The sequence below is a fragment of the Lentibacillus saliphilus genome (assembly GCF_019093865.1).
Classification (GTDB): Bacteria; Bacillota; Bacilli; order Bacillales; family Amphibacillaceae; genus Lentibacillus_B; species Lentibacillus_B saliphilus.
The window spans coordinates 576,714-634,384 of sequence record NZ_JABJXD010000001.1 but is presented as its reverse complement, the minus strand read 5'-3'; the positions used below and the strand labels follow the sequence as shown (position 1 = coordinate 634,384).

61 protein-coding genes and 1 pseudogene (2 of these 62 cut by a window edge) are annotated in these 57,671 nt (G+C 40.5%); 43 read left to right on the top strand and 19 right to left on the bottom strand.

Annotation, left to right across the window (positions count from 1 at the left end; genetic code table 11):
• From hemY to HPC67_RS03255, 3 genes are all read left to right on the top strand, one after another.
• Positions 1 to 379 carry the 3' end of a protoporphyrinogen oxidase gene (hemY, locus tag HPC67_RS03265; protein ID WP_217585993.1) on the top strand. The gene continues 1,025 nt to the left of window position 1, outside the view, so 379 of the gene's 1,404 nt are visible here — the last part of the coding sequence; the start codon falls outside the window, past its left edge; its stop codon occupies positions 377 to 379.
• Between the two features lie 660 nt (positions 380 to 1,039).
• Complete coding sequence (locus tag HPC67_RS03260) at positions 1,040 to 3,280, top strand: putative bifunctional diguanylate cyclase/phosphodiesterase (RefSeq protein ID WP_217585992.1); 2,241 nt, start codon at positions 1,040 to 1,042, stop codon at positions 3,278 to 3,280.
• A 146-nt stretch (positions 3,281 to 3,426) separates the two neighbouring features.
• A complete protein-coding gene (locus HPC67_RS03255) occupies positions 3,427 to 3,774 on the top strand; it encodes a hypothetical protein (protein ID WP_217585991.1) in 348 nt (115 codons plus the stop codon).
• A 68-nt stretch (positions 3,775 to 3,842) separates the two neighbouring features.
• Here HPC67_RS03255 and pepF read toward each other — a convergent pair whose 3' ends face one another.
• Complete coding sequence (gene pepF, locus HPC67_RS03250; protein WP_217585990.1) at positions 3,843 to 5,636, bottom strand: oligoendopeptidase F; 1,794 nt, start codon at positions 5,634 to 5,636, stop codon at positions 3,843 to 3,845.
• Between the two features lie 304 nt (positions 5,637 to 5,940).
• Positions 5,941 to 6,069 carry a protein YhfH gene (yhfH, locus tag HPC67_RS03245; protein ID WP_217585989.1) on the bottom strand — a complete coding sequence of 43 codons (129 nt, stop codon included), beginning with the start codon at positions 6,067 to 6,069 and terminating at the stop codon, positions 5,941 to 5,943.
• A gap of 102 nt (positions 6,070 to 6,171) precedes the next feature.
• Between yhfH and HPC67_RS03240 the strand changes: the two genes are divergently transcribed.
• The 4 genes from HPC67_RS03240 to HPC67_RS03225 all read left to right on the top strand — a co-directional run bounded on the left by HPC67_RS03240 (position 6,172) and on the right by HPC67_RS03225 (position 9,069).
• Positions 6,172 to 6,903, top strand: coding sequence for an MBL fold metallo-hydrolase (locus tag HPC67_RS03240; RefSeq protein ID WP_217585988.1), 732 nt, complete (start codon positions 6,172 to 6,174; stop codon positions 6,901 to 6,903).
• Positions 6,904 to 7,008: 105 nt separating this feature from the next.
• Positions 7,009 to 7,629, top strand: coding sequence for a hypothetical protein (locus HPC67_RS03235; RefSeq protein WP_217585987.1), 621 nt, complete (start codon positions 7,009 to 7,011; stop codon positions 7,627 to 7,629).
• A 260-nt stretch (positions 7,630 to 7,889) separates the two neighbouring features.
• Positions 7,890 to 8,162 (top strand): hypothetical protein, encoded by a 273-nt coding sequence (locus tag HPC67_RS03230; RefSeq protein ID WP_217585986.1) that lies wholly within the window; start codon positions 7,890 to 7,892, stop codon positions 8,160 to 8,162.
• A gap of 88 nt (positions 8,163 to 8,250) precedes the next feature.
• Positions 8,251 to 9,069 carry a toll/interleukin-1 receptor domain-containing protein gene (locus HPC67_RS03225; protein WP_217585985.1) on the top strand — a complete coding sequence of 273 codons (819 nt, stop codon included), beginning with the start codon at positions 8,251 to 8,253 and terminating at the stop codon, positions 9,067 to 9,069.
• Between the two features lie 572 nt (positions 9,070 to 9,641).
• On the opposite strand, the gene HPC67_RS03220 is transcribed toward HPC67_RS03225, so the two are convergent.
• The 6 genes from HPC67_RS03220 to HPC67_RS03195 all read right to left on the bottom strand — a co-directional run bounded on the left by HPC67_RS03220 (position 9,642) and on the right by HPC67_RS03195 (position 16,372).
• Positions 9,642 to 11,519, bottom strand: a complete 1,878-nt coding sequence (locus tag HPC67_RS03220) for a hypothetical protein (RefSeq protein ID WP_217585984.1) — start codon at positions 11,517 to 11,519, stop codon at positions 9,642 to 9,644.
• Positions 11,509 to 11,850, bottom strand: coding sequence for a hypothetical protein (locus HPC67_RS03215; RefSeq protein WP_217585983.1), 342 nt, complete (start codon positions 11,848 to 11,850; stop codon positions 11,509 to 11,511). The genes HPC67_RS03220 and HPC67_RS03215 overlap by 11 nt, the downstream gene beginning before the upstream one ends.
• Positions 11,847 to 12,359, bottom strand: coding sequence for a hypothetical protein (locus tag HPC67_RS03210; protein ID WP_217585982.1), 513 nt, complete (start codon positions 12,357 to 12,359; stop codon positions 11,847 to 11,849). Before HPC67_RS03210 ends, HPC67_RS03215 begins: the two co-directional genes overlap by 4 nt.
• Positions 12,349 to 12,516, bottom strand: coding sequence for a hypothetical protein (locus tag HPC67_RS03205; RefSeq protein WP_217585981.1), 168 nt, complete (start codon positions 12,514 to 12,516; stop codon positions 12,349 to 12,351). Before HPC67_RS03205 ends, HPC67_RS03210 begins: the two co-directional genes overlap by 11 nt.
• 439 nt (positions 12,517 to 12,955) lie before the next feature.
• Entirely contained in the window at positions 12,956 to 15,493 is a 2,538-nt protein-coding gene (locus tag HPC67_RS03200; protein WP_217585980.1) for an ABC transporter permease, read from the bottom strand.
• Positions 15,494 to 16,372 carry an ABC transporter ATP-binding protein gene (locus tag HPC67_RS03195; protein ID WP_217585979.1) on the bottom strand — a complete coding sequence of 293 codons (879 nt, stop codon included), beginning with the start codon at positions 16,370 to 16,372 and terminating at the stop codon, positions 15,494 to 15,496.
• A 288-nt stretch (positions 16,373 to 16,660) separates the two neighbouring features.
• On the opposite strand from HPC67_RS03195, the gene HPC67_RS03190 reads away from it, so the two are divergent.
• From HPC67_RS03190 to HPC67_RS03150, 10 genes are all read left to right on the top strand, one after another.
• Entirely contained in the window at positions 16,661 to 17,200 is a 540-nt protein-coding gene (locus HPC67_RS03190; RefSeq protein WP_217585978.1) for a hypothetical protein, read from the top strand.
• A gap of 162 nt (positions 17,201 to 17,362) precedes the next feature.
• A complete protein-coding gene (locus HPC67_RS03185; RefSeq protein ID WP_217585977.1) occupies positions 17,363 to 17,653 on the top strand; it encodes a DUF4190 domain-containing protein in 291 nt (96 codons plus the stop codon).
• Positions 17,654 to 17,803: 150 nt separating this feature from the next.
• On the top strand, positions 17,804 to 18,070 hold the full coding sequence (locus HPC67_RS03180) for a hypothetical protein (RefSeq protein ID WP_217585976.1): 267 nt from the start codon (positions 17,804 to 17,806) through the stop codon (positions 18,068 to 18,070).
• Positions 18,071 to 18,565: 495 nt separating this feature from the next.
• Positions 18,566 to 18,856, top strand: coding sequence for a DUF4190 domain-containing protein (locus tag HPC67_RS03175; RefSeq protein WP_217585975.1), 291 nt, complete (start codon positions 18,566 to 18,568; stop codon positions 18,854 to 18,856).
• A 91-nt stretch (positions 18,857 to 18,947) separates the two neighbouring features.
• Positions 18,948 to 19,289, top strand: coding sequence for a group-specific protein (locus HPC67_RS03170; protein WP_246569596.1), 342 nt, complete (start codon positions 18,948 to 18,950; stop codon positions 19,287 to 19,289).
• Positions 19,290 to 19,392: 103 nt separating this feature from the next.
• Positions 19,393 to 20,319 carry an NADP-dependent oxidoreductase gene (locus HPC67_RS03165; RefSeq protein WP_217585974.1) on the top strand — a complete coding sequence of 309 codons (927 nt, stop codon included), beginning with the start codon at positions 19,393 to 19,395 and terminating at the stop codon, positions 20,317 to 20,319.
• Between the two features lie 170 nt (positions 20,320 to 20,489).
• On the top strand, positions 20,490 to 20,618 hold the full coding sequence (locus tag HPC67_RS15840; protein ID WP_281417490.1) for an RAxF-45 family protein: 129 nt from the start codon (positions 20,490 to 20,492) through the stop codon (positions 20,616 to 20,618).
• 206 nt (positions 20,619 to 20,824) lie between these two features.
• The gene (gene abc-f / locus HPC67_RS03160; protein WP_217585973.1) at positions 20,825 to 22,705 is read left to right on the top strand and encodes a ribosomal protection-like ABC-F family protein; all 1,881 of its coding nucleotides are present in this window, start codon (positions 20,825 to 20,827) and stop codon (positions 22,703 to 22,705) included.
• Between the two features lie 176 nt (positions 22,706 to 22,881).
• Positions 22,882 to 23,877: a lipoate--protein ligase gene (gene lplA, locus HPC67_RS03155; RefSeq protein ID WP_217585972.1), complete on the top strand. Its 996-nt coding sequence runs from the start codon at positions 22,882 to 22,884 to the stop codon at positions 23,875 to 23,877.
• A 465-nt stretch (positions 23,878 to 24,342) separates the two neighbouring features.
• On the top strand, positions 24,343 to 24,573 hold the full coding sequence (locus HPC67_RS03150) for a hypothetical protein (RefSeq protein WP_217585971.1): 231 nt from the start codon (positions 24,343 to 24,345) through the stop codon (positions 24,571 to 24,573).
• 50 nt (positions 24,574 to 24,623) lie between these two features.
• Here the strand turns inward: HPC67_RS03150 and HPC67_RS03145 are convergent.
• A pseudogene (locus HPC67_RS03145) lies at positions 24,624 to 24,905 on the bottom strand (protein rep); the annotation flags it as partial.
• An 80-nt stretch (positions 24,906 to 24,985) separates the two neighbouring features.
• Between HPC67_RS03145 and HPC67_RS03140 the strand changes: the two are divergent.
• The 4 genes from HPC67_RS03140 to HPC67_RS03125 all read left to right on the top strand — a co-directional run bounded on the left by HPC67_RS03140 (position 24,986) and on the right by HPC67_RS03125 (position 27,575).
• On the top strand, positions 24,986 to 25,828 hold the full coding sequence (locus tag HPC67_RS03140; RefSeq protein WP_217585970.1) for a hypothetical protein: 843 nt from the start codon (positions 24,986 to 24,988) through the stop codon (positions 25,826 to 25,828).
• Positions 25,829 to 25,946: 118 nt separating this feature from the next.
• Positions 25,947 to 26,618, top strand: coding sequence for an NAD(P)H-dependent oxidoreductase (locus HPC67_RS03135; RefSeq protein ID WP_217585969.1), 672 nt, complete (start codon positions 25,947 to 25,949; stop codon positions 26,616 to 26,618).
• An 88-nt stretch (positions 26,619 to 26,706) separates the two neighbouring features.
• Positions 26,707 to 26,856: a hypothetical protein gene (locus tag HPC67_RS03130; RefSeq protein ID WP_217585968.1), complete on the top strand. Its 150-nt coding sequence runs from the start codon at positions 26,707 to 26,709 to the stop codon at positions 26,854 to 26,856.
• Between the two features lie 197 nt (positions 26,857 to 27,053).
• On the top strand, positions 27,054 to 27,575 hold the full coding sequence (locus HPC67_RS03125; protein ID WP_217585967.1) for a competence protein ComK: 522 nt from the start codon (positions 27,054 to 27,056) through the stop codon (positions 27,573 to 27,575).
• Here HPC67_RS03125 and HPC67_RS03120 read toward each other — a convergent pair.
• Positions 27,523 to 27,912, bottom strand: coding sequence for a YhjD family protein (locus tag HPC67_RS03120; RefSeq protein WP_217585966.1), 390 nt, complete (start codon positions 27,910 to 27,912; stop codon positions 27,523 to 27,525). The genes HPC67_RS03125 and HPC67_RS03120 overlap by 53 nt on opposite strands.
• A 227-nt stretch (positions 27,913 to 28,139) precedes the next feature.
• Here HPC67_RS03120 and HPC67_RS03115 point away from each other — a divergent pair, with 227 nt between their 5' ends.
• From HPC67_RS03115 to HPC67_RS03095, 5 genes are all read left to right on the top strand, one after another.
• The gene (locus tag HPC67_RS03115; protein WP_217585965.1) at positions 28,140 to 28,790 is read left to right on the top strand and encodes a TVP38/TMEM64 family protein; all 651 of its coding nucleotides are present in this window, start codon (positions 28,140 to 28,142) and stop codon (positions 28,788 to 28,790) included.
• Between the two features lie 320 nt (positions 28,791 to 29,110).
• A complete protein-coding gene (addB, locus tag HPC67_RS03110; RefSeq protein ID WP_217585964.1) occupies positions 29,111 to 32,620 on the top strand; it encodes a helicase-exonuclease AddAB subunit AddB in 3,510 nt (1,169 codons plus the stop codon).
• Positions 32,614 to 36,351, top strand: coding sequence for a helicase-exonuclease AddAB subunit AddA (addA, locus tag HPC67_RS03105; RefSeq protein WP_217585963.1), 3,738 nt, complete (start codon positions 32,614 to 32,616; stop codon positions 36,349 to 36,351). The genes addB and addA overlap by 7 nt, the downstream gene beginning before the upstream one ends.
• Before the next feature lie 80 nt (positions 36,352 to 36,431).
• On the top strand, positions 36,432 to 37,640 hold the full coding sequence (locus tag HPC67_RS03100; protein WP_217585962.1) for a DUF2157 domain-containing protein: 1,209 nt from the start codon (positions 36,432 to 36,434) through the stop codon (positions 37,638 to 37,640).
• A complete protein-coding gene (locus tag HPC67_RS03095; RefSeq protein ID WP_217585961.1) occupies positions 37,640 to 38,146 on the top strand; it encodes a GDYXXLXY domain-containing protein in 507 nt (168 codons plus the stop codon). The genes HPC67_RS03100 and HPC67_RS03095 overlap by 1 nt, the downstream gene beginning before the upstream one ends.
• Positions 38,147 to 38,215: 69 nt before the next feature.
• Here HPC67_RS03095 and HPC67_RS03090 read toward each other — a convergent pair whose 3' ends face one another.
• Positions 38,216 to 39,406, bottom strand: coding sequence for an ornithine--oxo-acid transaminase (locus tag HPC67_RS03090; protein WP_217585960.1), 1,191 nt, complete (start codon positions 39,404 to 39,406; stop codon positions 38,216 to 38,218).
• Between the two features lie 175 nt (positions 39,407 to 39,581).
• On the opposite strand from HPC67_RS03090, the gene HPC67_RS03085 reads away from it, so the two are divergent.
• On the top strand, positions 39,582 to 39,941 hold the full coding sequence (locus tag HPC67_RS03085; RefSeq protein ID WP_217585959.1) for a YisL family protein: 360 nt from the start codon (positions 39,582 to 39,584) through the stop codon (positions 39,939 to 39,941).
• Between the two features lie 80 nt (positions 39,942 to 40,021).
• The gene (locus HPC67_RS03080; RefSeq protein ID WP_217585958.1) at positions 40,022 to 41,497 is read left to right on the top strand and encodes an alpha-amylase family glycosyl hydrolase; all 1,476 of its coding nucleotides are present in this window, start codon (positions 40,022 to 40,024) and stop codon (positions 41,495 to 41,497) included.
• Between the two features lie 206 nt (positions 41,498 to 41,703).
• Here HPC67_RS03080 and HPC67_RS03075 read toward each other — a convergent pair whose 3' ends face one another.
• Together HPC67_RS03075 and HPC67_RS03070 are read right to left on the bottom strand one after the other, a co-directional pair.
• Positions 41,704 to 42,558, bottom strand: coding sequence for an SDR family oxidoreductase (locus tag HPC67_RS03075; RefSeq protein WP_217585957.1), 855 nt, complete (start codon positions 42,556 to 42,558; stop codon positions 41,704 to 41,706).
• Between the two features lie 196 nt (positions 42,559 to 42,754).
• Complete coding sequence (locus tag HPC67_RS03070) at positions 42,755 to 43,618, bottom strand: DegV family protein (RefSeq protein ID WP_217585956.1); 864 nt, start codon at positions 43,616 to 43,618, stop codon at positions 42,755 to 42,757.
• A gap of 162 nt (positions 43,619 to 43,780) precedes the next feature.
• Here HPC67_RS03070 and HPC67_RS03065 point away from each other — a divergent pair, with 162 nt between their 5' ends.
• Positions 43,781 to 44,626, top strand: coding sequence for a YitT family protein (locus HPC67_RS03065; protein WP_217585955.1), 846 nt, complete (start codon positions 43,781 to 43,783; stop codon positions 44,624 to 44,626).
• A gap of 34 nt (positions 44,627 to 44,660) precedes the next feature.
• Complete coding sequence (locus HPC67_RS03060; protein ID WP_217585954.1) at positions 44,661 to 45,113, top strand: hypothetical protein; 453 nt, start codon at positions 44,661 to 44,663, stop codon at positions 45,111 to 45,113.
• A gap of 451 nt (positions 45,114 to 45,564) precedes the next feature.
• Here HPC67_RS03060 and HPC67_RS03055 read toward each other — a convergent pair whose 3' ends face one another.
• The 4 genes from HPC67_RS03055 to HPC67_RS03040 form a co-directional block, all read right to left on the bottom strand.
• Complete coding sequence (locus tag HPC67_RS03055) at positions 45,565 to 45,828, bottom strand: NifU N-terminal domain-containing protein (RefSeq protein WP_217585953.1); 264 nt, start codon at positions 45,826 to 45,828, stop codon at positions 45,565 to 45,567.
• A 244-nt stretch (positions 45,829 to 46,072) separates the two neighbouring features.
• Positions 46,073 to 46,267, bottom strand: coding sequence for a DUF3813 family protein (locus tag HPC67_RS03050; RefSeq protein ID WP_217585952.1), 195 nt, complete (start codon positions 46,265 to 46,267; stop codon positions 46,073 to 46,075).
• Positions 46,268 to 46,417: a hypothetical protein gene (locus HPC67_RS03045; protein ID WP_217585951.1), complete on the bottom strand. Its 150-nt coding sequence runs from the start codon at positions 46,415 to 46,417 to the stop codon at positions 46,268 to 46,270.
• Between the two features lie 151 nt (positions 46,418 to 46,568).
• The gene (locus HPC67_RS03040; RefSeq protein ID WP_217585950.1) at positions 46,569 to 47,408 is read right to left on the bottom strand and encodes a Cof-type HAD-IIB family hydrolase; all 840 of its coding nucleotides are present in this window, start codon (positions 47,406 to 47,408) and stop codon (positions 46,569 to 46,571) included.
• A gap of 137 nt (positions 47,409 to 47,545) precedes the next feature.
• On the opposite strand from HPC67_RS03040, the gene HPC67_RS03035 reads away from it, so the two are divergent.
• From HPC67_RS03035 to moaD, 5 genes are all read left to right on the top strand, one after another.
• The gene (locus HPC67_RS03035) at positions 47,546 to 48,340 is read left to right on the top strand and encodes an alpha/beta fold hydrolase (protein ID WP_217585949.1); all 795 of its coding nucleotides are present in this window, start codon (positions 47,546 to 47,548) and stop codon (positions 48,338 to 48,340) included.
• A gap of 146 nt (positions 48,341 to 48,486) precedes the next feature.
• On the top strand, positions 48,487 to 48,798 hold the full coding sequence (locus HPC67_RS03030; RefSeq protein ID WP_217585948.1) for a metal-sulfur cluster assembly factor: 312 nt from the start codon (positions 48,487 to 48,489) through the stop codon (positions 48,796 to 48,798).
• Positions 48,799 to 48,872: 74 nt separating this feature from the next.
• The gene (mobB, locus tag HPC67_RS03025) at positions 48,873 to 49,409 is read left to right on the top strand and encodes a molybdopterin-guanine dinucleotide biosynthesis protein B (RefSeq protein ID WP_217585947.1); all 537 of its coding nucleotides are present in this window, start codon (positions 48,873 to 48,875) and stop codon (positions 49,407 to 49,409) included.
• A gap of 8 nt (positions 49,410 to 49,417) precedes the next feature.
• Positions 49,418 to 49,891, top strand: a complete 474-nt coding sequence (locus tag HPC67_RS03020) for a molybdenum cofactor biosynthesis protein MoaE (RefSeq protein WP_217585946.1) — start codon at positions 49,418 to 49,420, stop codon at positions 49,889 to 49,891.
• Positions 49,884 to 50,117, top strand: coding sequence for a molybdopterin converting factor subunit 1 (moaD, locus tag HPC67_RS03015; protein WP_217585945.1), 234 nt, complete (start codon positions 49,884 to 49,886; stop codon positions 50,115 to 50,117). Before HPC67_RS03020 ends, moaD begins: the two co-directional genes overlap by 8 nt.
• Before the next feature lie 297 nt (positions 50,118 to 50,414).
• Here the strand turns inward: moaD and HPC67_RS03010 are convergent, their stop codons facing one another.
• Positions 50,415 to 51,230, bottom strand: a complete 816-nt coding sequence (locus HPC67_RS03010) for an undecaprenyl-diphosphate phosphatase (protein ID WP_217585944.1) — start codon at positions 51,228 to 51,230, stop codon at positions 50,415 to 50,417.
• A gap of 82 nt (positions 51,231 to 51,312) precedes the next feature.
• Here HPC67_RS03010 and HPC67_RS03005 point away from each other — a divergent pair, with 82 nt between their 5' ends.
• Entirely contained in the window at positions 51,313 to 51,672 is a 360-nt protein-coding gene (locus tag HPC67_RS03005) for a hypothetical protein (protein WP_217585943.1), read from the top strand.
• A 99-nt stretch (positions 51,673 to 51,771) separates the two neighbouring features.
• On the opposite strand, the gene HPC67_RS03000 is transcribed toward HPC67_RS03005, so the two are convergent.
• Positions 51,772 to 51,951 carry a DUF2929 family protein gene (locus HPC67_RS03000; protein ID WP_217585942.1) on the bottom strand — a complete coding sequence of 60 codons (180 nt, stop codon included), beginning with the start codon at positions 51,949 to 51,951 and terminating at the stop codon, positions 51,772 to 51,774.
• A gap of 188 nt (positions 51,952 to 52,139) precedes the next feature.
• Between HPC67_RS03000 and HPC67_RS02995 the strand changes: the two genes are divergently transcribed.
• The 7 genes from HPC67_RS02995 to liaF all read left to right on the top strand — a co-directional run.
• Positions 52,140 to 52,745 carry a hypothetical protein gene (locus HPC67_RS02995; RefSeq protein ID WP_217585941.1) on the top strand — a complete coding sequence of 202 codons (606 nt, stop codon included), beginning with the start codon at positions 52,140 to 52,142 and terminating at the stop codon, positions 52,743 to 52,745.
• A 22-nt stretch (positions 52,746 to 52,767) separates the two neighbouring features.
• Positions 52,768 to 53,733, top strand: coding sequence for a BMP family ABC transporter substrate-binding protein (locus HPC67_RS02990; protein WP_217585940.1), 966 nt, complete (start codon positions 52,768 to 52,770; stop codon positions 53,731 to 53,733).
• A 160-nt stretch (positions 53,734 to 53,893) separates the two neighbouring features.
• Entirely contained in the window at positions 53,894 to 54,832 is a 939-nt protein-coding gene (locus tag HPC67_RS02985) for a beta-ketoacyl-ACP synthase III (RefSeq protein ID WP_217585939.1), read from the top strand.
• Between the two features lie 24 nt (positions 54,833 to 54,856).
• The gene (gene fabF, locus HPC67_RS02980) at positions 54,857 to 56,095 is read left to right on the top strand and encodes a beta-ketoacyl-ACP synthase II (RefSeq protein ID WP_217585938.1); all 1,239 of its coding nucleotides are present in this window, start codon (positions 54,857 to 54,859) and stop codon (positions 56,093 to 56,095) included.
• Between the two features lie 239 nt (positions 56,096 to 56,334).
• The gene (locus HPC67_RS02975) at positions 56,335 to 56,685 is read left to right on the top strand and encodes a lmo0954 family membrane protein (protein WP_217585937.1); all 351 of its coding nucleotides are present in this window, start codon (positions 56,335 to 56,337) and stop codon (positions 56,683 to 56,685) included.
• Positions 56,686 to 56,709: 24 nt separating this feature from the next.
• Positions 56,710 to 57,342, top strand: coding sequence for a PspA/IM30 family protein (locus HPC67_RS02970; RefSeq protein WP_217585936.1), 633 nt, complete (start codon positions 56,710 to 56,712; stop codon positions 57,340 to 57,342).
• A gap of 225 nt (positions 57,343 to 57,567) precedes the next feature.
• Positions 57,568 to 57,671, top strand: the beginning of a protein-coding gene (liaF, locus tag HPC67_RS02965; RefSeq protein ID WP_217585935.1) for a cell wall-active antibiotics response protein LiaF. The gene runs 628 nt beyond the window's last position; 104 of the gene's 732 nt are visible here — the first part of the coding sequence; it begins with the start codon at positions 57,568 to 57,570; its stop codon lies off the right edge, out of view.

The following is a 57,671-nucleotide window of genomic DNA, read 5'->3' as shown; positions in this document are numbered from 1 at the left end:
TACGTGGACACATAAAAAATGGCCAAACGCCGCACCAAAAGGAAAGGCACTTGTCCGCTGCTACGTTGGAAGACCAAATGATCAAGAGGTCGTTGACTACTCAGATGATGAGATTATCGACATCGTGATGAAAGACTTGAAGAAAACGATGGACATTACCGATCAACCTGAGTTCTCCGTCATTACGCGGTGGAAGCATGCCATGCCACAATACACAGTCGGGCACAAAGAACGTCTTAAAGACGTCCGCGAAAAAATGGCTGATGCTTTGCCAGGTGTGTACCTTGCTGGCAGCTCATATGAAGGCATTGGTGTTCCTGATTGTATCGGTCAAGGCGAACAAGCAGCTAAAGAGATTCTATCATTTTTAAACAATTAAAATAACAACTCTAGACGTAACCGCTCCTAGCTAAGAATCTAAGGAGCGGTCTTTTTTTATGAATTAAACTACAATATAATGCCTCGTATAGTAAATTTCGTATGGTATATTTAGGTGTTGATTTTAAGCCTATTTATTCTGAATTTCATTTAAGCATGGGGAGGGTTAGAACGCCGTTACCTTTCACTGCAGGCGGACGCTTTCCGCGGGCACGGCCTCAGCCTCGGGCCAACACGATGTTGGTCATGAAGGCGGTGCGACAGGACGTCGCGACTTTTGCCTTCCATCCTTAAACCTCTGCGGGGTCTTCGGACTCGTGCTGTTCCCGCTGGAGTCGCCGCCTTCCGTTTCAGGTAACTCAGATTGTCCGTCTATTTCATAAATGTATGAACCAACCTACATCATATGTTAATCACTTTGACGCTCTGAGATATTCCTAGAAAGTGGTCTTAGGATCATTTGGGAAAAATGTTAAACTCCTTGTACTATGCATATCTTTCCTCGCCCTTCCAATGGAAATAATACCCACATAAAAAACGCTATATTATTCATTTTCAGCATGTTAAAATAATCACAACACAAACGCGAAGTGCTGCTGTTACATAAACGAAGGCTCTCCCTGAATAATCCAAATGATCAACTGAGAAGTGAGGAAGCACCATGAAAAAACGTCACGCAATCATCATGATAGTCGTATATGTAGCTGCTTTTTATAGCTGGCTTTTCTTAATCGGAAACAATGATTCGGTTGAGGCATTTGGAACACGCATGTTTTCGTTAGCTGGAGGATTGGTTAGTTTTATATGGATTAGAAAAGCCGCTCAAGGGATGGTCGATCAAAAGGGAAGACGATTTTGGTTCTTGCTTACATTGGGCGTCCTTAGTTACAGTATGTCCCATTTATTTCTACTCAACTATCAAGTGCTGTTTCAGGTTGAGATCAATCTCAACATTGCTCACATATTAGGCGTCTTAGCTTACGTCATTTTTTTAACAGCCTTAATGTACCTTTCTTATCATTTGCAACGCAATAAGCTTAGAAGTCGTTTTTATTTTAATGTATTAATATTTATGACCTTTGCAATCTCTGTAAGCGCACATTTTTTGATTAAGCCCACTTTCGATTTAATTCATGAATCATTTATTGTAATCGTGTTAAGTCGCGCATACCCTATCATTGATTTAGCCATTATTTTTGTCATGCTACATATCTATTATTTATATTCACGTCTGAAGCAAAAGTGGCTACTTATCATGATGGTCGGTTTTGGCATTCAAGTCATTGGTGATACGAGTTATATTTATATGCTTAGTGAAGGAATTGATCATATTGATAGTCTTTTAGCGCCTTTTTGGAGTGTGGCGCTTCTCTTGATCGGGCTAGCAGGCCGATATGCAAAAGAAGAGGGATCAACATTACAATGGCGTATAGAGCATTTCATAGGTGAAGAAGATAGTGTTATTCCTTATGCAGCCGTTTTAGTGCTTGTCGTTTTGTTCGTCAGCTATTCGAATGTATCATCTAACCCTCTTGCAATCGGCCTAGGTCTTACGCTGCTATTCATTACAGTGCGGCAACTGGTCGTCATTAGGCAAACGAATTCACTCATGAAAAAATATAGATATTTAGCACACCATGATCCATTAACTTCCTTAAAAAATCGAAGTCGCCTTCAAACGGATTTGAAAGAATATATTCAGAAAGCACGCCATCTCAATGCATCAGTCGGTATTTTCCTTTTAGATTTGGATGGGTTTAAACAAATTAACGACACGCTTGGACATCATGTTGGGGATCTGTTGTTAAATAAAGCAGCTGAGCGGTTAAAACAGTCAATTGGTCCTGATGATCGTATTTATCGCATTGGTGGAGATGAATTTATGATGATCCTTCCTAATAGAACTGAAGAAGGGTGTCTTAACATTGCCGAGCATATTACCGAGCAATTTAGTGTCCCGTTATCTATTGAGGATTACGACATAATAATTACCCCAAGCATCGGAATGAGCCTTTTTCCAGAACATGGGCGAACGAGTGACGTACTTCTCAAATGTGCAGACATATCGATGTATGACGCTAAAAAAAGCCCGGATAAGCACTATCAACTCTATAATGAAGTTTTGAATAACATGCTCGTCAGACGATTAAAGATTGAAAGTGGATTGAGACATGCCATTGCCAATGATGAACTGTCGTTATTGTATCAGCCAAAGGTTATACTTGCGACAAGAGACGTTGTTGGTGTGGAAGCTCTGTTGCGCTGGGAGCACCCTGAATATGGGGTGATATCTCCTGCTGAATTTATTCCAGCTGCTGAGGAATCTGGTCAAATTAATATGATTGGTGGATGGGCATTGGAAGAAGCATGTAAGCAGCTGAAAATATGGCATGATCGAGGATTTTCAAATGTATTAATGTCTGTTAATGTGTCCGTAAAACAATTTCAACATAATAGGTTCATACCTTCTTTGAAACAGATTTTGCACCGGACAGGGGTCAATCCAGCTTATCTCGAGCTTGAAATTACCGAGAGCATTATGCAAAATACGGCCCAGACGACGCGTGTTTTAAAAGACCTGCATGCCATGGGAATCAAGGCAGCAATTGATGATTTTGGTACGGGTTATTCATCATTGCATGTCCTTAAAAGCCTTCCAATTGATACGATTAAAATTGATAAGGCGTTTATTGACGATCCATCAGATGTTAAACAGCAGGCGCTCGTTCGGACAATCATTGATATCGGTTTAAATTTAGACTTAAATGTCGTCGTTGAAGGTATTGAGGCAGAGGCGCAACTCGACCCATTGCTCAATATGCCATCGGTACTCGGACAAGGTTATTTATTTGGAAAACCGATGAGCAAAGAGGAAATAATTCCATTGTTCGATAAGCTGTGAGTGCTTAGTAACACATATAGCTTACTTCATCAAAATTAAAGCACGCACTTAAGCGGCTTTGGTACGATTAGTCTTACAAACATATATTTTGACGGAGGAGGTGGGGATTTATCCGGACAATTGTAAAGCTTGTTCTTTGTCTATCGTTGCTTGCTTTAGCTGCATGTCAGCAAAATGAATTGTTCCAGGACGAAACGATCACGTCCATTACCATAGAAAAGTGGGACAGTGCTGAAGTCATTCATACGATCTCAGATGAAACATTCATTGATGATTTAATATCACAATTAGAGACGACTGATACAGCTTCTACGGCAGATATTGATATACCTCATCCAGATTATCGCTTGGTCTTTTTCGATGATGACAGAGTGGTTAAGGAGCTTGGCTACTATATCGAAGAAAAGAATTACAAAGGCGTGACCGGTCGGTACATTGATATGAAAGCGGGGAACCATTTGGGCGTGACGACGGAATTGCCGATTAATGAATAAAACAAGAGTCGCACAAACGATGGAACTGGTTTGTGCGACCCTCTTGTTATTGTGCGTGATACGCTTGTTTATTTTTCCAATTCGTCAATGAGTGAACCGACGTAGGCAACTGCTTCTTTGATTGCGTCCGGTTTTGACATGTCGATGCCAGTCTTTTTAATGAGATCTAATGGTTTCAGTGTGCCACCAGCACGCAAGACGTCTAGCCACTGTTCAACAGCAGGCTTGCCGTCTTTTTTAATCTTTTGGGCCATAGCGGTCGATACGGTTAATCCAGCTGAGTACGTATATGGGTACAGCCCCATGTAGTAATGTGGCTGGCGCATCCAAGTGAGGCCTGCACCGTCATCAATTGATACAGCATCGCCCCAGAAGTTTTCAATGGTTTCCTTTTTTTGCTGACATAGGACATCAGCAGTCAGTGGTGTGCCACCTTCAGCGAGTGCATATACACGTCTTTGGAATTCACCTTCAAGTAAATGAGTTACAAAATTGTGATAGTACGTTCCGAGCAGCTGACTAATGACCCATTTCTTCATGCGTTGATCATCTGTATTGTTCATGAGATGTTCAGCTAGTAGCAGCTCATTCATCGTCGATGGTGCTTCAACAAAGTACGTTGATGGGCGCGTATTAACGAGCTCTTGGTTTTTACCTGCTAAATAAAAATGTCCAGCATGGCCTAGCTCATGCGCCAATGTAAACGTGCCGCGCATCATATCTGTCCAAGTGATCAAAATGTAAGGGTGGACACCATATGGGCTCGCACAAAAAGCACCACTTTGCTTTCCAACGTTATCGGCTAAATCAACCCAGCGATTCGTTAAGCCTTCCTCCATAATGCCACTGTATTCTGGACCCATCACCTTGAGCGCGTCAAGAATCATCTCTTTCGCTTCGTCATACGTTGTCGACGGGTTGAATTCAGGATCGAGTGGTGCTTTCAAATCACAAAAACGTAGCTCATCTAAGCCATAATCCTCTTGCACAAGCTTGGCATAGCGACGCATATGTGGCGCCAGCTCTTTTTGAATGACATCAAGCTGATTGTGATACATCTCCTGTGTCACCTGCTGAGAATGGAGCAGCATATCGGTAACAGATTCAAAACCACGTAGCTTTGCCATCGTGACCTGCTTCGTAACCTCTGTAGCATATGTTGCCGCATACGTATGCTTATAGTGATTTAATGTGTTGATGAACGAATCATATGCCTTGCGACGTTCCTCTGTATTCGCCGACATTTCATAGCGGTCCTCATACAATGCTTCCGACATCGGCAGTTCTTGTCCTGATGCATCTGTGATCGGATCAAATGCCATGTCGGAGGACTTGCTCCGCTCATAAATCATATACGGTGCATCGTGAACCTCACCGAGAGCGGCCAATGTTTCTTCAATGTCCGGTGCCAACGTATGTGGCTTCCGTTCCATTAAATCATCAAGCATTTTTTTGTACGTCTGAAGCCCAGACTCTTCCTCAAGAAAGCGTTCGAGCGTCTCCGCAGGTACCTCTAATAGCTCGGAATCAAAAAACGACAGCTTCGCACCAATGCTCGCCATCGCAGAACCGAATTTAGCCGCATCAGCTTGATTTTCCGGATCAGCTCCATCCGCACTCGCACGAAGGCTCGCATATGTACCAACTCGAATTAAGCGCTTTTCATAGCCTTCGAGTGCTTTGGCTGCGCTGAGTAACGTGTGAGCAGAATCGCCTAGCTTTCCTTTAAACTCAGTAATCTGTGTGACATCCTCTTGAACAGCCTTGAGTTCTTGTTCCCAGTCTTCCTTTGTAGCGAATAAATCGGTCAAATTCCACGTCTGTTCAACTGGAACTTGATTACGTGTCAAACGGTTCGACATAAGTTAATCCCCTTTCAATTAATGTTTCGTGACTCTAATTAGAATTATAAATTAAAACTAACAGGAATGATACAATTTTTCAATAATATAAACAAGTCTTGGCAGAATACTGTGCATATCGGTGCCTAAGTTAAGGAGGGGAGAACAATCACTTTATAAAACATACTACAGTTACAAAAATAGCGTGCTAAACCGATACGATTTAACACACTATTAACATACAAAATATTGTTTTTCTCTAGTGAAAGTGAAATACTGACTTTATAAACGCGTTTATCTGTGGCGTGTTATATGACAGTGACATTTAGCGGGCAGGATGGTCGCAATCATCACAGATGTTGCCGTAGCAATCGGCCTTTTCAGTGATATCATTCATGCAAACATGGCACTTCTTGTTTGGTAGGTTACGAAAAAATTCAACAACGTTCATCATAAAGGGCAGCCTCCTTTAGTTCGTTAAAAGTATTGTAGTATAACAGTATGAATAATGTCAATAGTGTGTTACAACAAAAACCAATATTTGGAGGAATGAACAATGAAATGGACAGTTATCGGATATTGGGGTGGCTTTCCCGCTCCAGAAAGTGCTACATCTGCCTATCTTTTAGAGAAGGACGGCTTTACGCTGCTCGTGGATGCTGGAAGTGGCGCACTGTCGCGTCTCCAAGCATACAAAGCATTATCAGACATTGATGCGGTCATTATTTCCCATTATCATCAAGATCACATAGCAGATGTCGGTGTGCTTCAATACGCTCGACTTGTGCAATCCTTTTTAGAAGCGGATGTAGCGGTTCTACCGATTTATGGCCATACCGACGATCAAGACGGGTTCAAAGCGTTAACCTATCAGATGACACAAGGGATAGCCTATGATCCAACAGAGGCGTTGTCGGTCGGCCCATTCACCATATCCTTTTTAAAAACAATACACCCCGCTCCGTGCTATGGCATGCGCATATCAGACGGCGACAAAACGATCGTCTACACAGCAGACACAGCCTACCAGGAATCGTGGTCTGAGTTTACCAAAGGTGCAGACCTCCTCGTCGTTGATTGTAACTTTTATGCCCATCAGGACGGAACAAATGCAGGCCATATGACAAGCGCAGAAGGCGGACAAATCGCCCGAGACGCTGATGTCGGTGAATTGATCTTAAGTCACTTACCACAATACGGAAACAGAGAACAGCTTGTTGAAGAAGCAGCGGCCTATTTTAATGGACCGATTCAGTTGGCGAGGGAAGGGCTTGTTTGGGGAGGGTGATGGGGGGCAACGGAGGTTAATCCCCACCTCCTCTTTTTTTATTTAAATTATTTAAAATGTTATACTCTTTTTGGGGGATATTTCCAAAAAAAGGGGATGTGTGATATGAAGAAATACGTTATGATATTTATTTTATTATTGCTATTACTACTATCAGCTTGTTTTCGTATCGATAATAGCACGGATAAAGTTGTTAATTCACCCCACTCAAAAAGTGCTGTACATACTAACGGCGTAAAAGATCCTATTGACATTAAAAGGAACACAGAAGAAATATTGGACTATGCTACGTATCAGAGGCTGTATGAAGGTTTTTCTAATGAAGTAAAAATAGACGGATATCACTTTAGAGGAAGTTCAGGTGGAATAGATGCGATAAGAGTTGATGAAAATCTCACTTTTAGTAAACGTGGTTGGCTAACAACAAGTGGTGAATTAAGCCCTCTTGAACCTACGCAAGAAATGTACTATTACGAGAATGAAGATGAAAATAGGTTACTAACGATTACAATTGCATACACTGAGTCTTATATTGGCAGCGATATGGTTTTCTATAATGTTAGCCATGGATACGACATCAATAAGGAACTAGCGAATAACGAAATAATAGCTTTAAGTTATAAGAATTTAATTATCAACATATTGCAAACGACTTCCAATGATTTAGAAATGGACGATACTCAAAATGCTGCAGCCTCTATTATAGAATATCTGGAAAAATATTAGTTTATCCTTTATAGAATGTTATAAAAAACCTGTGTAAGTAAGAGCATGTGTGATCTTATTTATACAGGTTTTTTGTTGAAACAAAAACGGTAAAAATAGCCAAATAATAGCCAAATAATAGGTAAATAATGGTATATTAAATTTGGATCATACATAAGTACTACGTCATATAGAACAATTAATGTTTGAAAAAGATATAACACAAGCTACTACATCGAGACGGAGCCAAATAAAAAAATCAGCCCTTAGTAGGTATATTAATGATCAAGAGAAGTGCAATCCTGGTATTTCGTATAGCATTGTCATTGAAGCTGAACTTGGTTGAAACAGAGACTTTGCTGAGAAAAGTAGGCATATCATTTAAAGAGGTCAAGATGGATGCCATTGTTATGGAAGTAATTGAACAAGAGATATATGATGTGATAAATGTTGAAGCAGTCCTGCAACGCTTTACAAATGGTGAGGCATCTTTGTTTACAGAACAAGACCAAAAGGAGTTCAATGATAATGACTTGGAAATAGAGGTCATCTGACATAATAATAAAGATACTACCTCAAGACTAACGTAATTAGGGTGAAATAGGATGTTTGATTTTTAAAAAATGAGGAAGGTGAATAGCTTTGATATTTTTAAGTCATCAACATAAAGATAAACCAATTGTTGGCCCTATTGCTCATGGGTTAAAAGAAGTTTTTGGAGAGGAAAATATTTTTTTCGATGATTGGTCGATTCAACCAGGTCAAGGTATTATAGATGAAATGAGCAAAGGCTTAGAAAAGTGCAAGGTATTTTTCTTTTTTATATCAGAAAATAGTTTAAAAAGCGAAATGGTTAAACTTGAATGGCAGAATGCAATTATGAGGGAAAGTAAACACAACGTTCTGTTTGTACCCATAAAAATGACTAATGTAGAAGTACCAGCTATTATTACCCAGAAGCTATACCTAGATATGTACCATAATGGGTTTGATATGACTTTAAGACAAATGGTTGATTTAGTAAGAAATGGGAGACTAACGCCGGAAGAGTATAAGCCCTATGAAAACATAGTTGCTTATGCACTTAATGAAGAAAGTCAGGATAATAGAAAGATTCATTTCTATGTTTACGCACAGACATTTTATGAACCTATTTGTCGATTTATAGTTATGGCTAATGTTAAACAAAATGAAGGAAGTCTTACAATGTCAGGTGGAGGGATGTTTGCATCAAACTTTTACCCTAAGGTAAAAGAACTTCCAAATGGAGAGTCTTTAAATGGATTTTACATAGGAAAAGATACCGGGATTACTCCCGGATTCGTTAATCATCTGATATTTACAATTCCCAAAGTTGATAACAAATCGTACATTGTTGACCTTATGAGAGAAATAAAAGATCAAGAATTCAGAAGAGTACCTGTAACGCAGATCAGAGATGTGAGTGAATTGCCTAAATAAAAAGTTGATAAATACCATGATTCTTTTGTGAGGCTAACATCAATTTATGCCTACTATGTTTGCTTTACAAAAGTAAAATAAAATGGAATTGATTGGGGATTTTGGGGGCATTTTAAGTTTATACACCTGATTTGTCACCCTTCCTTGTGACCAGGTGCAATTGCTGAAAAAAAGCCTAATGCCTTTGCCGAAAGGGAAAAGGTAATAGGCTTTTTCTTCTTTTGAAAAAGTATTAATACATTAGAAAAAGCGGTAAAAAAGATGGTACAATTGGTTAAACCAGATGGATGTAAAAATATAATAAACATAATCGTAAGTATACTAATTAGTGTCTTGCTTTTATTTTACCCTACAAACCGGTACGGTGAACCTCATCAAAAATAAAAATAAGGGAGTGTAAAAGAACCCGAAGCCAAATGGGAAAGTGGACATATCCAAAACTAGGCAATGGTTATGAACCAACTTCCTCTTCAAGATGAGCTAAAAGATAGAGTGTTAAAGTACCTTGTGTAAAATGACACTTACACACTTTATTTGACAAAGCCCCGATTTCATGAATTAGTTTAAAAAGGCTATAAGGTTGCTTTTTTTTGTAGTAGTTTACTGCCTTCTTCTAAATCCAATATAATTTCGTCATTAGAAAATAAACTCTCATAAAGTCCTTTTTCTTTACTACTACCACTTAATATGACTTGCCCAGTTTTTAAGTTTTTAACTTTCTCTAAAAATCTATAATATTTATCTGAATCTAAATCCTTATCTTTTGGTGAATCGAATAATACAAAACCAAGGTGATTAATATTTTTATAATCTTGTAGTTTTAAAAGGGAAAGTACATAGGCTAACCTAGTTGCAACTTTGAAGCTAGCGCTCGAAACTTTTGAAATTTCGGTATTATCAACTATAGGCAGAAAATTATTATTTAATCTAACGTCATCAACATCTTTATAAATATATCCTAATGTATTGAATAATAATTCTTCCCACTTTTCAATTTTACTTATTTCTGCTGTAGAATTATCACTTTCAAGTTCAGTTAAATTTTCTCTTACTTCGGATATATCTACGGTAAGCTCTTTTTTTCTATCTTTTATGGAATTAGATTGTTTCAAGTTTTTTATAAAGATTTTATACTTTTCTTCCATAAATATTAAGTATTCATATCTTTGTTTTATATTATTAATAATTTCTTCAATAGCATTTTTTGTTTCATTGTTCTGTTTTAATTCTTCATTGCGTAGTTTTTTTGTTTGATTGTTAATAATTTTAAGTTTCTCATTTAGGATTTTTATTTCTTCACCAATTTCTCCTTCAAGTTTTTCTGCTTCAATTTTTGATTCATTTAACATTCTAAAGTACCCAATATTTTCATAGATTTGATCATTGCTATTTGTATTATTACAAAAAGGACATGTGTCATCCTCTTTTTTGCTAAAAATGTTTACATCTATATCAGTCAAACAAATTGGACAGCTATCAACGGGGATTTTTGTAATTAATTGTCTCGCAACAATCATTTTTTTATATTTGTCTACTTCATTATTTAAGTTCTTTATAATATCTTTGGTGTCAAAGAGTTCTAATTTTAATTCAAGGAGTTTCTCTGAAGTAACCTCTTTAGTATTTCCTAGATGTAATATTTCATTTTGTATATGGTCATCATTAACACTATTTAATTCTAATAATTTTTCGCTTTTAGCATGTGATAGCTCTTCCTTTTGATTTTGAATTGTTAATAGCTCTGTTTCCATGCTTTTCAAGTTCTTTTTTAAAAAATCAAATTCATCTATATCTTTGTCAATGATTTCGTTAATTATTTTCAGTTTTGCGTTTTCTTCATTTCTATCTTTTAATAAGGATTGCAATTCAACTCTTAATTTTTGTAGGCTATGATTTTCTTTGCCTAAAAACTCCTCAATTATTGCTTTTTTTATTAGCTTTTGGTTATTTATGTAATAATTATTATCTCCACCTAAGTTAGCAAAAATTTGAGCAGCATTTGTATTTTGATCTACAAAAATAGCTCTTAATAAGAAATAAATTCTTAGGGCTGCATTCTTATTGGATCCATAGGGAATTTGATGTACACTATAGCCTTCTTCAGTTAAAATATAATCGGAAAACTCAGGTAAATCAAAAACCAAAATGCCATCATCTACTTCGCGGTTGTTTTCATCAAGTGGGATCACCGTTATAATTTCAGATTTTGGCAAGGATCTAATAAATTTAAATTTTCTTCCGCTTTTACACTTAACATCTAATTCCACTTGTTTACATCTTCCATATTTTATTTCATCTATGAAATTCTCAACTCTTGTTCCTAATGCATAAATAATTAGGTTCATTAAAGTTGATTTACCAGTTTTATTTTCCCCTAAAATTACATTAAATCTTCCGAACTCTTGCTCTAATTCTAATTCACCACGAACTTTTATCTTATTAATATGCATTTTGGATTTCCTTCCTATATTGTTCAAGTACCTTTAATCCTTGATCGGATATGAACAATTTTGCTGTGCCTTTTTTGTTACTTTCTTCTATAAGAATGAGTGATCTACTAAATAACATTAAAATAGCTTTATCTAATGTCTCGATAACCTTCATATTCTTCTTTTCTGTAAGAGTAATAATAAGGTTTAATCTATTATATTTCAAACCCGCTTTTTGTCTTGTTGATAGTTTTTCCATTAAAAGAATTCCCAAATAAAAAGGGTCTAGGTGTGCATCATCAGGGATAAACCAATCTTCCGTTCTATTAATAACCATTAGTGTATTGCTCATGATGCGTCTCCTATAGTCCATTTAATAGCACAATTAGAAGTTGCTATATATAATAGTCCCGAAATAAAAGCTTCATCTAAGTCGATCATATCTTCATATTTTTTTACCAGAAAGGTGAATTCCCCATATATTTGATCCATATTCGCTTTTAGATGTTCGCCTTCGTTCATGTTAAATAAATATCTAGTTTCTATAACGGTAATAAGGTTGTCGTATAAATCAGCAACAACTTTCTTGCCATGATCAGACTTACACATCTTTAATAGAAGTTTTAAAGATTTTAATTTTGAACGAATTGCACTTCTTCTTGCGTCGGCATTAATTTTTCCATCTTTTAATTTTTTTGTTAATGTGGTATTTTCCTTATCTGTATCGGGATCAAAACCTAGTTCGTCTCTTAGTGCATTTTTTGCTTTTGCAATTTCTTTAACTATGTAAACTTTTTTATCTCCAGCAATTTGGTCTCCACCTACCCAATTGCCTGTTTGTTTTACTATTTTATTTTTCATTTTTGCTACCGCCAACTATATCACCTAATGTAGTGTTATTATTCTGCTGTACTTTTGACTTGTTCGTACTAACAAATTTAAGTGTTAAGCCACCTGATACAAAACCAACAACGAAAGTAAATACATACCCAATAATGTCACCAAATGTAATTTCCATTTAAATTCCACCTTTTCTCGGCAATATATATGTAAATAATACCATATTTTTCTAATTACCCCTAAGAAACTCCTAATAGAAATAAATATAGTGATACATATTAAAACACTTAGTATAAACAAAGGGGGATTCGGAACTTGGAAGTCACTAAATGCTAGGGTTAATACGACAGCTATAACGGTTACAGTAGCTGATAGAGCACTTTTACCAATAAAGATTTCAGCTATGGTAGCTGAGATAACAATAAACCGCGTAATGTGTTTTTTTCTTTTTTCTCAGCTACTAGGGCAGCCTGAATGAATGCCGCACAACCTACCAGAGCTAAATTTATAGAAAGTGTATAGATGAGGATCGGTGCTATAATAATCAATGACTAAGGGGGGAAACAAACGTGAGGCTGCTTTGTACAGCCCTGCTTTTATACGTTTCCCCAACTCGTTCAAGCTTTCCTCTTCATTTTTTCCTTAACATACCCAAGGGCGATCAATACCAATGCGGACACGCCCAAGCTCACTGAGCCTACATAGCTATTGATCAACGATTGATCAAATTGTGTGGCCAACGCGCCATTTGCGACTTTCATAATGTCCAAGTATGTGAACGGAGACAGGTACGCCCATTCGGATATATATTCGATGCTTCCAACGTAACCACCGATTACGATGATCAGGGTCAGCGTCATGACAGCGGTCGTGTTTTTAGCCCATAACGATAAAAAGTTCGCCATGACCATCACGAATACAGCTGCCAAAAAGAGTAGTATCAAACACTGTAGTAAGTAATTTCCCAGCGGTATAAAATGAAATCCGTAGCTTTGATCATCGGCTATGAATCCCGTATAGTCGACTGCGGTGGATTCACTTAACGTATCGTAATGTAAAATAGGGTAATTCCAGTCGCCTAATCGATTAAAAATCGCTCCTAAGAGGAAGATGAACAACACGACTCCCAAAAATATGCCTGTGACCACTAATGCCGAACATATGACTTTGCCAAGAAACAATGTACTTCCGGATATCGGTTGTGTGCGCAAAAAGTGTATGGTGCTTTGCTTGCCCCGCTCTGACGACATCCCCGTTCCAAGTAAAAACAGAAACAGTACGATCAGCGCAAGATAGATATAGTACTCATAGAAGTGAAACAAGCTGTACAGCCCACTCGCATTGACTTTGTGATTTTGCCCTTCCCAATCGGCACGGGCGATTTCACCTTGGGGGGTTCCCGGCCATTCATCATGTATGGTGAGTGTGTAATCACCTGGAAATATGGGCTGAATGTCTCTTTCCATTAACCATTTCGTTTTTTTAAGACTTACACCACTCTGAAATTCCATTCCAGTAAAGCTATGACCAATATGGTTTAGAGGTTCATCAAATTCACCGTTAAACAGTTTGATTCTAAAGAGTTGTTGCTCGTAGAAAGGCTTCCAGTTTTCTGACTCATAGCCTTTGATTCCTTTTTGGATGACAGCCACCTGTTTCTGATACAAATGAATTGCTTCCTCATGTCCTTCAATGTAATCATGAAGCTCCTCTTGATAAATGTCGTCATCTGCATGCTCTAATTCAGCTTTATAACCCGCTAACGATTCTTCAAATATTGGGATCAATTCACGTTGAATCCCATTCACTTCTTGATTCAACCCGTCGATGTAAGTTGTTTCTTTTTTCGTTTCAGCATGATGGAGAAAAAAGTAGCCGCCGACAATGACTATCAGGGTGAAGGTTAAAACGTTTATCATATGACCTTTTCTAAGCAACTTTCGCCATTCAAAAACCACCACATTCCAAAGCCGCCCTTTTGTTGGATGCGTTTGACCTGAATGAAAAGATTTTCGGACGGTTGTAAACTGGATGAGTCGCCCGCTTTTTTCCGGCAAAGACAACGTCATAATGATCAAAACGGCACTCCACACCACTGCAAACAACAAATATGTCCATACGGCGTCGGACCCAGTTTCAGATAAGATCTTGTCTAAGCGCAGATGCTGAAAAATATTAAGCGGTGTTTGTATTGCAGGGATTGAATCCGTTAAAAAATATCCGCTTAACAATACGAAAATGCTAACCATTAACGTATTGAAGGTAGATTTAAACAGTATGCTAATGAACAGCAGAAAGCTCAATGCAATCAGTCCTGCTCCAACAAACAGGCTTATTTTGAGGCTGACATAGTGTAGCGTGGAGATTCCCACAACTTCATCGCCTTTAACCAAAACGTGCGGATAATTTAAAATCAGCTCAAAATCACCGAAAACAAGCGGTATCAGGATCCCGATGATGATCGTATACAGCATATAACATAATAGACTCAGCATCAGCGCCATATATTTCGACAAAATAATATGCGACTTTGTAATGGGCTGGGTTTTCAATGTGAACCAGGTGTGTTGTTCACGCTCTGCTGATAATATATTGCCGAGGATAAGAACTAATAGGATGACACCTGAGATCCCAAATAGCCACTCACTGGAGTCTGTTAAAAATAAATGTGGTGAAAGCGGATAGGTTTCATCTTCAACTGCCAGGTCATGCTCAATCATCCAGGCGTTTTTTTCTAAAGCATAGTCCAGGCCCACCCAGTTTAATACTGTGAATTCTCCACCTACATTGAGGTAATCTTGTAAACTATGCAGAAATGCCTGTTCAAATTTAGGGGCAACGCCAAATTCTTCTGAATAGATGGCACTTCTCAAATCTTGCAGGTCAGACTTCATCTCTTTAACGGCGTCGGATTGGGCTAAACCCATGTCGCCCAATTGTTGATTTGCTCGCTTTTCTCCTAAGTCACGTTCAATCCGATTAACGGCACTCATGAGCGGCTCAGTGTCCTCATATAAGCGATCAACCATTTCATCTGCTTGTGTCGCATGATATGTATATTGATAGACGTTAAATAAGGTGATGATAGCTATTATATACAACAACTTTTTAGTCTTGAATAGCTTTTTCAGTTCGAACAATATCAGCTTTATCATCTATATGCCCTCTGTAAAAAGCGTTTGATAGCGTTCCTCGGAACCAGCGATCTTTTTGCTGATATCGAGTATGTCCACTTGTTTTTCCGCTAACTTCAGAAAAATGTCCTGAATGGAATGATCGTGGGTTGAAATGTGTACAGTATTCCCCTCAATGTGATCAATGTGAACCCCCATGTTTTCCAGAGCCTCTACAGCTTCTTTTACATGACTGACTTGGATCATGTATAACGCATGTAAATACTTGGAAATATCCTCCTCGATCAATCGGCCGTTTTTTAAAAATAATATATGTGACGTAACGCGATCAATTTCGGACAAATTGTGTGAAGACAAAAGGATTGATGTCCCTTCTTTATGGAGGTCTAACAACAGATTACGTATGCGAATCGTACTGGTTGGGTCTAAGCCATTTAAAGGTTCATCCATGATCAGAAGCTTAGGGTTATTCAGGATGGCCATGGTTAACAACAGGTGCTGCTTCATTCCCAAAGAATATTTACTCACTTTTTTATTGAGATAATGGGCACTTCCGACTCTTTCTGCAGCAGTGAGGATCTGCTGTTTGGTACAGCCTTGAATATCACCAATAAATTGCAGATGATCATATCCGGTTAAATAATCGTACAGCACGGAATTGTCTTGCATATAGGAGATCTGCTTAAAAATGTCGGGATTTTTTGGGCTCATATTGAACAGCTTGATGTCGCCCGCATCCGCTTCCAATAACCCTGTAATGATATTCAAAAGCGTCGTTTTGCCAGAACCATTCGGTCCCACCAGCGCGACGATCTGGTTCTCTTTTATGTTAAAAGAAAGGTTATCCAATACCTTCTCCTTACCATATGATTTGTTGAGCCCTGTGACGTGTAAAACCATAGTTTAACCTCCGCATATATGGATTTTTTGCCACCTAAAGAATTTCAAGTTTATTGATTGTTTAGCTAATTGTCAAAAGAATTTTTAGATGAAAAAGTGTCAGAGCAATCTCCTGGAACTGCTTACAATTATGTTAATGGACTAGATTGCGCATGGAAAATATTTCCTAAATTTTACCATAGAATTGGTGATGTAGCTAGAAAATTATGTTAATATTATGTTGATTGTTTGTTTTATAGATAAATCACTTAACGAAACCATCCATCCGATTGAAAGGGAGGAAGGGCTATGATAATCAATGACCAAGGGGGGAACAGATGTGGGCTGATTTTAGAATCACTGCGATTTATTGTTGTATTCCACATACTGTTAGTGTTAATTGGTGGTATGACGCATTATTTTCTTGAAATAATTGGTGTGGATGCCGATACATATTGGTGGACGGTGATAATTGCTGTGTTGATTGTGACGTTTACTTTGTATAAGAATAGGGGCTGGGGTAAGGGATACGTGAATAAATCTATTCTCTTGCTGTCGCTCGCCTTAATTGTCCTCTTGTCTTTGTCGATTCCAGATTCAGCACCTACGCAACTCCACACAAGTATAAGTACTTACACCTATGGCTTTCCATTTAACTTCCTAACGATTTATAGTGCAGACGGAACGCATTTCTTATTTCCAAATCTGCTTTCGGGCGTTACGCTTTCGAATATAAGTTTGAATACTGCTGCCATTGTGAGCAATGTCCTCATTTTTTATTTTTGTTTACGATTCATATTTAGAAGACTGAACATATTTTGTGAAGACCACAAGTCCGTACTAAAATAAGCAGCCTGGAATAGACTATAGGGAGCTTGATTGATAAACATGAAGTTGAGCAGGAAATTGAACGGTTTATGAAGGAAAAGTGTACAGCAATGATTAGCAATATAACTCAATGGTGGTCATCACCAAATAGGCCGTTTAACGGCATAAAAAGGAGCTGATAAAATGAGTCATTCTGACGTTTCGAAGGGTAGTATGACAAATAGTAAAGCTACGACTTCTTTAATCCTTGGGATTCTTTCAATCGTATTGATCCTATTGCCCTTTGTGGGACTAATCCTGGGTGTTGCTGGCTTAATCTTAGGGATTATGGGATTAAACGAAATCAATCGTTCACAAGAAGGAAGCAAAAAGGTTGCAGTATCAGGGATCGTTTGCAGCAGTTTAGGCATTTTGTTGCCGATTATTTTATCTATTATTATTAGTATGGCTTTTACCAACATGCTTGCTCTTTAAGCCTTTTGTCCATAACTAGGAGGAAATTGACAAGTGTAGCATCAAGCCTTAATAACAAAGATATTGTATCGTATGTATTTCATCGACGTCCTGATAGATGGTTCTAGAACGTGTTATAATGAAGAGAAAGAATCTTTCGAGGTGATCAAAATGAGTGCATTAAGCAAAAACGTAAAACAAGAACTTGCAAATGCATTGGATGATAAAAATGAGGTTATGTTTGTGGCCGATGGGAAACTAATCTCCCTTGAAGCACATAATACAGGTTCTACAGTTGAAAGCTTAGGCAAACTGGAACAGGAAATTGAATTATACACCGAATTAAAAGACTCACTTCAACGTTATCTTGATAATCCAGATATGAAAAGATATACCGCAAAGGAATTGAAGGAGTTACGGTATGATCAAAGAAAATAACCACAAATTTTCGGTTTATTTTACTGAAGAATTTAACAGGTGTTTGGATCAAATCCAAGCCTTCTTTGCAGAGCAAATATACAACATCTCTACAACTGTGTGCCATTATTGAATGCCTCATTCCTGCTTAAAGGTATCCACATTAAGATAACCTCTTGCTAGCTGAAGAGGAGAAATATATCACTTTATTCAAAAAACACCGAATGTTAAAAGTGATCATCTTAAAAAAACATTTTTGATGAAATCATAGAAAAACCACCTAACCTCTTCGACAATGACTACAAAAAACGCGCATCAAGTGTTTTCTAATCTCATTAATAATGTACTAAAATAAGCAGCTTCGAATAAATTATAGGAAGCTTGATTGATAAGCATGAAGTTTAGCAGGCAATTGAATAGTTTATGAAGGAAAGGTTACGCCAATGATTAGCGATATAACTCAATGGTAGTCATCACTAAACAAGCCGTTTAACAATATAAAAAGGAGTGAATAAAGTGAGTCATTCTGACGTTTCGAAGAAGAGTATGACAAATAGTAAAGCTACGACTTCTTTAATCCTTGGGATTCTTTCAATCGTATTGATCCTATTGCCGTTTGTAGGACTAATCCTTGGTGCTGCCGGTTTAATCTTAGGGATTATGGGATTACAGGAAATCAATCGTTCACAAGAAGGAAGCAAGAAGATCGCAGTATCAGGGATTGTTTGCAGCAGTTTAGGAATTTTGTTGTCAATTATTTTACCTATTGTTGGATATTTTGCTTTCACTAACATTACGGCTCTTTAGCAATTTGCTTATAACCTTAGGAGGAATTGACATTAATAAATTTTATCTAGCATCTAGCCTTAATAACAAAGATATGGTACGTCATGTCAGCATGCAATTAATAGATAAGGGATATATCCACACGTATGATTGGACTAAGAATGAACACGCTGCAACGATTGAGGATTTGAGGGAAATTGGACTTCATGAAAAGAAAGCCGTTTTGGATGCTGATTTTATAATCGTTTTATTGCGAGCAGGTAAAGGTAGCCATATTGAATTTGGGATTGCACTTGGGCAAGGGAAAAATATATATCTATATTCGCCAAATGACGATATTAATAAATTTGAAACTACCAGTACATTTTATCATCTGCCAAACGTTAAAAAATGTATTGGAACAATTGAAGCGTTAATAGATGAGGTTACAGAGAGTCAGCCGATATTCTCCTAGAGGTGCGATTTCTTAATAAAGTGAGTCGTTAAATTAGCTTATATAAAGCAATTTTAGGAGAGTAGGATTCGTTAGCATTTCATACGTTCAAGGGGGACAGGTAATGAATAGAATGAAGGCAATTGTTAAGCAAAGTGCAAAGTCTAATGACTTCGATCTAATGGAAGTGCCTATTCCAGAAATAAGCGAGAACGAAATGCTTGTTCGTGTGAAAGCGATTGGAGTTGGGATACATGATGGTTATTTTCTTCCAAGAGATGTCCACTATCCGTATCCAATCGGTATCGAAGCAGCAGGTATTATCGAAAAAACAGGGCGTAATGTTACGGATTATCGTGAAGGAGATCAGATTGCATTTGTCAGCTCGATGCAAATAAAAGGAGGCACATGGGCGGAGTATGCCGTTGTTGCAGATGATTCGCTCATCATTCCGATCCCGGAAGGCATGAGCTTTGAGGCGGCAGCGGCGGTACCTGTTGCAGGAAATACAGTTCTAAAGGCCCTTAACGCTCTTCAGTTGAAACCGAACGAATCTCTGTTCATCGCAGGTGCATCCGGCGCAATTGGTACGTTTGCCATCCAAATAGCTGCTGCTCACGGTTGTATTGTGGCAGGATCCGCTTCGAAACGAAACCATGACTATATGCGCTCCCTTGGTGCTAAGAAAACCGTCGATTACCATGACTCTGATTGGACACAGCAAATAAAACAATGGAAGCCGGATGGTGTCGATGCGGCAATGGCTATTCAACCAAATACGGGTAGCGATAGTATGGCCGTTCTTAAAGAAGGTGGCAGGATTGTTGCTGTATCCGGTGACCAACTCACTCCATATAACAACATCGCAATTAAGCCATTTCCCTATCAAGCTGATGTAAGAGACGAATTACGCGGACTCATGAACCAGATTGCTTCAAATGATATTAAGCTCTTTATTGAGCATAAATATCCCTTCGTAAAAGGTCTCGAAGCATTACAGAAAACAGGAACAAGACGGGCGCGTGGAAAACTTGTGATTACAATGTCGTAATTCGGTGTTATGACAAACTTCTAGTGAATATTATATGATTCTATCGTTTTGGCAAAAGGTCACTAAGGGCTGTTCTAAAGTACAAGCCCTAATTGCAATGCCTGCATTGTCAAAAAGATCCATTGGTGATACGATATAATTAATTTCAGATGAAGCGGAGGTGGGTTTAGATGTTGAAGCAAGCTGTTTTAGTGCACGGATATTGGAATGAATTCCTGTATTTTTGCCGTGCAAAATTTGCTGTTGCAGTTGTTAACGGGATACGTATGCCCTTTTTGAACAACTTAATAGCAATCTAAAACGGTGAAAAACATCTCTTAACCCACATGATATGAATACGGTTAGAAGGAGGGCGTGTTTTCATGCTCTCCTTTTTTTCGTGACAATAGAATGGTGATTTCAAGCGGAATTTATTGAAATAACTATTTTCTAAAACAAGTGTGCTGCCATGGGAGGATATGTCTTCTCATGGCTTTTTTGGGTCTGTTTTGAAGGAGGAATTGAAATGATTATATGTAGTGTCAATCATATTGCGAAGATGTACGGCGGAAATGCTGTCTTTGAGGATATTTCATTTGAAATTAAGGAAAAAGAACGGGTTGGTCTTGTAGGACGAAATGGTAGTGGGAAAACGACGTTAATCCGCTTGCTAGCTGGTGAGGAGACGCCTGATGCAGGACAGATCCATTGGAAGAAAGGGGCTGACGTTGGTTATCTTTCGCAAATTCCTGATTACGAGGATGCTACGACGACGAAGGATGTTTTAAAATCCGCATTCTCTCAGTTGTTAGAGGTTGAAGCGCATATGAAAAAGTGTGAGGGTGAAATGGCGCAGGAGGTGGATGCAGGGAAGCTCCAAAAGCTTATCGATGTGTATGGGAATTTACAGGATCAGTTTACGATCAATGGTGGGTATGAGATCGAATCGAACATTGACAAAATAGTTCACGGCTTGAACATTCATCATTTACTTGGTCAGCGCTTTTCCCAGTTAAGTGGTGGAGAGAAAACAAAAGTCGGTCTAGGTCTCATGCTGCTTCAGGAACCTGATTTGTTATTGTTGGATGAACCAACGAACCATTTAGATTTGTTGGCCGTCGAATGGCTTGGCGCTTTTCTTCAAGACTATAACGGGACGGTTCTGATCATATCGCACGATCGTTATTTTCTTGATGAGGTCGTAAATAAGGTGATCGATTTGGAGGATGGAGACGTCACGACCTACCATACGAACTTTACCGGATTTGTGAAAGAAAAAGAAGAACGGCTTCTCAAGGAATTTCAAGCTTATGAGGAGCAGCAAAAGAAAATAAAGAAGATGAGGGAAGCGATTAAACGGCTAAGGGACTGGGCAAACAGAGCCAATCCACCGAATGCCGATCTTCATAGACGGGCGAGAAATATGGAAAGAGCGCTTGAAAGGATGGAGAAACTCCAGCGACCGATCTTAAATCGAAAGAAAATGAATCTCGAAATGGATGTCTCTGATCGGAGTGGAAAGGACGTGATCATGCTAAAGGACGTGGCGAAGCAGTTTGATGATCAACCATTATTTCAAGGTGTCCATATGCATGTTACGTATCAGGATCGAGCGGCGATCATTGGAGAAAATGGTACTGGTAAATCAACATTGCTTAAATTGATGCTGCAACAGCTTGTCCCAGATGAAGGAGAGGTGCGGGTTGGTCGGAATGTGAAAATCGGCTATTTATCGCAAACCATTTTCTCAACGACTGAAGATGAGACGGTAATTGAAGCGTTTCGAAGTGGTGTGAACGTAACAGAAGGGGAGGCAAGAGGCATTTTAGCCAGATTTATGTTTTATGGGTACAGCGTGTTTCAAAATGTCTCTCAGCTTAGTGGCGGTGAGAGGATGCGTTTACGGTTAGCGCAATTGATGTATCAGGATATTAATCTGTTGATACTTGATGAACCAACGAATCATTTAGATATAGAATCAAGAGAAGTGCTCGAGGAAGCGCTCGACGATTTTCAAGGGACGTTAATAGCGGTATCCCATGATCGGTATTTTCTTAACAAGCTATTCGACAAAATATATTGGATTGAATCAAAGAAGGTTCATTGCTTCGACGGTGATTATACGTGGGCTAAGGGGAAAATGGGGGAATTAAGACATCGAACCGTTCGTGTGAGTGAAGAGAAAAAGAAGGCAACACCACAAGAACTGAAAGAGCCGACAAAGCAAAGACGGTCTGACAACGACAACACAGAAAAGGATTTAGCCGCACTAGAGGAAAAGATCATTGCCCTAGATCAAGTTTTGTCAGAGACGACAGACCTTGAAGAACTGCAGCAGCTCTATCAAGAAAAAGAGGACTTAGAGCAGAAATGGGAAACGCTTTGTGATCAATTAGAGGGACAATAATATCATGATAGCATACAGGCCACCTATACAACATGCGCGTGTCGGTGTGTTGTGTAGGTGGTTTTTTGTTGACGTCCATTGAGACAGGGTGACAGACCGGGAATGGCTTAAAGTTGAACTGAATCATGAAATTTTAGTAAACTGGTGTTGTCACTTAAATAGGGGAGGTCACACAGATGAAATTTATCGATAACAAAGGCATTACAGATCCAACGATTAATTTAGCCCTTGAGGAATATGTCCTGGAGAACTTCGGTGAAGAGGATACATATCTTTTATTTTATATTAACAAGCCATCGATTATTATTGGTCGAAACCAAAACACGGTGGAGGAAATTAATACAGATTATGTCGATGACAATGATATTAAAGTGGTACGCCGGCTTTCGGGCGGGGGCGCTGTTTATCACGATGAGGGGAATTTGAATTTCAGCTTTATTACGAAGGATGATGGAGAGAGCTTCCACAATTTCGAGAAGTTCACAAAGCCTGTCGTTGAAGCATTGAACGCAGTTGGTGTACCGGCAAAGCTAGAAGGTCGTAATGATATTTTAGCAGATGGTAGAAAGATTTCCGGTAATGCTCAGTTCTCGAAAAAAGGGCGTATGTTCAGTCACGGGACGCTTATGTTTGATTCAGAAATTGAGCATGTCGTTGCTGCGCTAAATGTCAACAAGGCAAAGATCACATCCAAAGGCATTAAGTCTATTCGCAGTCGGGTTGCGAATGTTTCTGAGTTTCTTGAAGAAGAGATGTCAATGGCTGCGTTTAAAGACATGATTTTGCGTCATATTTTTAATGTTGCAGATGTAGCGGATGTACCACGTTATGAATTAACTGAAGAGGACTGGAAGAACGTCCATGCCATTTCAGAAAAACGGTATAAAAATTGGGAGTGGAATTACGGGAAGTCACCATCCTTTAACGTAAAGTACTCTCATAAGTTCCCTTCAGGGTTACTGGATGTGCGTCTCGATGTGAAAAAAGGCATCATTGAAAACTGCACAATTTTTGGTGACTTCTTTGGCTTAGGCGACGTTCATGTGCTGGAAGACAAGCTGAAGGGTGTGCGTCATGAGCGCCAAGCGATAGAATCGGCACTAGCAGATGTGGATGTACCCTATTACCTCGGAAAAATCACGAAAGAACAATTTGTAAATCTGATGTATTAACAGAATACCTATTGATGATCACAACCCCTAGCGGTTCATCGGTGCAACCTTTCTTTGCATTCGCTCCTGCTCTTTATTTTGTGCCTGGTGTAGGACAAGTTGCTTTACTTGCAACTGGTGCAATAGTAGTTGGTGGAGTTACAATTGCAGAGGGAAGTTGGCTATATGAAATCATTTCTAATTTTTTTAATGATCCTAGAAGGGTAGTTTCCTCCAATATGGAATACCAAAATCTTTGTTAGATTCAAATGGAAAAGTAAAATTGGGTAGTTTCAAGGACAAATACGGAAATACCCCTTTGAAAAAACGTCTGGAACTTTCAAAAATGGTAAGTGGTCGGTAGAAAAAGATACAGCAGGGCACGGCGGACGTGCATGGAAACTTAAAAAATATGGTAAAAGAAAGCCATACTTGGATAAAAGAGGAAAGGTGTTATCTAAATAAAAATAGAGGTGAATTGGATTTATGAAAAATATGATTTTTAATGGCTTTACACTTAATTATCATGAATCAATCAATATTTATGTTAATGATGAAATGAAACGGGTTATTTTTATTTCTAAAGATAATGATGAAATACATGGTATTTTGGAACTTGATGAAGTTAATAAGGTTAAAATACACCCTAGATGGAATGTAAACTTTTCTATTGAAAATACAGAAGTGACAATCGGTGTTAATTATGAAAATGAATAATTAGTTTTTTTGGATTTGGGGGAGTAGCTAATTGGCTTCTCCCTTAATTATGAATTATCAATTGGGTTAACCGTTATCTCTGTCGCTCTCATAAAGCCAATTAAATTTCTCCTACCTTTTTTATAACCAATTATTCTTCCAAAGCCTTCAGCCATTGCAGATAAACTTTTATTTAATTCTTCTCCACCATAAACGTTTTTAACAGTTAATGTGAGAAAGATAAAAAGTGGTAAGGAAAGACCTTGGCGAAGCAAGTAGCTATCAAGTGTTAGGTAAAAAGAAGCGTTCTTTGGAACATGGTTTAAAGTGTACTTTTTAGTGTGCTTTTGAATCTGTTTTCTAAAGAGCGCTTATTTCATGCCGAAAATAGAGGAGGACGCTTAAACACTAATTAGAGAGATGGGATTTAAAAATGAGGAAGTTTTTATTCGTATTAGGAGTTATATTATTAGGTATTGTGATGAGTCCAGTTTTAGTAGGAGCGGATGAATATTCCGAGCCCGGGAAATGTGAAATGACGATTATATCTGATCAACATGATTGGTATAACAAAGCAGAGGCTAAAGGAGATTGCAGTGGTAGGGTAAGTGGATATTATCTTGCGTCAGATGACCAATTTATGACTATTGGAGCAGTAACAATGCCAGTCACAAAAAATGGTCAAAAGTTCACAGTCGGTACACCGAATCATCCCTATGGCGAATCTATATTAACGGTTTATATCATAAAAAATAATCCAGAACCAAAGCCGGAGCCAAAACCAGATCCTAAACCAGATCCTGAGCCAGACCCTGAGCCGGAATCTAAACCAGACCCTAAGCCAGAATCTAAGCCTAATACAAAGCCACAAGACAATAATGATTCTAGCAAAAAGCCAGTATCCGACTCAAACGGTACAAATGAATCTGATGTCTCTACTAATAACGAAAAAGAAGATGATTTAAAAAATGAAACAAGGGAAAACGAAAAAGAAGATGATTTAAAAAATGAAGCAAAGGACAACGAAAAAAGTGAGGAACTAGATATTAATGAGCCTAAAGATAATCCTACAAATGATGATCATGATTTAACAATTACGGTTGATGATGAGAAAGATGGAAGTAACGATGCAACAAATGATTTACGATCTATAGAGGATTCTATTAAGGATGACACAGAAAAGAAACCTTCTGTTGGAAAATGGATAGCCATTATTTTGATAACAATGTCTATTGCTAGTTTAGGCATTCTATGGTGGATTAAAAGGAGAAGGTAAAGTTGTGGCGCTCTTATGACTGTAATTCTTTAAAACATAATGGTGGCGACGTTAAGCTAGGTTAATGTATCGTGAATGATAGAGTCATGAAATCAATTATATATAAAGGGTGGTTTATATGACAGACAAAACAACGCTCAAAAAAGAAGCCATTTTAGCAGCCTATCAGTTTAGACATGCAACGAAGGTATATGATGAATCGCGACGTATTTCGGAAGATGACTTTAAGTTCATCCTAGAAGCTGGGCGGTTATCCCCAAGCTCAATAGGAAGTGAACCGTGGACATTTCTCGTCGTGCAAAATCCTGATCTTCGCAAAAAAATCATGCCGTTTGCGCCGGGAGCAGCAGAGAAATTAAGAACGGCAAGTCATTTCGTCATCATACTTGCGCGCCGAGGTCTCCGCTATGATTCTGAGCATTTGTTAAAGCAAATGCAGCATGTACATCATATGCCAACAGATGTCATCGATCAGGTCATTGGTCGCTATCAAAACTTTCAAGCGCAAAATGATATCCTTGATAATGAGCGTACGCTGTTTGACTGGGCTTCAAAGCAAACGTATATTGCGTTAGGGAACATGCTGACAGCCGCTGCATTGATCGGTATCGACTCAACGCCAATGGAGGGCTTTAATCGATCTGAACTGGAAGTCTTCCTTGAAGAAGAAGGGTTATTAGATCGAGAAAAGCATGGTGTATCGGTCATGGCTGCTTTCGGTTATCGAAAGGCTGATCCAGTTAAGCCTAAAACACGTCAGCCTCTTGATGAGATCGTGAAGTGGGTTTAGCTTTGGGTTTAATTGAAGTATGAAAGCCTAATGTTTCTGCCACACTATACATAACAGATCTAATACTGAGGTGAAGAAGGTGTATCGTGTGGCAGATCAATCATTGGAATTAGCGACATTTACGGTGTTGAATCCCGATTTTACGGTTCGGATGGATCAAACACGTGAGCAACATGTGTCTCGAGAATCTCGCGATCGTAAAGAAGCGTCGAAAGGGGTGTCTTCAGACCTCTCATGATGGAGCGTATTTTAGAAGAACTGCGCATTTAAGTGTGATATGAATCGTGAGGGCAGTTGATCAAACGGGAATTGTGCATATTTTAGGAATAAATATTGAAAAAATAAGGTTTTTACTGTCTTTTTGTTGAAAAATTTGCTAAATTAACTATGAAGCCTCTTTTTTTCTTTTCCGCTATGGAAAGGAATGGATTTAATATGTTAGATCACTTGAACAAATCCCCACATGAAATTACACCTCTGACAATGGCCATTATCGCAAATCACGACCCGCACGGAAATATCCACACATGTGTACTCGAAGAACAGGAGGAATATGTCGTTTCGGACGCGCCGAGCAAGATTATTGATTATGCGTGTCGTTTCTTTGGCGCCAGTCTACGTGGCAGGCAAGACGGTACGCGAGATATTTGTGGCATTACACATAAGGCACCGATCTCGATTGATCCCTTGAGTGGCATGTATTTTTTCCCGACTGCCTCACCAGCAAGTCCCCAGTGCTCATGGATTGCCCATTCCCACGTCGACGAAATTGGTAAGGTTGAGAACAACTGTACAGAAATTATGTTTAAGAACGGTAAAAAGGTTGTCGTAGATGTATCGTTTGGTTCGATGTTGAATCAGTTACAACGGACCGCCCAATTTCGTTATTTACTTGATCATCGGATTAAGCTTTTGCAGAAGCATAATGCCGAGAAGATCCCAGAGCTGTTTCCATGAGCTCCCGAATGATCACTTCCACCTTTTTTCGAATCGCAGGGTTAAAATAATTGCGCTGCTCCTCGCGTCCGTTACACAAAAACAAGTAGGATGAAAAGGTTTCATTTTGATTAAGCGTGATCACTTGTATGTCCTGCTGTGACATCCTTTTGCGCAAATCTCTTCGTTCGTTTTTCGCCATGGAAGCCATTTTCCCTAAAAGCTCCGTATACGGTTCTTTAATCTTGAAGGTCCCCTGCCGAATCCGTCGCGCATCCTGTTCCAAGACAATAATTGCCATCGATAAAAAGAGAAAACGTGTGGCCAGCTGCAGTTCTTCTTTGTTCAGATAACTCATAACTCATTCTCCTCTCACGAATGCGAACGAACGTTCTTACTCCATTATATGTTAAAATGAAAAAAAATAAACCATTTTGTACGAGAAAAATTATGGAAATGAAAGAAAGAGGCTGTACAAGCTAAGACTATGCATAATGGAAAATTTAGCTTAAAATATATATAGTAGAGTTTGACAAGATATTAATATGTGGATAAATGTCGTTCTGGATGAGGAGAATTTGCTGAATGTACGCCATGAGCATCATCGCTAATTTAAAATTTATGTATGAAAATGATGAGTTAGATGAATATATCAGACAGCTGCTGAGTGATTATGAAAGTCTCGGCCCATTACCCGGTATTCTATTTCCGTTCATAGAAGCCTTTTTACCGTTTTTGCCATTGGTCGTCTTTGTCATTGCAAACGGCGCGGCATATGGACTCATAAAAGGGTTTTTATGGTCATGGATCGGCGCGAGCATCGGAGCTATTAGTGTGTTTTTACTTGTGCGTAAGCTTGGAGATAAGCGGATATTCAAAGCCGTTCAACGAAACAAGCAAGTACGAACGGTTACGAATTGGCTGGAGCGTCATGGTTTTGGGGCGCTGTTTTTACTCATGTGCTTTCCGTTTTCACCATCCTCGGTCATTAACGTCGTGTCCGGCTTATCGAAAATCAGCATACAACAGTTCGTTCTTGCCGTGCTTCTCGGCAAATCGGTGATGATTTTTTCGATCGCCTTTGTCGGCTCAAGCATCATGTCGTTCGCGCAAAACCCAGTCCGGACAGTTGTCGTCGGTGTTTGTATCCTCCTCTTTTGGATGGTAGGCAAATATATCGAACGACGATTACAGCGCCGCGGCAAGCTCGAAACACAAAAAGTGGACAACACCTAACCGAACGAAGACAAGTTTTATCAGTCACCTGCTATAAAAGGGGTTGGGACAAAACCTAAAAGTTTAATCACAAAGACGAACAATGCAGAACCTTAGCTCCGGAAATATACGTAGACTCCGGCGGGAGGAAAGGCCTAGGCGAGACCCCGCAGTGCGTTAGCACGAGGAGGCTCACCAGCCGCCCGCGGAAAGCGTAGTATATTTCCGGAGCGGTCGTATTATTCGAATTTTCGTGTATATTCTTTTGTTCCAGCCTCTTTATCTATTTAAAAATGATGATCAACCATATAACAATATACTTAGGCGAGGGGGAGACGAATATGGGCATGCGTATGTTACTCGGCGGCGTCGGTACCGACAAAAGCCGTGTGATTAGAGAGGACATCAAACAACGTATTACAGAAGCACCGCAAGGACCACCGATCTTCTATATCGTACCTGATCAAATGACATTTCAAGAGGAATATGCATTATTTGATCATGCTGATGTGCCAGGCAGCATTCGCGCACAAGTGATGAGCTTTTCCAGATTAGCGTGGCGCGTACTGCAGGAAACAGGTGGCGGCACACGACAATTCATCAGCTCAATCGGCATTCAAATGATGCTTCGTAAAATAATGGAGGAAAGAGCAGGCGAATGGCGCGTCTTTCAAAAGGCGAAAGAGAAGCAAGGCTTTCTCGAACGCTTAGAGGCGCTCATTACTGAATTCAAACGCTATTTAATCAGTCCAGACATGCTAAAGGCACAAATTGATGAGATGAATCGATTTAAGCATCAATACCCGACAGAAGAAGCGTTAACCGATAAGCTAGAAGACTTGGTCTACATATATGACAAGCTCGTTGATACGTTGCATGGCCATTATATTGACGGAGAAGATCAGCTGCAGCTCCTAGCAGAAAAAATCTCGCACACGCATTTGTTTGATGGCGCAGACATTTATTTGGACGGATTTCATAGTTTTTCGCCAAAAGAATTGCTCGTCATTGAACAACTGTTAAAAAGCTGTCGCCGAGTCACAATCGCTTTGACGATGGACAATGTGCCAGAGCGTGACGTGCCAGAATTGGATATATTTTACCAGACGAAAAGAACGTACAATGCGTTAAAAACAATTGCAGAGGAAAATGGAATCGAACAAGAAGACGCGATTGTCCTGGATCCTAAAGCAGGCCGTTTTAAAGATAGGCCTTATTTTGCGCATCTGGAAGCACAGTTTGATGTGCGCCCACCAATGGCATGGGAAGAAGGGCGTGTCCCGATTCAAATTGCCGAAGCGGTTCATCCACGAGCAGAAGTGGAAGGGGTTGCCCAGGAAATTGTTCGACTCGTGCGTGATGAGCGTTATCGATATAGAGATATTGCGATTTTTATGCGGCAGGCTGACGTGTATCACGATCTTATCGATACGGTTTTTCGTGATCATGATATTCCGGTGTTTATCGATGAAAAGCGCTCGATGCTTAATCACCCGCTTATTGAGATGCTGCGGTCAGTCCTCGATGTTGTTGAAGGAAACTGGCGCTATGACGCCATCTTTCGTGTGTTAAAAACCGGCTTCATCCCAAGTGGCGATACGCACATGCCGCTCTCAAATGATGCCATTGATGAACTGGAAAATTACGTCCTTGAATATGGCATTCGCTCACGAACCCGCTGGCTTGGTGAAAATGAGTGGGTGTTTCAGCGTTTTCGCGGCTTTGACGGTGCATCACAGACCGATCATGAAAAAAATACCCAAAAGCGCATCAATGCCTATCGTCATCATGTCGTCAACGCACTAGGGAAATTTGACCAGGGTGTTCGAGAGGCAGATACGGTTCGGGCATTTTGTGAACAGTTATATGATCTGATGGAGACATTAGATGTTCCGAGTCGGCTTGAAGAGATGCGTACCTTTTATGATGAAGAAGGGATGATCGAACGCGGTAGAGAGCAAGAGCAGGTGTGGCAGGCGCTCATTCAACTGTTGGATGAAATGGTTGAAATGGCGGGTGATGAGCAGATGACCCTTTCCACGTTCAAAAAAACGATTGAAGCTGGATTGGAAACATTAACATTTGCCCATGTGCCGCCAAGCATGGATCATGTTATCGTTGGAACGATCGACCGCTCACGTATTAGTGGCATCAAATGTGCCTTTTTACTCGGCGTAAATGATGGCATCTGGCCGATGAAGCCACCAGCGGATGGGATGATTAATGAGGAGGAGCGTCTTCTTCTCAGTGAACACGGCATTCAGCTTGCTGATGGTGGTCGTCGTGAATTGTTAGATGATTGGTTTTACATGTATGCCGCATTAACCGTCGCATCTGACAAGCTGTGGGTCAGCTATCCACTGAGTGACGAAGAAGGAAAGTCCAAAACACCATCACCACTCATTCATCGATTGGACAGCTTATTTCCGAATAGCTGTGACCATTTATTGTTACAGGATCCGGATGAATTATTTGAAGCGGATCGTTTTATTACGACACCACTGAGAACACGGGCCGCACTGACGGCACAGCTCGCTCGTTACCGGAAAACCTATCCGATTAAGCCGATCTGGTGGCATGTGTTAAATTGGTATATTGAAAACACCAATAAGGGTGAAACGACGTATTCAATTTTGCAAAGCTTATATTATGACAACACCCCTGTTACGCTATCGAAGGAAACGACAGAATCGCTTTATGATGATACCGTTAAAGCGAGTGTATCCCGACTTGAGACACATTATCGGTGTTCTTATCAGCATTTTGCTCAGTATAGTCTCGGTTTAAAGGAACGACAAACGTATAAATTGGATGCACCTGACATCGGTCAGTTGTTTCATGAAGCGTTAAAAAAGATTACTGAATGGGTGCAAGGGGAAGGGCGGCATTTTAAAGATTTAACACGAGAAGAGACGGGCAAATATGCAGAACGCGCTGTTACCGAATTGGCACCGGTTCTCCAGCATCAAATTTTGCACAGCTCTAATCGGTATCTTTACATTCAGAAGAAGCTCCGTGACGTTATTGCTCGGGCGACTCATGTGTTAAGTGAGCAAGCACGGTATAGTGATTTTTCACCGGTCGGCTTAGAGCTTGGCTTTGGTACGGGGCACGAGGAAACCCTCCCAGCGTTGACCTTGCCACTTGCGAATGGCTATCAGCTCATGCTGCGGGGACGGATTGACCGTGTTGATCAAGCTATCCGAGATGAGCATTTATATTTGCGTATTATTGATTATAAATCGAGTGCAAAAGGCTTAAATCTATTAGATGTCTATTACGGTCTTGCACTTCAAATGCTTGCTTATCTCGACGTCATTCTTACGCATTCTGAGCAATGGCTCGGTCGAAAAGCGACACCAGCGGGCGTGCTTTATTTTCACGTGCACAATCCGCTCATTACTGGAAAGACGAAAATGTCAGACGAAGCGATTATCGAGGAGATATTTAAGCAGTACAAGATGCAAGGGCTCTTACTCGCTGATGAGAGCGTTGTGCAGATGATGGATACATCACTTGCCTCAGGCAGAAGTCAAATTGTCCCGGCAGGAGTGAAGAAAAATGGTGGCTTTTACAACGGCTCAAAAATTGCTGATCCCGAAACATTTGCTGTGCTACAGTCGCATATTCATCAATTAATGACGTCAGCAGGGGTCGCGATGACTTCAGGCTCAGTAGAGTTGAACCCATACCAGCATAAACAGCAGACACCGTGTACATTTTGTCCGTTTCTATCGGTCTGTCAGTTTGATCCATCGCTTGAAGACAACCAATATCGTAAGCTACAGCATATGTCTGATGATGACATTATTGATCTATTGCGTCGCAACAAGGAGGGATTATCATGGTGAAATGGACGAAAGAGCAGGCGCGTGCGATTGAAACAGAAGGCAGTGATGTGCTTGTCGCAGCAGCGGCCGGATCAGGGAAAACGGCAGTTCTCGTTGAGCGGATTATTCAGAAGCTGACGAGACAGAACAACCCTGTCGACATTGATAGTTTACTCGTTGTAACGTTTACGAATGCCGCTGCACAGGAAATGAGAAATCGAGTTGGGTTGGCATTGGAGAAGGCCCTTGCTGAGCAACCGGAGTCAAATCACTTGAAGAAGCAGCTGTCTTTGTTACAGCGTGCCTCTATTTCGACGTTGCACTCATTCTGTCTTGACGTTGTGAAGCAATACGCTTACGTTTTAGACATTGATCCATCATTTCGAATTGCCAATGATATGGAAGCAGACCTCATGAAGCAGGATGTCATTGATGATTTGTTTGAGGAATGGTATGGGCAGGAAGGAGAGGCGCAATCGCAATTTTTCGCTGTCGTTGATCGCTTTTCGAGTGACCGAAGCGATGTGGATGTGGAAACGCTCGTCCTTGATCTGTATACGTTTGCCATGCAAAATCCATGGCCAGATGCTTGGTTAGATAACCTAGCAGCGATGTATGATATTCCTGATCAATGGCAGGAGGAAGGACTCGAATGGCTCAATATCATTCGGCAAGAAGTGATCAACGAATGTGCTGCTATGAAGGATGAAATGAGCCTTGCACTGCGATTGACCGAAGAGGTTGATGGACCTCATCAATATGCAGAAACGATCGAGAAGGATTTAGAGATGCTTGCTGAAGTAGAAAAGCGGATTAACGTTTGGGAAGATTTGCAAGCATACATGGTTCAAAGTAAATTTGCCACGCTGTCTCGCAAAAAGGCAGATTGTAGTGAGGACCTTAAAGAACGTGTCAAAAAAGTACGAGACAGCTATAAAAAACGCTGGACGACGATGAAGGACGAGTGGTTTAGTCGAAATCTAGCCGGACACGTCGCTGACATGAAGGAGCTTGCACCAGTCGTAAAGCAATTAACAGAGCTCGTCAAAGCATTTAAAGCGCGTTTTTCCAAGAAGAAACAAGAAAGTGCGGTCGTTGATTTCTCTGATCTCGAGCATTATTGTCTACAAATTCTCGTTGCAGGTGAGACTGAGGATGGACACATACAAGCGTCGAGTGTTGCGAAACAGCTTCAGCACCAATTCAGTGAAGTGCTCGTTGATGAATATCAGGATACCAACCTTGTACAGGAAACGATCTTACAGCTGGTTAGCGATCAGTCAGGACCAGGCAATATGTTTATGGTTGGTGATGTAAAGCAGAGCATTTACCGCTTTAGACATGCTGAGCCATCGCTATTTCTCGAAAAATATAAACGCTTTGCTGGCGCCGAAGAACCAAGTGAGCGTATTGACCTCGCTAAAAACTTTCGGAGTCGTCCACAGGTTCTATTAGGGACGAACTATATTTTCCGGCAAATTATTGATGAGAAACTTGGTGACATGGCATATGATCAAGCGGCTGAGCTCATTTACGGCAATCATATGTATGATGATTTACCGAATCCAACGCCTGAGCCCGAGCTCATCATCATTGATCGAGAAGCTCCAGAAGAACGTGAACCAGATCCAGACGGTGGTGACGAGGATTACCTTGATTTGGAAAAGGCGCAAATCGAAGCTCGTGCCTATGCCGAAAAGATCAAGCTGTGGATTGGTCAAAAAGAGCAATCACCACTGCAGGTTGTCGATAAAGCGACCGGTCAGCAGCGTGATATCCAGTATCGTGACATCGTTATTTTACAGCGGTCGATGACATGGGCACCAACCATCGTCGATGAATTGAAAAAGCAAGGCATTCCGGTTTATGCAGAGTTGTCAACAGGTTATTTTGCTGCGATTGAAGTAAAGGTCTTATTGAATATGCTGAAGGTTATCGATAACCCACGTCAGGATATCCCACTTGCGTCTGTGCTTCGATCGCCAATTGTTGGATTGAATGAGGACGCATTAACGCAAATTCGCCTTGCAGATCGACGCGGCACGTTTTATGAGGCATTAAACGCCTATATAGGCCAGTCATCAGACGTGGAATCGGTTAGGCGTATAAAGCACTTTCTCACACAGCTTGAGCATTTCCGTCTCACAGCTAGAGAAGGGGCGCTGTCAGAATTAATTTGGCAAATTTACCGTGAAACAGGCTACTATGATTTTGTAGGTGGGATGCCTGGCGGCCGTCAGCGTCAAGCGAATTTAAGGGCCTTATATGATAGAGCAAGAAGCTATGAATCAACTGCCTTTCGCGGGTTGTTCCGTTTTCTCCGATTTATCGAACGGATGGAGGAACGTGGCGATGACCTCGGTGCAGCTCGAGCACTCAGTGAACAAGAAGATGTTGTGCGCATTATGACGATCCACAAAAGTAAAGGATTGGAATTCCCGGTCGTCATTCTTGGTGGAATGGATAAATCATTTAACATGATGGACTTACGTCAGCGCTATTTACTGCACAAGGATCTCGGGTTTGCCAGTCGTTACATTGATCCTGTCAAACGTATTTCATATCCAACGCTGTATTATCATGCCCTTAAACAAGAGAAAAAGCGTGAGTTACTTGCCGAAGAAATGCGTGTTTTATACGTGGCACTGACGCGGGCGAAGGAAAAGCTCGTTATGATTGGCAATGTGGCGTCCTTCGCAAAAAAACAAAATAAATGGGCGCAAATGGTTGAGCATGGCGAGTGGGTTTTACCGGCGCACTATCGCATCGGTGCGACCTCCTATCTTGACTGGGTGGGACCTGCCTTGGCACGTCATGATCAAAATGCTGTCTTAAGACAGGATGAGCTGAATGATGCAGTGCTTCAAGATATTCGTATTGATCCATCTGAATGGGTTGTCGACGTTGTTCATGGGAGTGATTATGCGAATTTAGAAGAAGAGACGGTTATTGGTGATGATACTCTACGAACCCATATTACGTCGTGGCAACCTGTTGCTATTGATCAAACGGATGAACATACAGAGGTTGCACGTCGTCTCGACTTTCAATATACGTATAAAGCTGCCGCTGTACATCGGGCCAAACAATCCGTCACGGAAATTAAACGTCAACGAGAGATTCGCGATGAATATAGCGGCGATGCACTTGTGAAACCGTTCCAGGCTCCGATCATTAAACGGCCGAATTTCATGCAGCAGGAGCGAACGATCTCAGCAGCTGAACGTGGAACCATTATGCATACAGTTATGCAGCATATCCCCTTCAAGCGCCAGCTAGCAGACTCAGAAGTGGCGGCATTTGTAGAGGGACTTGTTCACCGAGAAATATTAACGTCGCAACAAGCAGAAACCGTTGATACAGAAGCTATTGCAGCATTTTTCGAAACAGATATTGCTCAGTTGATGCTAGACGCACCTAATTTGCACCGTGAAATCCCGTTTAGCCTAGCACTACCGGCAAAGGACGTTTATGCGGATTGGCAAGGTGATGAAGCTGAAAAGGTGCTCGTTCAAGGGGTGATAGATTGTGCGATTCCGACAGACACAGGCTGGATTTTGCTCGATTATAAAACAGATCGCATACGTGGCGCTGTTGACGAGAAAGCCATCAACATGCTCAAAAAACGCTATGACGTTCAGATGAATTTGTATCGTCAAGCGATTGAACAAATTTGGCGTCAGCCTGTTGAAGATACGTATTTGTACTTTTTTAACCTAGAAGGAGAAAGCCCGGCAGCGATCAAGCTGTAATGTCAAAAGGCTGTTTTCAAAACGATCGTTATGATAGGCGTTATGACAACAGCCTTTTTGAATAACAGGAGGTGTCTGAATTGAATCGAACAAAGCTTCAGCGTGAAGGGACCAAATGGGTTCGTGATGGGGTCATTACCGAGGCGCAGCTAGAGACACTACTCGCACGTTATACAAAAAAGGACCCTAATGGTGTGATTATATTGTTCGCCATTCTTTTAACAGGGCTTGGGATCATTACATTCATGTTCTCGGAATGGGCGCAGGTGGCACATCTGTCGCGACCGCTCGTCTTAATGATGGTCATGCTTCTATTGTATGTATGTGGTGACCAATTATATAGAAAACGGTCATCTAGCCTTGGGGTCAGTTTTATTATATTAGGCTATATCGTTTTTGGGACGGGTTTACTGCACACGATGAATATTTACAATATGACGTTATTGAGCGCATGGCCGTTTATCATATGGGCGATCATTGGACTTCTGCTATACGTCGTATACGATCATAAGCTGATCTTTATGATTGGATTAATCGTCGTCACCGTAGGCCAAATATATAGCGGCTCGTCTTTTTCGGCCTTTAACTGGTTCATTTTTCTCGTGTTGTTATTCGGGTTTGCCCATTTTGTCTATCATCGATCATCTTTGTTGTTCGGTTACGGCTTTGCGGCGAGTTTTATCATACAGCTGATTGTATTAGCCGTTGCTGAGTCACAGGCGTATTATTGGCCGATCGTATATATACTGGCAATATATATCATCAGTGATATTATTAGTCATCATGCGCTCAAAATAGCGTTTAAACGAACGGCACTAATAGCGATCATCATATTTGGTGTCAATCAAACGTTTTATTTACAGACTGCTTTTTGGGACCAGGATCAGGTTGAACGAGAGCTGAGCTTCATCATCGTATGGGCACTCGTATTTTCAATTGCCGCGCTGATCAAACGAAGGAAAAAACAGCTTACGGAATGGGTTGATTTAATTCTATTCCTCCCAGTCGCTTACGTTCCATTTTCCTATTTGCTCAGCAACGTGATTTTATTCGTGTTTGCCATTGTTCTGTTGTTTATCGGCTATAAAACAGAAGACAATCATAAAATTCAGTTCGGAACGGTTACTTTTCTACTGAGTACGTTTACCGCCTACATTCAGTTTGCATGGGATGAGATGAACAAGTCGTTGTTTTTCCTAATTGGTGGTGTGCTGTTATTTGGCCTGAGCTTTATTTTGGAAAAACGTCGGCGTGCCGTTGTTGAAGGTGCTAAGGGAGATGATGTGTGATGAAGCGTCTATTGTTTTACGGTGTCATCATCATCCAGTTTATTTGTCTTTGTCTTATTCCCATTCAAGATCAGCTCATCTCGACGTTCGGTGAGACGATCCAACTCAAACAGGATAATCACGTTCGGCTCAATCATCGTTACCAAGGCGGAGAAACGATTTATATTGATTTTGAGATTCATACAATATCTGAAGAGAACTGGATGCCAACAGAAGAAGTGGCGCATAATGAACGGATTTATGTCCTTTTAGAAGCTGATGGAGAAGGGATTTATCACGTCAAGCATGCGTCTTTGACGAAACCAACTGCTCAAGCTCATCAAGTTGTTTTAAAGGGGAAATATAGGTGGCATGCTGAACACGAAAAGGCGTATTATGTTGAATATGGCTTTGAGGAAGTTGCTACGGAAAAAATAGAAGCAGCGTTAAACAATCAACGAGAACCGTGGATCATCACGATAAAAATGGCACCGTGGGGACAACAGAAGGTCGTTGAAGTTAACTAGATTTAAAAAGCGTACAGTTCTTTCACCTAAAGTTAGGGAGAAGCTGTACGCTTTTTATTTATAAAAAACTTATGCTAAAACGGCTTTAATATGTTGAAGTGCCCAGTCAAGATCTTCTTTTTCAATTGTCAGTGGTGGGGCAAATCTGATAACATTTTCGTGTGTTTCCTTACAGAGCAACCCTTTTTCTTTAAGCGCTTCACAATAAGGGCGAGCCGCTTTGGTAAGCTCTACACCGATAAAAAGCCCTTTACCACGGACTTCTTTAATAACTGGATTGTCAATCGCTTTCAGAACATCCATCATATAGCTTCCGAGCTCTAACGAACGATCTACCAGCTTTTCCTCTTCGATGACTTCAAGAACTGCTACAGAAACAGCGCAGGCAAGCGGATTACCACCGAACGTTGACCCGTGAGATCCAGGATTAAATACGCCAAGAACATCTTTGTTGGCGACGATGCAAGAAATAGGCATAACTCCGCCACCAAGTGCTTTTCCGAGAATTAAAATATCTGGTGTGACATCCTCCCAATCACAGGCAAACATTTTGCCGCTTCGTCCAAGACCAGCTTGAATTTCATCAGCGATATAGAGGACGTTATTGTCTTGGCAAATGTCATACGCTTGCTTCAAGAAGCCCTCAGGTGGCATAACGATACCAGCCTCACCTTGAATAGGTTCAAATAAAAATCCAGCCGTATGCTCATTGATGGCCGCTTTTAAGGCGTCGATATCACCGTATGGAATCACTTTAATACCAGGCAGCATTGGACCGAAGCCGCGTTTATATTCGGCTTCAGATGATAGAGATACAGCTGTCATCGTTCGACCGTGAAAATTCCCTTCACAGGCAATAATTTCAGCTTTATTTTCAGCGACACCCTTTACATCATATGCCCAGCGTCTCGCCGCTTTAACTGCCGTTTCAACAGCCTCTGCACCAGTATTCATCGGTAAGGCCATTTCTTTATTCGTTAGCTTGCAGATTTTTTCATACCATGGACCGAGTTGATCGTTGTGGAACGCACGTGATGTTAATGTGACGCGATCTGCTTGTTGCTTTAAGGCGTCAATGATTTTAGGGTGGCGGTGTCCTTGGTTAACAGCTGAATAAGCACTCAGCATATCCATGTATCGGTTACCTTCTGGATCCTCGACCCAAACACCTTCAGCCTTGGATACGACAACCGGAAGTGGATGATAGTTTTTAGCACCATATTTTTGCGTTTGATCAATGACCTCTTGACTGAATACCATGCAATCCCTCCAATTAAAAAATCATAACATGTTCAGTATATCATGATTTCTTTGTTTTTACAGAATTGTGTCAGTGATTCAAAATGATAGGATGTTGATCAATCATTTGTTATGAAATATTTCCCCTGTCGTGATATGATAAACCTAAGCACGATAAAAGTAGGGGGTATTAAAATTGACGACACATTTGCATATTACGTCATGGGTATTGGCGCTTATTTTACTCATTGCAGTTGTTATGTTACAAAAGCAGGGGAAGGCAAAGGCAGCTAAAATTGTACATATGATTTTGCGTCTTGATTATTTACTTATTCTGTATTCCGGTGGCGATCTGTTCGCATATTATATGGGCTCCGATAAATTGGTGCTGGCAATTGTAAAACTATTAGCAGGCGTTTGGGTGATTGCAGCTATGGAAATGATCGCTGTTAAACTAGCAAAAAACAAACCAACTGGTATGCTTTGGGGGCAGCTCGTTGTTGCCATCATCGTCACATTGATTCTTGGCTTCGGCTTTTTACCAATTGGTGTATAAGTCATTCAGACGGGTGTTCGGATGTAAGCGTCCGGACGCCCGTTTCGTTTGCATGATTGAACAAACGGAGGTTACTACAGATGAAAAAGACAATATGGTCTATTGCGCTTATGATTGGATTTGTAATGGTACTATTTCCGGTACAAGCAGGTGCAACAACCGTTCAAGATGAGATTATGTATCGTTTGCTTATTGATCGTTTTAATAATGGAGATGCAAGCCTTGATCAACAGACTGATATTGCAGATCCGTATGCTTTTCATGGAGGGGATCTTGCTGGTATTGTAAAAAAACTTGATACCCTTAAAGGGCTCGGTTATACGACGATCGTTTTGTCGCCAGTTATGTCCAATGCCGACAACGGCTATCACGGATATTGGGTAGACGATTTTTTTAGTGTGGAACAGCAATATGGGACTATAGAAGATTTAAACAACATGATTAAAGAAGCCCATGATCGTGATTTAAACGTTATTATGGAATTCGTCACAAATTATGTCGCAGATACACATGAGTTTGCCACAGCATCAGAGCAATTGGTAAAAGAGAATGCGTCCATTGCTGCCCCGTGGGGTGATGGAGCTGTTATGCTGGATCAATCGAAGGCTGAGGTGCGGTCACACATTATTGAAGCTGCACAATACTGGATGCAGGAAACGGAATTAGATGGATTTAAGCTACATGCAGCCGATCAAATGGATGCTGATTTTTTGAAGGAACTGACGCGTACAATCGAACAAGAGGATGACCAATTTATGATCCTTGCTGATGTTTTAGACGTGAAAGTAGATCTATCTGTTCTTGAAGAAAATAAGCAAATTGATGCAATCGATGCGCCTAATGTTCAGCAGACGCTCACGACGATTATGTCAAAGCCTGGCGAGTCGTTAACACCACTCATTAAAGCAACTGATGAAGCAGGACGGAAGTTGTTGTATGTTGATAACTTTTATACGAAGCGGTTTACACAGCTTATGGCAGAAAATGGACGCAATGATTTAACAAGCTGGAAGCTCGCCTTGACGTATCTGTTCACAGCGCCTGGCATTCCAAGTATTCTCCAAGGCTCAGACATACCGATGTACGGTGACGGTTACCCTGAATCACAACGCTTGGTTCAGTTTAATCAACAGGATGAAGATGTAAAGGCATTTTTCGAAAAAATATCTGCGATCCGCAAGCAATTTCCAGTATTAGCAGATGGGGCATTTTCTTTTGTTGGTGAAAGTGGTGCAATGTCCGTATATAAGCGGACGAATGAATCACAAACGGTTTATGTTGCTTTAAACAATGATGTACAATCACAAGCTGTCCCTGTGACGGATTTGACGAATGACGAGCAGCTGAATGGTATTTTAGGGGATAATCTCGTCCGGCAAGATGATGAGGGTGTCTTTAATCTTGTCTTACCACGAGAAACAGCAGAGATTTATATTGTAGAAGAAAACAATGGACTAAATTGGCCGTTCATCACGTTCATTGGCGGCGTATTTCTCCTATTTCCGATCGGTATTTTTGTAATGGGCCGTAAACAAAAAACATCAGGGAATAATTAATGAAGCTTTAAGATGAAATCCCAGCTGCCAATAAGGAAAAAAGAAGTTTTACCAGTGAGATCCGAATAATACGGCCGCACCCTGAAAGCGAAGTGCATTTCCGGAGCTAGTGTTGAGCTTTGTTCGTCTTCTAGATAAACCTTTATGTTATGTCTCAGTCACTAATAAAACCACCCCAAAGGGTGGTTTTTCGGTTCGTTAGCCATTCATATTGTGCCGCCGTTTACGTGGATGACTTGTCCGGTTACATAAGAGGCATCTGGACTCGCTAAGTATACATATGCCGGCGCAAGCTCTGCCGGTTGACCTACACGCTTCATTGGAGTACCTGATCCGAAGTGAGCAACCTTTTCCGCACTAAATGTCGATGGAATGAGCGGTGTCCAAACCGGACCTGGTGAAACAGCATTGACACGGATGCCTTTTGAAACGAGTGACTTTGCAAGGGAGTGCGTAAACGATGTCAGTGCGCCCTTCGTTGCTGAGTAATCAATTAAATCCTTATTTCCTTCATAAGCTGTAACGGATGTCGTATTAATAATTGCATCGCCCTCTTTTAAATGGGGGAGAGCCGCCTTTGTCATGTAAAAAGCCCCAAATAGATTCGTCGAAAAGGTTTGTTTGAGCTGCTCATTTGATATGTCTAACAAACTTTCAGTAGGATGTTGTTCGGCAGCGTTATTAACGAGAATGTCGAGCTTGCCAAATTGTTCAATCGTTTCGGTGATCGCACGCTCGCAAAATGTTGGACTGCCAATATCGCCTTCAATTAAAAGACAGGACTGTCCCTCTTGTTCAATGAGTCGCTTTGTTTGTTCAGCATCCTCGCGCTCATTAAGATAGACAATGGCGACATCCGCGCCTTCTTTAGCGAAGTGGACACTAACAGCTCTACCAATGCCACTGTCTCCACCGGTAATGAGTGTGGTGTCTCCGGATAGCTTGCCACTGCCTTGATAATACTTACGAACATACTCTGGTTCGGGGAACATACGAGATTCAATGCCAGGTTGTGTTTGTTGAGTGTAATGAGTGTTTTTGTGACGTCGATTATTTGTCATGTTTGATCCCTCCATACCAGAACTATTCCCAAATTGACGCAAGAAAAAACATCTTTTTATCATCCGAGGACTGTAATTAAAAAGAATACATGATTAATTCCTGTTATGTTTATTTGCTTATAAACAAACGGCAGTTTTCGTTCCGCACGGTTGCGTTAACGAAAACTGCCGCCTATCTATGCATATCTGAGTATGATTAATAAGATTTATTTAAAAAGAAAAGTGCGAGTGTTCCTGGTCCAGAGTGTGCCCCAATTACAGCGCCAACCATTTCAATGATGACCTGCTCATGAGGGATGTCGAATGTTTCACAAATCATATCCCGAAGTGCCTCTGCACGTTCTATATCATCACCGTGACTAATGCCAATCGTTTGATTTTTAAAATCAACGCCTCTCGTTTGCATCATTTCGAGCATACGGCCGAGGACTTTCTTCCGACCGCGGATTTTTTCGATCGGGATGAGCTTACCATCATCAACATGAAGCAGTGGCTTAATTTTCAATAGAGATCCGACGAATGCAGCAGTTTTACTGACGCGTCCACCTCTGTATAAATATTCGAGATCATCGACTGTAAAAATATGCTCCATATGGTTCGCATGATCGGTTGTCTTGCTAATAATTTCTTCGATATCTGCTCCGTCTTGAGCGAGCTGGGCGGCCCGAAGTATAACGAGACCGTATCCGATGGACGCGCATTTTGTATCAATGACATGAATCTGTGCATCAGGGTAGGTTTCTTTGACTTCTTTTGCCATCATGTCGGCGGATTGATAAGTGCCAGAAAGCTCTGAAGAAAAGGCGAAATATATTAATGGTTGATTTGCCTCGGCAAAAGATGTAAAAATGGTTTTAAACGTTTGCAACGATACTTGAGACGTTTTAGTTCCTTTTCCATTTCGCATGGCATCGTAAACCGTTTTGGGCGAGATATCGATGCCGTCCTTATACTCTTTTCCGTCTAAATGAACAGTCAAAGGTACCATTTCAATGTCATATTCGTTATAATAATGTTCTGTTAGGTCACATGCAGAATCGGCCATTACTTTTACATTCATGATTTCACCTACATTTCGTATAATAATATCTCATGTGTTTGATATATGTACACACATTAATAGTGTAATATGCAGAAGACATATAGTCAAAGTCTTCTTGTTAATATTTCAAAAAATATAAAAAAGCATCTAGGACATGCTAGGTACAAAAGGAGGGACTTTATGTTTTTAGTTGAAGCAAGACGCGTCATTGTTGTTATATTCGGTGCTTTATTAAATGCCGTTGCACTTAATTTTTTCTTGATTGGGGCTGATGTTTATGCAAGTGGATTTACAGGTGTAGCTCAGTTGATATCAAGTGTATTCAAGGAATTTATCGGCATTAACATTGGAACGGGGGTTCTATTATTTATCCTTAATATTCCCGTTGTACTGCTCGGGTGGTATAAAGTCGGTAAAGGCTTTACAATATACAGCTTATTGGCCGTTGTAGTTATGACAATTGGACTGGAAGCAATGCCTGTCCTATCTTTGTCAGATGATATTATTTTGAATGCGGTATTTGGCGGTGTCATTGCTGGAACCGGTGTTGGACTGACTTTGAAATGGGGTGCGTCAACAGGCGGTATGGATATTGTCGCTATGGTGTTGTCACGTCTCAATGATAAGCCGATTGGTATGTATTTCCTCATTATGAATGGTATTATTATCGTGACGGCTGGGATAATTTATGAACCGAGCAATGCGCTGTATACGTTATTGACCCTTTATGTGACAACGCGTGTTATTGATGCTTTACACACCCGTCATGAAAAAGTGACCGCCATGATTATTACTCGAAAAGCACAAGAATTACAGGCAGCGATTCATGATAAGATGGTTCGTGGTATTACAATCTTACCGGCGAAGGGTGCATATTCAGGAGAAGATAAAAATATGTTGTATCTCGTTATTACCCGATATGAATTATATGATCTCGAAAAAATTATAGCTGACGTTGATCCGGACGCATTTACGAATATTGTTCAGACGACTGGCATTTACGGGTTTTTCCGAAGAGACGGGTAACGAGTCAAGATCAGATTATGGGGGGAGATGGACTGTGAGATACATAGGGATTGGTGTTTTGTTACTTGCCATGCTTGTTGGCTGCGCTAACGGCAATTCAAGTTCAGGGGATCAAGATACAACAAGAAAAGATTCCGAAGTGCAAGATTCCGGAGAAAATGCATCGGATAGTACAGCGCACATATCGATCAAAAACATTGATATAAAAATTGTTGATAAAAAGAATGTGCGGATTAACGGCGAAGCACAGGCGTCAGGTGATGCTGTTTTCTATCGCGTGCTTCATGAGGATGATATGATTGTTGATGAAACAAAGATTAAGCTAGAAGAAGATGACTGGAATTCATTTCATATACAAATCACCTTACCGCAAAAAGTGATTGAAACAGATCAAGTTCCCGTTTTTATGATTTATGGTAAGGACGCTAACGGAAATGAGATTAATCCGAATTACTTTGGCATAGACTTCATTCGCCAAAGCTTTTAAGACAAACTAAAAAAGGACCCGACATTTTAAGTGTCTTGGGTCCTTTTTAATAATTGACTACTTTGATCATTGGCTGATCAATCTGAGACAAAAGAGGTTTAACGAAATAAAAAACGAACAATACGACCGCTCCGGAAATATACTTCGTGACCGAACTTAGGCGACCGCGGGCAAACAGGAGGTTAGTCGTTCGATGTTGGCGCAGGACGCGCCGTATTTAGTCGAACTTCCCCTCGGTAAGCCTCGGGCCAACACGATGTTGGTCATGAAGGCGTTGCGACAGGACGTCGCGGTCTTAGCCTTCCTTCCCCACGCACTGCGGGGTCTAACCTAGGCCTTCCTCCCGCCGGAGTCTACGTATATTTCCGGAGCTAGTGTTGAGTATTATTGGTGTTTTGCGATAAATGTTTAGTTAAGTCTCAGCCACATTTTTTCTGTATGTAGTTTAACTTTAGTAGCCGTGTTTTTGGAATACGTCTTCAACACGTGGTGTAACATCGTCCCACTCTGCATCGAACTTTTTATTAACCGTAATGAAATTCTGATAGCCAAAAACGTTATCAACGCCTTCAAGCGTCATCAAGTCATTTAAAATTGCATGTTCACTTTGGTCTCCCGGCATAACCGATATGCTGTTTGTGCCTTCAAAAATCACTTTGTCTGTTGTGAATTTTAGTGCATTCGGATTTGGAGTTGCTTCCGCGCGTACGCTCATTAATATCTCCTCCTATTGCTTTATTTGGTTGATTATATCATAGCAGATAACAGTATGCTAAAAAAGTATCATTATACGAGGCGACACTTGTAAGGCGGGGCGCATTTTTTCAATACACGTGTATTTTTTAGTTTAAGGATGGATATAAAAATGATCGACGTGACCATGGTGAAACGCGGTCACGTCGATATCAAAAAAAGCGCAGGCGAAGCATTGTAATCAAGCTATAAATGTCCGGTGGAGGTTATTTTAATTGGTTATTCTCTTGTAGCTGCTGTTCAAGCTGTTGCAGCTGCTGCTTTTCTTCAGGCGTCGCATCCTGATATGCAGCTTGGATCGCATTTTGAGCTGCTTGCTGTGACTGTTCATTACTGCCTTGATTGTTGTTCATGAACTGATTGACAGCATCCTTAGCCTTCTGGAGATAATTGTTTTCCACTTAAAACCCTCCTGACGTATAATGGTCGACTTCTTTCTGCTCACGTTCTTTTTCGGAGTAACGCGAGCGATACGGAAATCTTTCAGCATGTTGTTTGACACCTTCAGCCCCTTGGTAAATGAATCGTTTGGATTTGTTGTTTTTAGCCATGTCGATTCCTCCAGGTGGAGACCCACGTCGAATGGGCCTTGTATTTGTCAAGCTGAAAACCGATGATGCATGTGGAAGTAAAAAAGTGAACGCATTTGCGCTCACTTTTAGTATGGATGATTTGTTGACGGATATGGATGGAAATATACACCTATTTAAACGGTGTTTTCACATCTAAGCTTAAGTATTCCTCTAAAAATTGTCCGACACCGTCTTCTTCGTTTGTTGTAGTGACATGTTTAGAGATCGATTTTAATTCATCAATTGCATTTCCCATAGCAACACCGACACCCGCATAGTCAATCATTTCTAAGTCATTGTCCTCGTCACCAAAGGCAATAATACGCTCAGGTGGGATGTCATAATAATGGGCAAGCTTGTGAAGGCCAACTGCTTTGTTAATGCCTTTTTTAACGATTTCAATAATATTCCAAGGCGCGCCCCATTTACGATGTTCAATCACTTCTGCATGAAAATCATCAAGATGCTTGCGTAAATCAATAATATGATCCTCACGTGGATGAATCAGAAGTGAGGTCGGATCTGTTGAAAGATTGTTTTTGAGGCTTCCAATTGTAAAAGGGCTGTCCTGCCTCGTATCTTTAAAAATGTTCAATACGTCTTCATCGTGGCGGTCAAGAAACACGTGATCCTGCACTTCTGCAATAATATTACGGACGTGTAAATCATTAGCGGCTGCTACAACCTCGCGCGCTGTACGAACTGGCATTGGGTTATGCAGAACGTCCCATTTTTTATCACGTGGATGATGAATTAATGCACCATTAAAATTAACCATTGGTGTATTTAACTGGAGCAAGTTATAGTATTGAATGCTTGCACGATGTGGTCGACCAGTGGCAATAACGACGATATGTCCAGCTTCAATTGCTTTCTGGGCAACCGCTCTGTTTCTGGCACTAATTTCTTTGTTATCTGTTAACAATGTTCCGTCTAGATCTAGAGCAATAATATGTTGTTTTTTCTCCATTCTCTCACCTCATAACATTTAGTTTATAAGTAGAATGATGTTCTGTAAAGGAAGAACATCATTAGGCATTTTTACACGGGTCAAAACATGAATATGCTATAATGAAGGGAAAGCCACTGAAGAAAGGAACATGTCGCATGATTGGGATATATACCGAGAACATAAAGGGCATTCCGAGTCTTGTTGTGGTTCGTGCAGACAAGCAAAATGAGCCTTTGCCCGTTTTAATGTACTACCATGGATTTACGAGTGCAAAAGAACATAATTTACCACTTGCATACATACTTGCAGAAAAAGGCTATCGTGTCATTCTACCTGACAGCTTATATCACGGTGCGCGATCTGAAGGAATGACAATGAAGCAAATGCAGCTGTCATTTTGGGATATTGTGTTGGAAAACGTAGCAGATATTCAACTGATAAAGGATTGGTTAACGGAAAATGAGTTAATCTTACAAGATCTGATTGGTGTAGCTGGTACGAGTATGGGGGGCATGACAACAACAGCAGCCTTAACACAATACCCGTGGATCAAAGCAGCGGCAGTCATGATGGGTACCCCTAATCTGACAGCATATGCCGACATACTTCTAAATCAATATATCTCACAGGATGACAAAAAGGAATTATCAGAGGATACCGTTAACAAAGTTTATACGGATATTGAAAAAATTGATTTATCAAAGCATATGGAAACGTTAAGAGAGCGTCCGTTGTTCTTCTGGCATGGTGATCAAGATCCAGTCGTTCCGTTTGAACATGCGCACAGTTTTTATAAAGCTGCTGTCAAACAATATACAAATATTGACCGTATTTATTTTCTAAAAGAAAAAGGGCGCGATCACAAGGTGAGCCGATTTGCAATGCTGGCGGTTGCCAAATGGCTGGACAAGCATTTGCTGGTGGCTATTCCTAATGAGTCAAACATTTAAAGGAAATAAAAATAACTGACACATTGAGATGATTGCCAATGATCTTGGCCTAACCATTAAAGTTGTCAAAGTGTGACATAAATCATTTCAAACGACCGGAAAATATGTTTAAATGGACTTAAGCAATGATCAGGGAGGTAAAAATTATGGATGAAGCATTAAAAGAAAACATGCTTGGTGCACTGGAAAATGTAATTGACCCCGAGCTTGGTATTGATATTGTTAACCTAGGTCTCATATATGATGTAGATTTAAAAGAAGACGGCTTATGTGTCGTAACAATGACGTTAACATCAATGGGCTGCCCATTAGCAGGACACATTGAACAAGATGTTCGCCGTGCACTTGCAGATTTCCCAGAAATTAAAGAAATTCAGGTAGACATCGTCTGGAATCCACCATGGGGCAAGGATAAAATGTCACGTTATGCTAAAATTGCTCTCGGAATACCTGATTGATAAAAAGCGTAAAGGAGGAGGTTGATTCAGTATATGGATCAGCCTTCTCATATACATAAAAGAGGTTATGGCCTATGAATGAAACAAATCACTTACCGATTTTTCAAGTTGTCGGCTATAAAAATTCAGGTAAAACCCTCGTAACGACGGCCTTAATTTCATCCTTAACTGAACAAGGGTATCAGGTAGCCTCATTAAAACACCACGGTCATGGTGGTGAACCAGATGATGTTCCGGGAACGGACAGTGCGCGCCATCGTCAAGCTGGTGCCGTCATAAGTGGTGTTCAGGGAGAAAATGAGCTCCATTTTGTCTTTGGAGGCAATGAGGGACTTTCATGGCAGCAAATAACTGCAATTTATGCAGCCGTGTCTTACGATGTGCTCGTGTTAGAAGGCTATAAACATTACACGTATCCTAAAATTGTTTTAATACGAAATGAAGCCGATCTACAGCTGCTTGAAGAAGTGGATAACATTGCTGCTGTTGGTGTTCATGAACAGGTTCAGCTGCCATATTTGAAGTGTAAAACGTTTATAATAAATGAAATTGATCATATTGTGCCGGAGCTGACAATGTATATGTTAGAACGCGCCCAAGAAGAACAATAGGAGGGCATATGGAACACAACTTTTGGATAACAGAAGAGCCGATTGCATTAAATGATGTGATTGAAAAGGTGACAAGGCGGGAAGTTGGCGCCATTAATATCTTCACAGGAACCGTGCGTGAATTAACTGATGGTAAGCGAACGCTGTTTTTGGAGTATGATGCATATAAACCGATGGCAGAAAAAAAGCTGGCTCAAATTGGCCAGGAAATTAAAGAAAAATGGGGCGATGCAGAAACAGCAATCGTTCATCGTGTTGGACGTCTTGATATTTCAGATGTTGCTGTTGCGATAGCTATTTCAACCCCTCATCGTAAAGCTGCTTTTGCTGCCAGCAGTTATGCGATTGACCGAATTAAGGAGATCGTTCCGATTTGGAAAAAAGAGCATTGGTCTGATGGTACGCAATGGATCGGTGACCAAAAAGAACGCCATTCATATGACAAAGGTATTCCAACAGAGGAGGCAATGGGTAATGGTTAACGTCTTATTTTTTGCTGGTTTGCAAGAGGCGGTTGGTGAGCATCGTGTGACTTTGGATGTAGCTGGTAAGACGATTGATGAACTCAAGACACTTATTAAAGATACATATAGCCTCGGACATCTTGATCATGTGATGGTCGCTGTAAATGAAGAGTATGTTGGAGAAAATATTATCCTTAATGAACAAGACACAGTAGCCTTTATCCCACCAGTTAGCGGCGGCTGATGTGTCATAACGCTTAACCAATTTATGTTAAATGTCCACTCATAATTTAGACAATATCCCAATCGAAAAAGGACTGGGACAAAAACTTAAAGTTTAAACCAAAAGACGAACAATACTCAACTTTAGCTCCGGAAATATACGTAGACTCCGGCGGGAGGAGAGGCCTAGGCGAGACCCCGCAGTGCGTTAGCACGAGGAGGCTCACCAGCCGCCCGCGGAAAGCGTAGTATATTTCCGGAGCGGTGGTATTGTTTATCTTTTTATTTGGTTATACACTTTGTCCCAGCTCTTTTCTCATTATAGAAATAGGATAACGAGTGTACTGACGATGAAGCAATAGAAAGCGAAATATTTCAGATTGCCTTTTTTCATAATGTTAATAAACCATTTTAGCGCATAGAACGAAGCGATAATTGAAGCCATAAACGCTAAGAGATTTGGAATGATGTCAAAGTTTTTATCCTTTATTAAATCACCAATGCTTAAGACTGAAATTCCAAGACTAACGGGAATGTACAATAGGAATGAAAAACGCAGAGCTGTTTCGCGGCTCATCCCGACGAGCATGGCAGCAACAACGGTCGCTCCAGACCGACTAATACCAGGAACGAGGGCAATAGATTGCGCAAAGCCAACAATGAGCGCGTCCTTCACAGTGATGTCGTTGTCGTCTTTCCAGCCCGTTAAATTACGAATGACCCACAGGGCAATCCCTGTTATGAGTAATGTCACACCTACAACGGCAACACCGCTTAATTTTGCCCCAATGTAATCCTCAAGTAAAAGTCCAATGATCCCCGTTGGAATGGTTGCCACAACGAGAAAAACAATGAATAAAAAGTCCCCTTTTAATGCCGTGTCCCTTGTCAACATGAATTGCGTGCCATTTTTTATGAGACGTATGATGTCGTTTCGGTATACGAGTAACACCGCAATAAGCGATCCGAAGTTGACGAGTATTTCAAAGGATAAGCCTTGTATTTCAACGTCCAGAAGCTTGCGCATAATAATGAGGTGTCCACTTGAAGAAATCGGGATCGGCTCTGTGATCCCTTGAAAAAAGCCTAGAAAAATATATTTAAGTAAAAGTAGCAAATCAGTAGCAGCATCCATTGCTTGTCACCTCTAATTTTTATTAATGTTTATGTCACCTTCTATAGGCAAATGAATAGTCTAGTTGTGAGGAGGTTGACATATGAAAACAAATCATAATCATCATAATATGTATGATCTATGTAATACCCATATGCACGCTTACGTATTGGTTGAGACAGTAGAAGGCCACCAGATCGACGGTATCATTACAGGTGTTGATGAAGACCAAGTCTATTTGGCTGTTCCAGACGGCGGAATGTCATCACACGGTGAAGATATGTCGAGAGAAGACCGACAATTCGGATTTGGTGGTGGGTATGGTGGCTTTTATCCTGGATACGGTTATCCTGGGTATGGACCTGGCTATGGCTATTACCCCGGCTATCCACGGCGTCCCTTCAGAAGGCTTATCTTACCACTTGCTGCGCTTACCGCGTTGAGTGTTCTACCCTGGTATTAAACGGTGCGGGTCTTTAAGTCCAAAAGGGCTTTAAAATGTAAAAGAGGGTCTCCCGAGGGGAGCCCTCTAATAATGTCGTTTGAATATACCATAACGTCATTATGATTGTGTATTTCCTTTTAGAACACCTTCACCAAGAATGAGTACGCCTATGCCAATGATGACACCAGTGATAAGTCCGTGTGATAATTCGAACGCTGCACCTGCCATACTTGACAATACATAGGATACTGCAGCCCCTATAAGTAGAGACCAAACCATCGTTACTATGTACCGCATTAAGAACACCTCAATTAATTAGTTGTTATTTTGAATACGTGTTGTTTCATATAATGATCATATACCTATATTAGTTTACCAAAACAAACAAAAAAATAAAAGCCTTTACTAAATGTTTAAAGATGTTTATACGTGGTACACCATCGTATATAATTATTTTTTATAGGTATTAACCTAGGAGGGTTAAGATGTGTGTCCTTGTTGAAAATTGTTTCCATTGGGTTGGTTATCACCTCGTTCAACAACTGCTTGATGATAATGAAGAAGTTGATGGTATTGATGATCAGCGTACATTAAAGCAGGTTCATTTGGCAATGTACGTTGCTCGGCATGCACAATTTCAACTTTTACAAAATCCTGAAATCAATTGGGAAGAAAGGCAATACAGCATTCATATAACGGTTGATACATCAGTAGAAGTATTAGAAACAAAGCCGAATGGTGCACTTACACTAACAACATCGTCACAAGACACATCAACGTCTGACACGATTGAATTGCCACTTCTGTTTGGGGAGTGGATGCCTATGACAGAAGACGGGATGTATCGAGAAAATGGTGATTGGATTGGCTTTCAGTCAGAGCAATTTGCGAATGAAGCAGTATATGTTGTGGACTTTATGAAAGTTTTGGTACATTGTATTAAGAAAAACTTACTGGATTCTACTTCATCTAGTTCAGAAAATAGAAATAAATCCCTTGCCAAATGTGTCAAAATACAAGACAATAGTCCTATGAATACAAATTTGGAAACTGTAAAGGCTCATTATATACAACATAAGACATACTACTAACATAGAGATTGGAGAGAATAGGGTGAGACGTTGGACCTTACTTTTAGGGATTGTTCTTCTTGTATTGACTTTATCTGCATGCGTTGAAGAATCTGATGACCAGCTTTACAAGGTCGGTATGCTCGTTGAAGGTAAGGCAGAAGAACAGCCTTGGAATATAAAAGGGTATGAAGGCCTTATGGCCATTAGAGATGATCATGATGTAGAAGTGTACTTTAAAGAAGGTATCAACACGGAACAAGATGTTGAAAAAGCTGTAAATGAGCTTGCTCAAAATGGTGTAAACCTTATTTTCGGACATGGTAGTACATATGGACGGCCATTTGTAGATCTAGCGACAACATATCCGGATATTCATTTTGTATATTTTAATGGTGGACACCATGCACAAAATGTCACGAGTTTTAATTTCAATGCTCATGCGATGGGTTTTTTTGCGGGGATGATTGCCGGTGGAATGACGGACACAGGACACGTCGGTATTATCGCTGCTTATGAATGGCAACCAGAATTGGAAGGGTATTTCGAGGGGGTTAAGCACCAGAATCCTTCAGCAAATGTGCATATAGACTATGTGAATGATTGGAACGATACAGGAACAGCTCTCGATGCTTACCAACGGCAGCGGAACAATCAAGTTGACGTCTTTTATCCAATTGGTGATCAGTTTTCGCGTGATGTGATTCAACAAGCAAGTGAAGATGATGTCTATACGATCGGTTATGTAAATGATCAGTCTTATATTGATCCTGTCAATGTATTAACAAGCACTGTTCAGCACATAGACAAACTTTATGAAATGGCCGCCTGGCAATTTAATGATAAGCGGCTTGCTGGTGGTGTGTATAGACTTGGATTTCCTGATGATGTGATCTCACTCGCTCCCTATAGTAAAGAGATACCACGGCATTTTCGTAATACAATTGAACATGCTGTGAAGATGTATAAAGCAACAGGATTATTACCTAATGAATTATCCGTTCACTAAAACGGCTCAATATGTTATCTTTTATTGATTTATGACATTCTTTTTAGAATGATTAGATAAGCTTTAGATACTTTTCCCCTTGCAAAATCGTAAAAAATGCATTAAAATTAGTACCAAGTCATAATAATTGATAGTAAATCTACTGCAAGGGGATGGAAATATGAATGTTGGTGTATTGGGTACAGGTCACTACGTCCCGGACAACATTGTTACAAATAAGGATTTAGAAAAATTTGTTGATACAAGCGATGAATGGATCAGAACAAGAACAGGTATAGAAGAAAGAAGAATTGCTGGCGATGATATGGATACATCAGATATGGCATATTTCGCTGCACAAAATGCAATTGAAGAAGCTGGTATTGATCCTACTGATATCGACCTTATTCTTGTTGCAACGGTGACACCAGACACGCCATTTCCATCAGTTTCTGCAATGCTTCAGCATAGACTCGGGGCAGAAGGTGCAGCGGCGATGGATCTCGGTGCTGCATGTGCTGGATTTTTGTATGGCATCGCGACTGCAAAACAATTCGTCGAAACAAAGACATATAAAAATGTGCTCGTCGTAGGGGCGGATAAGCTGTCTAAAATTATTGATTGGACGGATCGTAATACGTGTGTCCTTCTTGGTGATGGTGCGGGCGCTGTTGTCATTGGTGAGGTATCAGAGGGGAAAGGTATTTTGTCTCTTGAACTCGGCTCCAAAGGCTCTGGTGGAGAATATTTGTATCAAAACAAAGAAGGCCATATGATCATGAACGGCAGAGAGGTATTTAAGTTTGCTGTTAGACAAATGCCTGAATCATCAGTTAAGGTCGTAGAGAAAGCAGGCTTTCAAAAAGAAGATGTGGATTATTTAGTGCCACATCAGGCGAATATTCGTATTATGGAGGCGGCACGTGAGCGTCTCGGCATATCAGAAGACAAAATGGCACGGACGGTACAAAAATATGGAAATAATTCAGCCGCATCCGTACCAATTGCCTTATCTGAAGCAGTAAAACATGGTAAAATAAAAGACAATGACTTAATTGTACTCGTCGGATTTGGCGGGGGACTAACGTGGGGAGCAGCAGCCTTACGTTGGGGGAGATAACGTCTTATTAAGGAGGCATGCCTTATGGCAGATAGAAGAGTTGTAGTCACTGGTCTGGGCGCCGTTTCGCCGTTAGGAAATGATGTGCAGACGATGTGGGATGGCATTGTGTCTGGTCAATCAGGTATAGGCTATTTAACACGATTAGACCGTGAAAGTTTCCCAGTAAGTGTTACAGCAGAAGTAAAGGATTTCGATCCATCGACATGGATTGAAAAACGCGATGTTCGTAAAATGGATTTATTTACGCAGTATGCTGTTGTAGCTGCAAAAATGGCAGTTGCTGATGCGAATTTAACCATTAATGACGACATTGCTGACAGAGTTGGGGTTTGGGTTGGCTCAGGCATTGGCGGTATGCAGACGTATGAAGAGCAGTTTATTCGATTTAGGGAAAAAGGATATAAGCGCGTCAGTCCTTTTTTTGTGCCAATGATGATTCCTGACATGGCAGCTGGACAAGTATCCATCCAACTTGGAGCAAAAGGAATTAATTCTTGTACAGTGACTGCCTGTGCATCAGGTGCAAATTCAATCGGGGATGCCTTTAAGGTCATACAGCGTGGCGACGCGGATGTTATGATTACAGGTGGAACTGAAGCCCCAATTACAAATATGGCAATGGCTGGATTTTCAACTATGAAGGCATTATCATTGAATGAAGATCCTGCAAAAGCAAGTCGTCCTTTTGATCAGAACCGTGACGGTTTTATTATGGGAGAAGGTGCAGGAATTCTCATATTAGAATCATTAGAGTCTGCTGAAAAGCGCGGCGCTCATATTTATGCAGAAATTGTCGGCTACGGCTCAACAGGTGATGCATACCACATTTCCGCACCTGCTGAAGAAGGTGAAGGCGCTGTGCGCGCAATGAAGCAAGCGATTGCCGATGCTGGCTTAGCACCGACAGAAGTCGATTACATTAATGCGCATGGGACAAGCACAGAGTTAAATGACAAATATGAAACGACTGCTATTAAGCACGTATTTGGTGAGCATGCGTATAAGCTTGCTGTGTCATCAACAAAGTCGATGACAGGGCATATGCTAGGAGCTGCTGGTGGCATAGAGGCTGTTATCTCAGTTAAATCTATTGAGGACAGTGTGATCCCGCCAACGATTAACTACGAAACACCAGATCCTGAATGTGATCTTGATTATGTTCCGAATGAAGCGAGAAAGCAAAATCTAGATGTTGTTCTGAGTAACTCGTTTGGCTTTGGAGGCCATAACGCCTCACTCGTCTTTAAAAAATACCAATAATATGTTATATCCAAGGACTGATCCGAAACGGGTCAGTCTTTTTGTTGTGTTCGAATATATTCTTCAAACGGTTAAGATTTTAAAACGTCCCAACACCCCTTATGAAGAGGCAACGCTCCTTGAAGACTGCTTTAAATATAATCAAATACGCCTTAAGGCTTAGTGCAAAATAAGGCCTAGGCTCATTACGACCTCTTTTGAACCACGATATGATGAATGTAAGAAAGGAGGCGATATGAATGAGACATTTTCTTTTGTTTTTAGGCGGGCTCATTGCGCTGTTCGTTTTGTTAGCCAACTTAGGGCCAATGGTCTTTTTAGCATTAGGCATTTGGCTCTTGTATGTCATCTTTAAGAAATTCACTAAAAGTCAATCGACAAGTGGAAAGGTAGGTTGGGTTATTCTTGGGTTGCTTGTCCTAAGTATAACAGCTGCAAATCTTTACGCACTTGTTGGAATTGCCGCTGCGTATGCATTGTATCTGATTGTTAAACATTGGAGAAAAGATGATATTCAGCCAAAAACACCTACACCAGATGAAGATCCATTTACGAATTTTGAACATCAGTGGGCAGAGTTAAATCAATAGACATATTAAAAAGGAGCGATGATCATGACAAATATATTTAAACGTGTGGCCGATACTATTTCATCAGATCTTCACAACATGATGGACCGTAAGGAGCAAAGCAATCCAGTTGCAGCTCTTAACCAATATTTGCGTCAAAGCGAACAAGAGAAGGAAAAAGTCCGTCAGCTACTTGACAGACAATACAAATTAAAGAATGAATACACACGAGAATATCATCTTGCCCAAGACATGGCCAATAAACGATTGAAGCAAGCTGAAATTGCTGAACGGGCGAATGAAATGGACATGCATGAGTTTGCTATGAAAGAATATGAAGACTATCAGGGGCGAGCAGACCGCTTAAAAGCTTCCCGTGAAGAGGTCGTTCAACAACTGAACATGCTGGAGCAAAAGTATGAGGATATGAAGCATAAACTGAAGGATATGCATCTGCGGAGAATGCAATTGATGGGGCGGGAAAACATCGCTCGTGCAACACATCGGATAAATCAGGTCGTTGAAAACACATCAGACAAGCCATTTTCCCGCTTTGAAGAAATGGAACAGTATATCGAAAATCTAGAGTACAAGGTGAATAGCGCATATTATCGAAGTACATTTGATAGCAAGATTGCTAAGCTGGAAAGAGAACTGGACGAGCAGGCAAAAAGTTAATCTGTGTTTCAATAATTGTGCAAGAAATGTCGTCAATAAGATGCTATACTAGATACAGACATGACCATTGTTTGGTTAGGGGCTGGGAGAACCTTTTTATGATGCGTTCCCAGCCTGCTGTATTTTTTTCAAACAAATGAGATAGACTGACGATGATCTATATACGTCATGTAATTTTCGATAAATGTAAGGAACCTGCAGCCATGGAGAGGAGCCATCACTGGCATGATGCAACGATTGACGACAGATACGTTTAACTGGATATTAATAGTCGGGGTCATCCTGTTTATTGTTGAAATTGCTTTCTTCCATGGAGGCATGATTGGAAC

Excerpts from the sequence above, each read along its gene's own strand:
- HPC67_RS02975 (WP_217585937.1), top strand. The coding sequence starts at position 56,335 with ATGAGACATTTTCTTTTGTTTTTAGGCGGGCTCATTGCGCTGTTCGTT.
- HPC67_RS03140 (WP_217585970.1), top strand. The coding sequence starts at position 24,986 with ATGAGGAAGTTTTTATTCGTATTAGGAGTTATATTATTAGGTATTGTG.
- addB (WP_217585964.1), top strand. The coding sequence starts at position 29,111 with ATGGGCATGCGTATGTTACTCGGCGGCGTCGGTACCGACAAAAGCCGT.
- HPC67_RS03080 (WP_217585958.1), top strand. The coding sequence starts at position 40,022 with ATGAAAAAGACAATATGGTCTATTGCGCTTATGATTGGATTTGTAATG.
- HPC67_RS03045 (WP_217585951.1), bottom strand. The coding sequence starts at position 46,417 with ATGGCTAAAAACAACAAATCCAAACGATTCATTTACCAAGGGGCTGAA.
- HPC67_RS03170 (WP_246569596.1), top strand. The coding sequence starts at position 18,948 with ATGCAATTAATAGATAAGGGATATATCCACACGTATGATTGGACTAAG.
- HPC67_RS03035 (WP_217585949.1), top strand. The coding sequence starts at position 47,546 with ATGATTGGGATATATACCGAGAACATAAAGGGCATTCCGAGTCTTGTT.
- HPC67_RS03090 (WP_217585960.1), bottom strand. The coding sequence starts at position 39,406 with ATGGTATTCAGTCAAGAGGTCATTGATCAAACGCAAAAATATGGTGCT.
- HPC67_RS03185 (WP_217585977.1), top strand. The coding sequence starts at position 17,363 with ATGAGTCATTCTGACGTTTCGAAGGGTAGTATGACAAATAGTAAAGCT.
- HPC67_RS03125 (WP_217585967.1), top strand. The coding sequence starts at position 27,054 with ATGTTAGATCACTTGAACAAATCCCCACATGAAATTACACCTCTGACA.
- HPC67_RS02970 (WP_217585936.1), top strand. The coding sequence starts at position 56,710 with ATGACAAATATATTTAAACGTGTGGCCGATACTATTTCATCAGATCTT.
- HPC67_RS03180 (WP_217585976.1), top strand. The coding sequence starts at position 17,804 with ATGAGTGCATTAAGCAAAAACGTAAAACAAGAACTTGCAAATGCATTG.
- HPC67_RS03120 (WP_217585966.1), bottom strand. The coding sequence starts at position 27,912 with ATGAGTTATCTGAACAAAGAAGAACTGCAGCTGGCCACACGTTTTCTC.
- pepF (WP_217585990.1), bottom strand. The coding sequence starts at position 5,636 with ATGTCGAACCGTTTGACACGTAATCAAGTTCCAGTTGAACAGACGTGG.
- HPC67_RS03040 (WP_217585950.1), bottom strand. The coding sequence starts at position 47,408 with ATGGAGAAAAAACAACATATTATTGCTCTAGATCTAGACGGAACATTG.
- abc-f (WP_217585973.1), top strand. The coding sequence starts at position 20,825 with ATGATTATATGTAGTGTCAATCATATTGCGAAGATGTACGGCGGAAAT.
- HPC67_RS03235 (WP_217585987.1), top strand. The coding sequence starts at position 7,009 with ATGAAGAAATACGTTATGATATTTATTTTATTATTGCTATTACTACTA.
- HPC67_RS03210 (WP_217585982.1), bottom strand. The coding sequence starts at position 12,359 with ATGAAAAATAAAATAGTAAAACAAACAGGCAATTGGGTAGGTGGAGAC.
- yhfH (WP_217585989.1), bottom strand. The coding sequence starts at position 6,069 with ATGATGAACGTTGTTGAATTTTTTCGTAACCTACCAAACAAGAAGTGC.
- HPC67_RS02995 (WP_217585941.1), top strand. The coding sequence starts at position 52,140 with ATGTGTGTCCTTGTTGAAAATTGTTTCCATTGGGTTGGTTATCACCTC.
- HPC67_RS03055 (WP_217585953.1), bottom strand. The coding sequence starts at position 45,828 with ATGAGCGTACGCGCGGAAGCAACTCCAAATCCGAATGCACTAAAATTC.
- HPC67_RS03190 (WP_217585978.1), top strand. The coding sequence starts at position 16,661 with ATGATAATCAATGACCAAGGGGGGAACAGATGTGGGCTGATTTTAGAA.
- HPC67_RS03260 (WP_217585992.1), top strand. The coding sequence starts at position 1,040 with ATGAAAAAACGTCACGCAATCATCATGATAGTCGTATATGTAGCTGCT.
- HPC67_RS03115 (WP_217585965.1), top strand. The coding sequence starts at position 28,140 with ATGTACGCCATGAGCATCATCGCTAATTTAAAATTTATGTATGAAAAT.
- HPC67_RS03205 (WP_217585981.1), bottom strand. The coding sequence starts at position 12,516 with ATGGAAATTACATTTGGTGACATTATTGGGTATGTATTTACTTTCGTT.
- HPC67_RS03200 (WP_217585980.1), bottom strand. The coding sequence starts at position 15,493 with ATGATAAAGCTGATATTGTTCGAACTGAAAAAGCTATTCAAGACTAAA.
- lplA (WP_217585972.1), top strand. The coding sequence starts at position 22,882 with ATGAAATTTATCGATAACAAAGGCATTACAGATCCAACGATTAATTTA.
- HPC67_RS03030 (WP_217585948.1), top strand. The coding sequence starts at position 48,487 with ATGGATGAAGCATTAAAAGAAAACATGCTTGGTGCACTGGAAAATGTA.
- HPC67_RS02985 (WP_217585939.1), top strand. The coding sequence starts at position 53,894 with ATGAATGTTGGTGTATTGGGTACAGGTCACTACGTCCCGGACAACATT.
- HPC67_RS03065 (WP_217585955.1), top strand. The coding sequence starts at position 43,781 with ATGTTTTTAGTTGAAGCAAGACGCGTCATTGTTGTTATATTCGGTGCT.
- HPC67_RS03070 (WP_217585956.1), bottom strand. The coding sequence starts at position 43,618 with ATGAATGTAAAAGTAATGGCCGATTCTGCATGTGACCTAACAGAACAT.
- HPC67_RS03150 (WP_217585971.1), top strand. The coding sequence starts at position 24,343 with ATGAAAAATATGATTTTTAATGGCTTTACACTTAATTATCATGAATCA.
- HPC67_RS03000 (WP_217585942.1), bottom strand. The coding sequence starts at position 51,951 with ATGCGGTACATAGTAACGATGGTTTGGTCTCTACTTATAGGGGCTGCA.
- mobB (WP_217585947.1), top strand. The coding sequence starts at position 48,873 with ATGAATGAAACAAATCACTTACCGATTTTTCAAGTTGTCGGCTATAAA.
- addA (WP_217585963.1), top strand. The coding sequence starts at position 32,614 with ATGGTGAAATGGACGAAAGAGCAGGCGCGTGCGATTGAAACAGAAGGC.
- fabF (WP_217585938.1), top strand. The coding sequence starts at position 54,857 with ATGGCAGATAGAAGAGTTGTAGTCACTGGTCTGGGCGCCGTTTCGCCG.
- moaD (WP_217585945.1), top strand. The coding sequence starts at position 49,884 with ATGGTTAACGTCTTATTTTTTGCTGGTTTGCAAGAGGCGGTTGGTGAG.
- HPC67_RS03230 (WP_217585986.1), top strand. The coding sequence starts at position 7,890 with ATGATCAAGAGAAGTGCAATCCTGGTATTTCGTATAGCATTGTCATTG.
- HPC67_RS03215 (WP_217585983.1), bottom strand. The coding sequence starts at position 11,850 with ATGAGCAATACACTAATGGTTATTAATAGAACGGAAGATTGGTTTATC.
- HPC67_RS03020 (WP_217585946.1), top strand. The coding sequence starts at position 49,418 with ATGGAACACAACTTTTGGATAACAGAAGAGCCGATTGCATTAAATGAT.
- HPC67_RS03095 (WP_217585961.1), top strand. The coding sequence starts at position 37,640 with ATGAAGCGTCTATTGTTTTACGGTGTCATCATCATCCAGTTTATTTGT.
- HPC67_RS03240 (WP_217585988.1), top strand. The coding sequence starts at position 6,172 with ATGAAATGGACAGTTATCGGATATTGGGGTGGCTTTCCCGCTCCAGAA.
- HPC67_RS03135 (WP_217585969.1), top strand. The coding sequence starts at position 25,947 with ATGACAGACAAAACAACGCTCAAAAAAGAAGCCATTTTAGCAGCCTAT.
- HPC67_RS15840 (WP_281417490.1), top strand. The coding sequence starts at position 20,490 with ATGTTGAAGCAAGCTGTTTTAGTGCACGGATATTGGAATGAATTCCTG.
- HPC67_RS03075 (WP_217585957.1), bottom strand. The coding sequence starts at position 42,558 with ATGACAAATAATCGACGTCACAAAAACACTCATTACACTCAACAAACA.
- HPC67_RS03195 (WP_217585979.1), bottom strand. The coding sequence starts at position 16,372 with ATGGTTTTACACGTCACAGGGCTCAACAAATCATATGGTAAGGAGAAG.
- HPC67_RS03010 (WP_217585944.1), bottom strand. The coding sequence starts at position 51,230 with ATGGATGCTGCTACTGATTTGCTACTTTTACTTAAATATATTTTTCTA.
- HPC67_RS03005 (WP_217585943.1), top strand. The coding sequence starts at position 51,313 with ATGAAAACAAATCATAATCATCATAATATGTATGATCTATGTAATACC.
- HPC67_RS03220 (WP_217585984.1), bottom strand. The coding sequence starts at position 11,519 with ATGCATATTAATAAGATAAAAGTTCGTGGTGAATTAGAATTAGAGCAA.
- HPC67_RS03165 (WP_217585974.1), top strand. The coding sequence starts at position 19,393 with ATGAATAGAATGAAGGCAATTGTTAAGCAAAGTGCAAAGTCTAATGAC.